Raw genomic sequence first — 55,772 nt, 5'->3', positions numbered from 1 at the left:
TCTTCCATGACCTGAGCCGCTACTGCGCGGTGATCGTAGTAAGCAAGCCGGCGGCGCGACTTGCGGTCGCGCAGCTGGATCGCGCATGGCCGCAGTTGCCATGGTTCAGTGTCGGCGCCGCCACCGCGCAGGTATTGGCTGATCACGGCCTCACCGTTCACTATCCCCCCACTGGCGACGACAGCGAGGCCTTGCTTCAATTGCCTGCGTTGCGCGAGGCTGTCGCACGCCCTGATGCCCAGGTCTTGATCCTGCGAGGCGAGGGGGGGCGTGAGCTGCTGGCGGAGCGTTTGCGTGAGCAAGGTGCTAGTGTCGACTATCTGGAGTTGTATCGCCGTTTCCTGCCGGCCTACGACGCCGGGGTACTGATGCAACGCATCCAGTTGGAACGCTTGAACGGCCTGGTGGTCAGCAGTGGGCAGGGTTTTCTACACCTGCAAGCCCTGGCCGGAGCCGATTGGCCGCAAGTGGCACAGCTACCGTTGTTCGTGCCGAGCCCGCGAGTCCAGGAGATGGCGCGGGCCGCCGGTGCAGAAAAAGTTGTGGATTGTCGTGGTGCGAGTGCCGCGGCTTTGTTAGTGGCGATACGGAGCTATACCGTTCCCACTCTCTGAAACGCAAAGGACGGATACGTGAGCGAAACAGCCTTGCCTAAAGATGAAACCCAACCCGCACTTGATGCGCCGGTTGAGTCACCGGTCACCGCGCCGCGCCGTGGCAATGGCCTGGCAATCGTCGCCCTGCTGCTCGGCGCCGCCGGTGTTGCCGCGGGCGGTTGGGGGATCTGGCAGGTCCGCGCCCTGCAGGCCAGCAGCCAACAGCAGTTGGGCCAGGTGCAGACCCTCGATGACCAGTCCCAGTCCCTCAAGCAAAGCCAGCAACAACTGGCGGCGCGCGTGGCGCAGTTGCCGGGTGCGGATGAGCTTGAGGAGCGCCGTCGTTTGGTGGCCCAGTTGCAGGGCGACCAGCAACGTCTGAGCCAGCGCCTGGAAACCGTGCTGGGCGCCAGCCGCAAGGACTGGCGTCTGGCCGAGGCCGAACACTTGATTCGCCTGGCGAGCCTGCGTCTGTCTGCCCTGCAGGACATCAACAGTGCGCAGGCGCTGGTGCAGGGTGCCGACGAGATTCTTCGCGAACAAAGCGATCCCGGCTCCTACGCGGCACGCGAGCAATTGGCCAAGAGCCTAGCTGCGCTGCGTAGCACCGAGCAGCCGGACCGCACCGGGCTGTACCTGCAATTGGCGGCCTTGCGCGACCAGGTCGTGCAGTTGGCGGCCATCGCCCCCGAATATCAGCTGACCGAGCCGGCCTCCCAAGGCCGCCCGACCACGGACACCGAAAGCCGCTGGAGCCAATGGTGGGAGCAGATTTCCCGCTACTTCCGCATTGACTTCAACCCGGATGACAACATCCGCCCGCTCCTGGCCGGCCAAGGCTTGAACCAGGTGCGCCTGGCCCTGAGCCTGGCCCTGGAGCAAGCACAATGGGCCGCTCTCAATGGCGAGTCGGCAGTCTATAGCCGCTCCCTAGGAGAGGCGCGCAGCGTCTTGCAGGACAACTTCAACCAGGACAACCCACAGAGCAAGGCGATGCTGGCGCGTATTGCAGAGCTTGAGCCCAAGGCGGTGTCGGTGGTGACGCCGGACCTGGCTGCGAGCCTGGCGGCAGTGCAGGCGTACCTTGAGCGGCGTCATCTGTCTGCCGACGAAGCCAAGGCGGCGGCGACGCCGGCGAAGCAGGAGTAGAGCTGATGAAACGTTTCTATGTGGTCCTGGTGCTGGCGATTGCCATCGCGCTGGCGCTGGCGGTGGGCATTTCGAAACACACCGGTTACGTGCTGGTCACCTACCCGCACGTGCTGCATTACGAGTCAAGCCTGTGGGCGACCGTGGTGGCGGTGTTTGCCATCGGTTTGACGATTTACCTGATCCGCGTGCTCCTGAGCCTGGTCACCACTTCCGGTGGCGTGGTCAACCCGTGGTCGCGGCGCAACCGCAGCCGCCGCGTGCAGATCGCCATCGAACAAGGCCAGATGGACCTCGCCGAAGGCCGCTGGGCCAGCGCCGAGCGCCACCTGCACCGCGCTGCCGAAGCCGAGCGTCAGCCACTGCTGTACTACCTCGGCGCGGCCCGTGCTGCCAATGAGCAGGGGCGCTACGAAGAGTCCGATGGTTTGCTGGAGCGTGCCCTGGAGCGTCAGCCCCAGGCCGAGCTGGCGGTTGCCTTGAGCCATGCCCAACTGCAACTGGACCGTGGTGATACGGAGGGTGCGCTGACCACCTTGCAGGCGATGCACGAACGCCATCCCCATAACGCGCAGGTGCTGCGCCAATTGCAGCGCTTGCATCAGCAGCGGGGCGACTGGTCATCGGTGATCCGCCTGTTGCCGGAATTGCGCAAGGACAAAGTCCTGCCCGCCAGTGAACTGGCCGAGCTTGAGCGTCGTGCGTGGGGCGAGAACCTCAGCCTCGCAGCCCAACGTGAAGAACAGGGCGAGGCCGGCTTGCAGTCCCTTGAACGGGCTTGGCAACAACTGACATCCGCTCAGCGTCAGGAGCCGCAATTGGTCCTGGCCTATGCCGAGCAATTGCGTCAACTGGGCGCCGACGCCAAGGCTGAGGAAGCATTGCGCGGCGCCATCAAGCGTGGTTACGACAGCCACCTGATCCGGCTGTATGGTCTGTTGCGTGGCAGCGATCCGGCCCGGCAGCTGAAGTTTGCCGAAGGTTGGCTGAAGGATCATCCTGGCGATGCCAGCCTGCTGCTGACGTTGGGCCGTCTGTGCCTGCAAAACAGTTTGTGGGGCAAGGCGCGAGACTATCTGGAAAGCAGCCTGCAGGTGCAGCGTAACCCTGAGGCCTGCGCCGAGCTGGCGCGCTTGTTGGCCCAACTGGGTGACACCGAGCGCAGTAACCAATTGTTCCAGGAAGGGCTGGGGTTGCTGGATAACCGTTTGCTGGCTTCACCGTTACCCGTCCCGGCCCGGGTTTGAGGCAGGAAGACAGGCGAGGGTTGGCTCGGATATGTTTGGCAGCCAATCCCTCAGGACCTCAGAAAGCAGCTATCAGCGAGATTGTGGGCAAAGTCCGACGCTCTGTTGTCTAAAGTCTTCCATCTTCTGGCGGGATCTCCTTAACCTCTCGCGGAATCGTCTGCTCCAGCATGTATTGAAAGCGGTCAGGCCTTTCCTCTACCGTAGCGACCTATCTTTCGCGATGCGGATAAAGCATGTCTTTGGCCCCTTCACGCTCCTTGTATGTCCTTGCGTTCCTGGCGGGTGCGCTGACATTGGGCGCCTCGTTTTACCTCGAGTTCGGGGTCTCGTTGCGTCCTTGCTTCCTGTGCCAGATGCAGCGGGGTTTCCTGGCCGGTTTCACATTAGTCAATCTGGTCGCCGCCCTTCATAACCCCAAGCGCTCGGTTATCTGCCTGTATGGGCTGGCGAGCATGGGCTTCGCACTGCTGGGTGCCATTACCGCCGTACGCCAGGTACTGCTGCAAAACGCCGCACCGGGACAGTCGGCTGATTGCTGGCCCAGCCTGCATTACATGATCGAAAACCTGTCGTTTTGGCAGGCTCTGCAATTGACCGTCAAAGGCACCGTCGACTGCGTTGAGATCAACTGGACGCTGTTTGACTTGAGCCTGCCGGAGTGGAGCCTGCTGTTCTTCATTGGAATGTTGATATTGGGCGTCATGCAATTTTCACAGCTGTTTTTGAGCCAACGTTTGCGCCCGGCGAGGCGCTGATATCGGGTCGCAGTTTGTAGGACGGGATTAAACACTTGTATGAACTTTCTCTCCTGCGTACCTTGAAGCCATAGTCATGCGGGCATAATCTGGCCCGCACGTGTAGTTCAAACCGTTTGTCAGACGCGGCCTTGTCCGGCTGCTGCTTTATCCTTGAAGTGTTGCGCGGGCACCAGGCGGCAGCGCCCCTATTAGGGAAGAGAGATCATCATGCTGGAAAGTTGTCAGAATGCTCAGGAACGCTGGGGTGGGGTGCACAAGCTGATCGACAGCTGGTTGAAGGCACGTCACGAACTGGTTCGGGCCTTTGATGCTCTTGGCGCCAAGCCTGAAGCACTGGCCGAGAACCGTGAACCGTTGCAGGACTTTTGTGGTGTGTTGGTGGACTACGTGTCAGCCGGCCATTTCGGTGTCTATGAGCAACTGACCAAGGAGGCCGAGGCCTTCGACGATCAGCGTGGCCTGGATTTGGCGGAAACCATTTACCCGCGTATCGACGTCATCACTGAAAAGCTGCTCGAGTTCACCGACCTGTGTGATGCCGGTAACTGCGTGGCGGATAAATTCAAGGAATTGGGCGCGTTGCTTCACGAACGGTTCGAGCTGGAAGACTGCCTGATCGAAGTGCTGCACAACGCTCACAAGGAAGAGTCTGCTACCCAGGCTTGATCCGCGATAATAGCGGTACAAAAAACGGTGCGCATGGCGCACCGTTTTTTATTGCCTCAGTGTCGGGTACCGAGCAATTCGATCTCGAACACCAGGGGTGTATAGGGCGGGATCAACTCGCCGGCACCGTCGGCGCCATAGGCCTGGGACGATGGAATCACCAGGCGCCATTTGGCGCCCACCGGCATCTGTTGCAACGCGCTGCTCCAACCGCTGATCACACTGTCCAGGCGAAACCATTGAGGTTGCGCGCTCTGGTCGAACACTGTCGCATCGGGTAGCCGTCCCACGTACTTCACTTGAACCTGGTCGCTGGCCTTCGGCTTGTCGCCAGTGCCTGGGGTGAGCTCGGTAAGCAGGATTCCATCCGCCAACTCGCGCACACCCTTTGTGGCTTTTTCTTTGCTCAGGAATTGTTGTTCGGCCGCGAGTGCTTTTTCGCTTTGAGGTGCCTGCGCGTCAGCTTCGCTTTGTGCTTCGTGCTGGGCAAGAATCTGTTCGATGCGTGCGTTGTCCAGCGCCAGGGGTTTGCCTTGATAGGCTTGTTTGAGGCCTTCGACCAGCGCCTGGATCTGCAAGTCGGGAACCTCCTGGCGCAGGCGTTCGCCGAGGCTGGCGCCCAGGCTGTAGGCGAGGTCGTGCTGGTTCTGGTCGGTGTTTTTTACCGGCGATTGTTCGCTCGCATTGGCCACCGAAATCGCCAGGCCAAGCACAAGAAAAAGGTAACGCGACATGGGCATCCTCCCGCCGAAAGTGCGACGGATTATGCCAGTGTGGTGACGTAAAAAGTGCCGCGTATTTTCGTTATCTCGATAAGAATTTTCTCACGGTGCAACGCCAGGCAAACGATACTGTCAACATGCCCTAGCGGCGGTAAGAGCAGAGGGCTAGTATGAGCCGCACCCACGTCAGCCAGGAGGTAAACCATGTCGGCCAAACAGAAGCCTGTTAATACCCCGTTGCATTTACTCCAACAACTCTCGGGCAGCTTGCTCGAACATCTGGAAAGCGCCTGTTCCCAAGCGTTGGCCGATGCAGAAAAACTGCTCGCCAAGCTGGAAAAACAACGCGGTAAAGCGCAAGAAAAGCTGCACAAATCCCGTACCAAACTGCAAGACGCCGCTACTGCCGGCAAGGCCAAGGCACAAGCCAAAGCCAAAGACGCTGTCAAAGAACTTGAGGACCTGCTGGACGCCCTCAAGGATCGCCAAGCTGAAACCCGCGCCTACATTTCCCAACTGAAAAAAGATGCTCAGGAAAGCCTGAAACTGGCTCAGGGCGTAGGTCGTGTGAAGGAAGCCGTGGCTAAGGTGTTGGGTGCTCGTACCCCAGCTAAAGCTGTTGCAGCGAGCGCGGCGAAGAAGCCGGCGAGCAAAGCTGTTGCTGCCAAGGCACCCGCTAAAGCCGTAGCAAAACCTGCTGCTGCCAAGCCAGCTTCTAAAACCGCTGCTGCAAAACCAGCCGCCAAGCCAGCCGCTAAAACGGCTGCTGCAAAACCAGCCGCCAAGCCAGCCGCTAAAACGGCTGCTGCAAAACCAGCCGCCAAGCCAGCCGCTAAAACGGCTGCTGCAAAACCAGCCGCCAAGCCAGCCGCTAAAACGGCTGCTGCAAAACCAGCCGCCAAGCCAGCCGCTAAAACGGCTGCTGCAAAACCAGCCGCCAAGCCAGCCGCTAAAACCGCTGCTGCAAAACCAGCCGCCAAGCCAGCCGCTAAAACCGCTGCTGCAAAACCAGCCGCCAAGCCAGCCGCCAAGCCAGCCGCTAAAACCGCTGCTGCGAAACCAGCCGCCAAGCCAGCCGCTAAAACCGCTGCTGCAAAACCAGCCGCCAAGCCAGCCGCTAAAACCGCTGCTGCAAAACCAGCTGCCAAGCCAGCCGCTAAAACCGCTGCTGCGAAACCAGCCGCCAAGCCAGCTGCTAAAACCGCTGCTGCGAAACCAGCTGCCAAGCCAGCGGCCAAACCTGCTGCTGCGAAACCAGCCGCCAAGCCAGCAGCCAAACCTGCTGCTGCCAAGCCAGCAACACCTGCTGCCGCCCCGGCTGCAGCCACCGCTCCAACTGCACCGGCCAGCAGCACGCCTGCCCCGGTAGCGCCAAGCACCACCCCAACCAGCGCTTCCTAAGTGCTGGTGGCCGCGACGCGCAGCTGCTGCAGCGCGTCGCGGTCAAGGTTGGCGGTATCCTCAGCCGCCAGTCCTTCCAACCATCGTTGCTGACCCTGCGCATCGCCTGTCGGCCATGTTTGTGCCAACGCTTCCAGGCGCTCCAGCAACTGCCGTTCGGCGTCCAGCTCCAGGGCCTTGACCCGTTCGCGTAAGCCCGCCAAATCCTGATCCTGCAGCGCCATGGCGCGCCATTGCATGCGCACCTGTCGTAACGGTTTGATTACGTGTGTCTGCCAAGACCCGGCGATCTGTTTCAGCGCCTGCATGCGCTCGGCGGTCGCTATCACCGCACGCTGCTCGAGCCACGCACCACACAGCAACAGGCACACGTCCGCACCTTGCTCCTGCAAACGCAGGCAAGCGGCCTCGCACCCTGAGCGGGCGTAAGTCGAGAGGGCAAAGCTCCACAGGTCAGCGCACATATTCACACCCAAGCCAGCGGCCAACGAAGCTGGTAGACTCCGCCGCCATTATGATCCGACTTCAAAGCCTAACATTACAGCGTGGTCCGCAACGTCTTCTCGAAGACGCCGAGTTGACCCTGCACGCCGGTCACAAAGCCGGCCTGATCGGTGCCAACGGCGCCGGCAAATCCACGTTGTTCGCTCTGTTGCTGGGTGAGCTGACCCCGGATTCCGGGGACTGCCTGCTGCCAGCCGACTGGCGCATCGCCCATATGCGCCAGGAGATCGACACCCTCGACCGTATTGCAATCGACTACGTGCTCGATGGCGATCTGCGCCTGCGTCAGGTGCAACACGACCTGGCCGAGGCCGAGGAAGCCCAGGACGGCGCCGCACAGGCGCGCCTGCACTCGGAACTCGACAGCGCCGACGGCTATACGGCTGACGCCCGTGCGCGCAAAATGCTCGCCGGCCTTGGCTTTACCAACGAACAGATGGACCGCCCCGTCGCCGACTTCTCCGGCGGCTGGCGCATGCGCCTGAACCTGGCGCAGGCGTTGATGTGCCCGTCTGACCTGCTGCTGCTCGACGAACCGACCAACCACTTGGACCTCGATGCGATCCTGTGGCTGGAAGACTTCCTCAAGAATTATCAGGGCACCTTGCTGTTGATCTCCCATGACCGGGATTTCCTCGACGCCGTGGTCGACAACATCGCCCACGTCGAGCAGAAAAAGATCACCCTCTATCGTGGCGGCTACACTGCGTTCGAACGCGCCCGCGCCGAACGCCTGGCCCAGCAGCAACAGGCTTACGAGAAGCAGCAGGCGCAACGTGCGCACATGGAAAGCTACATTGCCCGCTTCAAGGCCCAGGCCACCAAGGCGCGGCAGGCCCAGAGCCGGATCAAGGCCCTGGAGCGAATGGAAGAGCTGTCGGCGGCCCACGTCGACTCACCGTTCGACTTCGTGTTCCGTGAGTCGGTGAAGATCTCCAGCCCGTTGCTGGATCTTTCCGATGCGCGTCTGGGCTACGGCGACAAGACCATCCTGGAAAAAGTGAAGCTGCAGCTTACGCCGGGTGCGCGTATCGGTTTGCTCGGCCCCAACGGCGCGGGCAAGTCGACGCTGATCAAGAACCTGTCAGGCGAGCTGTCGCCATTGGCTGGGCGTCTGACCCGTGGCGAGAACACTGTGGTGGGTTACTTCGCCCAGCATCAGTTGGACTCGCTGGACGCCAAGGCCAGCCCGTTGCTGCACTTGCAGCGCCTGGCGCCGACCGAGCGCGAACAGACCCTGCGCGACTTCCTCGGTGGTTTCGACTTCCGTGGCGCGCGTATCGACGAGCCGGTGCTGAATTTCTCCGGCGGCGAAAAAGCCCGCCTGGCCTTGGCGTTGATCGCCTGGGACCGTCCGAACCTGCTGCTGCTCGACGAACCGACCAACCACCTTGACTTGGAAATGCGCCTGGCGCTGACCATGGCCTTGCAGGAGTTCAGCGGTGCGGTACTGGTGGTGTCTCACGATCGCCACCTGCTCAAGAGCACCACCGACAACTTCCTGCTGGTGGCGGACGGTAAAGTCGAAGAGTTCGACGGCGACTTGGATGACTATGCGCGCTGGCTGACGGATTACCGCCTGCGCAACGCGCCGGTCAGCAACACCCCAGTCAACCCGGACAAGACCGACAAGAAAGCCCAGCGCCAGGCCGCCGCCGCGCTGCGTCAACAGCTGGCGCCGCACAAGCGTGAAGCCGACAAGCTGGAGGCCGAGCTGGGCAAGGTGCATGAGCGCCTGGCCAGGATCGAAACCAGCCTGGGCGACAGTGCCGTCTACGAGGCGGCCCGCAAGGACGAACTGCGCGACCTGCTGGCTGAGCAGGCCAAGCTCAAAGTACGCGAAGGGCAATTGGAGGAAACCTGGATGGAGGCCCTCGAATTGCTGGAAACCCTGCAAGCGGAGCTGGAGGCGCTGTCCTGATGGAAGCGTTGCAACTGCCGATACCGACGCAGTGGGTCGAACCCGTATGGGTCGGCGTGCAAATCCTGCTGATCCTGCTGGCCGGCTACCTCGCACAGCGGTTTGTCGCCAAGGGCCTGACTCGCCTGGGTGAGCGCTATCCGTTCCCGCCGCAATTGCTGATGCCACTGCGCGGTGGCTTGCGCTGGCTGATCATGGGCAGTGCGCTGATCTTTGTGCTGGGTCGCCTGGGCGTGTCCGCCACGGTGTTGTGGACGGCACTCTCCGGGTTTGTCGCGGTTGCCGCCGTGGCGTTCTTCGCCATGTGGTCGGTGTTGTCCAACCTGCTGTGCGCCATTCTGATTTTCACCGTCGGGCCCTTTCGCCTGGGTGACATCGTCGAACTGGTGGATACCGTCGACAAACCGGGCGTGAAGGGTCGGGTCGTGGCGATCAACCTGCTCTATACCACGTTGGTCGAAGTGGCAGAGGCCGGTACCGACAGTGCGATGGTGCAGGTGCCCAACAGCCTGTTCTTCCAGCGCTCGGTGCGCCGTTGGCCAGGTACCCATGTCTTTCCGGGCGACCGCTAGTATTCACATCCTGTAAAAATCTATAGCCATCCTTTGGTCGGCGGAGTTAGCTTAAGGCACAACAGCAAACTCCCTCCTGAGGTGTGTAATGGCACTCGATACGTGGCTGGCCTTTTTCCTGGCCAGTTGGATCATCTCCCTTTCCCCTGGCGCTGGCGCCATCGCCTCGATGTCCAGCGGCCTGCAATACGGCTTCCTGCGTGGTTACTGGAATGCCATCGGCCTGCAACTGGGCCTGGCGATGCAGATTGCCGTGGTCGCGTGCGGCCTGGGTGCCATTCTGGCGACATCCTCCACCGCTTTCTATGCGATCAAATGGTTTGGCGTGGCGTACCTGGTGTACCTGGCCATCAAGCAATGGCGCGCCCTGCCCATGGACATGACCGATGACGCGGCCGTGCGCCCGATCGGTAAACCGATGGCGATGATGTTCCGTGGCTTCCTGGTCAACGCCAGCAACCCCAAGGCCCTGGTGTTCATGCTGGCGGTCCTGCCGCAATTCGTGAACCCACAGGCGCCGCTACTGATCCAGTACCTGATCCTGGGTGCGACGATGATCTGCGTCGATATGGTGGTGATGGCGGGGTATACGGGCTTGGCGTCGAAGGTGTTGCGCCTGTTGCGCACGCCTAAGCAGCAGAAACGGATGAATCGTACGTTTGCGGGGTTGTTTGTGGGGGCTGCGGGTTTCCTGGCCAGCTTGCATCGTGCCACGGCCTGACTGACGAAACGGGATTGAAAATGGGGGAGGGGCACGCCCCTCTTCCACATGGGTGTTGATACCCACCCTCCAACTGTTCTGAAAACTACCTTGCCTCAACCCACGACAAATCACTTGTGCCTTGAGTCAAACGCTTTAACGTTTGACAATGTGTTACTTCGTATTTCCCTTTGAGATTCATTCATGACTGCCCCTTTTCGCTTTCTCGCCTGGCTGGTTTTGCCGGCGTTGATGTCGTGCAGCTTCAATCTGTTGGCCGCGACGGCCGAGGGTGCCCCACAAGCCCTGCATTTGCTGGATTACATTGGTGCTGACTACCCAGCGACGGTGGAGGCGGGCAAGGTAATCGATGAATCCGAATACCGTGAACAGCTGGAGTTTCTCGGGGTGTTGCAGGGCCTGGTGGCAGAGCTGCCGCAGCGCCCGGAACGCGCGGCGTTGGTCAAAGGCGTCGACGAACTGTCAGCGGCTGTAACCGGCCATCAGGACGGTACGACAGTCGCCCGCCAAGCCCGTCAGTTAGGTGCCCAACTAGCCGTGGCCTATGAAGTCAGCCAGGCCCCGGCGATCACCCCTGATCCAACACGAGGCGCGCCGCTCTATGCCCAGCATTGCTCGGTGTGCCACGGCACCGCAGGTGCGGGTGACGGCCCGGCCAGCGTGGGCATGACGCCACCACCGGCCAATCTGCGTGACGCCGTGCGCTTGGATCGCCTGAGCCTCTACGCGATCTACAACACCCTGGGCCTGGGTGTTGAAGGCACCGACATGCCGTCTTTCGCCGACCAACTGGACGACCGCCAGCGCTGGGACCTGGCTACCTACATCGCCGGCTTTACTGCCGACCCGGCGGCTGCAAAAAGCGAGCAACCGTTCAACCTCGCCGACTTGGCCCGCCAGACCCCCAATGAAGTACTGGCGGCCAACGGCCCAGCCGCCGCCGCTACGTTCCGCGCCCAGCGTGCGCAGCCGCCGCAGGTCAAGCGTGGCCCGGCGCAGTTGCTCGACTACACCGCGGCCACCCTGGACAAGAGTCTGGCGGCGTTCCAGAAGGGCGATCATGAGCAGGCCTACGACCTGTCTGTGGCTGCGTACCTGGAAGGTTTCGAACTGGTAGAAAGCTCGCTGGATAACGTCGACGCCAACGTGCGCAAGGACACCGAAAAGGCGTTGATGGCCTACCGGCAGTCGTTGCAGGACGGTCTGCCGGTTGAACAGGTGCAACAACGCCTGGACGTGGCCAAGGGCAAACTTACCGAATCCGCCGGCCTGCTTGGCGGTGATGGCTTGAGTTGGTCGCTGAGCTACATCTCCGGTTTGCTGATCCTGTTGCGTGAAGGCCTGGAAGCGATCCTGGTGCTGGCGGCGATCCTTGCGTTCCTGCGCAATACCGGCCAGCAATCGGCGGTGCGCAGCGTTAACGTCGGCTGGGGCCTGGCGCTGCTGGCGGGCCTGGCGACCTGGGCATTGGCCGCGTATGTGATCGATGTGAGCGGTGCCCAACGCGAATTGCTTGAAGGCTGCACGGCGCTGTTTGCCAGTGTGATGGTGCTATGGCTCGGCGTGTGGATGCACGACCGCCGCCACGCCGCCGCCTGGCAGGACTACATCAAGAGCAGCCTGGTAGGCGGCGGCGGGCGCTTCGGTTTTGCGGTGCTGGCGTTCTTCTCGGTGTACCGCGAGCTGTTCGAAGTGATCCTGTTCTACGAAACCCTGTGGCTGCAAGCCGGCCCGGCCGGGCATAACGCGGTGCTGGCGGGTGGCGCCACGGCGCTGGTGCTGTTGGTGGGCTTGGCGTGGGTGATCCTGCGGGGTTCGGCGAAGCTGCCGCTGGCGTTGTTCTTCGGCATCAACGCGGCGTTGCTGTGTGCGCTGTCGGTGGTGTTTGCCGGGCATGGGGTGAAGGCGCTGCAGGAGGCCGGCATCTTCGGCACCCGGCCGGTGGCGTTCTTTGATTTCGATTGGCTGGGCATCCACGCCGATGCGTACTCGTTGAGTGCACAGGCGGTGGCGATCCTGGCGATTGTGGTGCTGTACGGTCGCAGCCGTCTTGCCGAAAAGCGCCGGGTGGTTGCCTGAGCATGCGGGTGTGGATCGATGCCGACGCCTGCCCTCGGGCAGCCAAGGACCAGGTGGTGAAGTTCGCCCTCAAGCGCCAGTTCGAAGTGGTGTTGGTGGCCGGTCAGAGCCAGATCAAGCCGAGCTTCTCGTGTGTGAAGCTGATTGTGGTGCCCAGCGGCCCGGATGCGGCGGATGACTACCTGGTGGAGCACGCGGAGCCCGGGGAGCTGGTGATCTGCAGCGATGTGCCGCTGGCTGACCGCCTGGTAAAGAAGGGCGTTACGGCGCTTGATCCACGTGGCAAGGAGTTCAGCCCCGCCAACATGAGTGAACGGTTGGCGGTGCGCAATCTGTTCACTGATCTGCGTGAGCAAGGCCAGATGGGGGGCGGGCCACCGCCCCACGGGGAGAAGGAAAAGCAGGCGTTTGCCAATGCGCTGGACCGCATTCTTACACGCTTGATGCGCCAACCCTGATCCGTGGCGAGCGGGCTTGCCCCGCGTTGGGCGGCGAAGCCGCCCCAATTCAAGCGATGCGGTGAGTCTGTTAGACCATGGCTGCAGGTTTTAGGGCTGCTGCGCAGCCCAACGCGGGGCAAGCCCGCTCGCCACAACAAGCCGAGTCACCTACAAGCCTGCTCACCATAGGTGGGGCTATCAGTCGTTCTCGTGGGTCAGTTCCAGCACCCGATCCACCAGCTTGTTGATCCCTGAAGCGACCTCGCTGATGTTCTTGCCGAGCATATAGGCCGGGGTGCTCACCAGCTTGCGTGCCTTGTCTTCGACGATATCTTCCACCCCGCACTCCTGGTGGGTAGCGCCCATCTTGTCCAGTGCGGCGGCGGTGTCGGCGCAGTTGCCGATGGTGCAGGTCACACCGGGGCCGTAGATTTTCGCCGCCAGGGCCGGGGAGATGCAGATCAGGCCCACGGGCTTGCCCGCTTCGGCAAAGGCTTCGGCCAGTTCCAGCACCTGCGGGTTGACGCTGCAGCTGGCACCCTCCACGGCAAAGTTCGAGAGGTTTTTCGCCGCGCCAAACCCACCGGGCACGATCAGCGCATCGAAATCGCCGGCGTTGGCTTCGCGGATATCCTTCACGTCACCCCGGGCGATCCGCGCCGACTCCACCAGCACATTGCGCGACTCGGGCATCTCTTCGCCGGTGAGGTGGTTGATCACATGCAGTTGCGCAATATCCGGGGCAAAGCATTGGACCTGAGCGCCACGCTGGTCCAGGCGCAGCAAGGTGATCACGCTTTCGTGGATCTCTGCGCCGTCGTACACGCCGCAGCCGGAAAGGATCACTGCAATCTTTTTGCTCATGGGCATTTCTCCTGGGGTCTTGGCGTTAAATGTCTACTAATTTGTCATCTGTTGCCAATGGGATCTCACGCCGCTGCACCTAATCTTGATGTAACAAAAATAGACCGGACCAGACCATGGACTTCGTGCCTTACGCGGTACCGTTTTTCATTGCCTTGATCGTTGTGGAGTTGCTTGCCGACCGTTGGCGCGGCGAGCGTAACTACCGGGTGGCGGATGCCATCAACAGCCTCAGCACCGGGGTGCTGTCCACCACCACGGGGCTGCTGACCAAGGGCGTGGGGATTTTGACCTACGCGTTCGCCCTCAAGCATCTTGCCGTTATCGATCTGCCGGCCCACAGCGTCTGGACCTGGGTGTTCGCCTTCGTGTTCTACGACTTCTGCTACTACTGGCTGCATCGCATGGGTCACGAACGCAACATCCTGTGGGCCGCACACTCGGTGCATCACCAGAGTGAGGACTACAACCTCAGCACTGCACTGCGCCAGACCAGTACCGGCTTCCTGCTGAGCTGGATTTTCTACCTGCCCTTGGCCGTACTCGGCGTGCCATTGGTGGTGTTTATCAGCGTGGCATCGCTGAATTTGCTCTATCAATTCTGGGTGCACACTCGGCACGTGCCGAAGCTCGGCTGGTACGAGTGGTTTTTCGTCACGCCATCCAATCATCGGGCTCACCATGCACAGAACGCTCTCTACATGGATCGTAACTACGGCGGTGTGTTCATTATTTGGGACCGGCTGTTCGGTACCTTCCAGGAGGAGGACGACAACGAACCGGTGATTTTCGGCGTAACCACGCCGTTGGCCAGTTGGAATCCGCTGTGGGCCAACCTGCAGTTCTATGCCCAGTTGTGGAGTGATGCGCGGCGCACCGAGCGTTGGTGGGACAAGCTGCGCATCTGGTTCATGCGCACCGGTTGGCGCCCGGCGGACGTAAAGGCCAAGTACCCGATGGCCAGGCACGACCTGAGCCAGTTCCGTAAATTCGACGTGCCGCTGGACGTGCGTCAACAGGTGTACATCGCACTGCAATTTGCAGCCTATGTGGGCTTTGGCAGCTATCTGATGAATTTCGGCGAAGGTTTGCCCACGGCGGCACTGATCCTCGGTTGGAGCGCCATGGCGCTGGGGCTGTTTACCTTGGGGGTGGCGCTGGAGAACCGGCCGTGGGCGTTGAAGGCCGAGCTTTCGCGGCTGGTGCTGAACGTACCGCTGGTGTGGCTGGCACCGTTGGTCGGGTTATGGCCGGCCAGCAACCTGGGCTGGCTGGGCCTGCTGAGCTACAGCTTGCTCAGTGTGATTGGCCTCTACTGCTGCAGAAGCCGGTTTACTCGACTGGTGTCTTAGGCGGCTCGACCGGGTCCGGTTCTGCCGCGAGCCGGGCCTTGGCGTCGGCGCAGGCCTCGCGGGCGATGCGTGCATTCTTGATGCGACGGCGCAGCCACAGGCCGAAGCCCAGTATCAGCAAGGCACCCAATACCCAAAGCTCGTATTTCTTGATGCTGCCCAGCATGCCTTCCAGTACGGCGCCGAAGTGATAGGCCGCAGCGCCCAAGGCCAAAGCCCAGATCGCAGCGCCAATACCGTTGAGGATCAGATAGCGCAACGGCGGATAGCCGGACAGGCCGATCGCCACTGGCATGACGGTGCGCAACCCGTACACGAAGCGAAAGCTCAGTACCCAGATATCCGGGTGCTTGCGGATATGCTCCAGTGCCTTGTCACCCATCAATTGCCAGCGTGGCTTGCGCGCCAACAGCTTGCGGCCGTGTCTGCGGCCCATGTAATACCAAAGCTGATCGCCGGCGTAGCTGCCGAAAAAGGCAACGACCACCACCAGGTTGATATCCATGTATCCACGGAACGCCAGGAAGCCTGCGAGAACCAGAATGGTCTCGCCTTCAAAGAAAGTGCCCAGGAAGAGCGCAAAGTAGCCGAAGTCATGCAGGAATTGTTGAAGCATGGTCTGGGGTGCTGGCGAAATGAACGCGCAGCCTACGCCTTCATGAAGATTCATGAAAGTATCGAGATGTGTCACGAAGTGAACAATTCCTACGGAAATACCGAATGCGACTACAGGTCGCATCCTTAAGCACAACTGTAATACCTTCGTCATAATGGCCGCTTATAACTGCAACGCTCGCCCGTAAACCCGGGCTCAGGAGTCTGTCGTGAGCTTTACCCCTGCCAATCGCCTGTTCCCCGCCACTCGTCTGCGTCGCAATCGTCGTGATGATTTTTCTCGCCGTCTGGTGCGTGAAAACGTGCTGACGACCGATGATCTGATCCTGCCGGTGTTTGTGCTGGACGGGGAAAATCGCCGGGAAGCGGTGGCTTCGATGCCGGGCGTGGAGCGCTTGACCATTGATCTGCTGCTTGAAGAAGCCGCTGGTTGGGTCGAGTTGGGGATTCCGGCCTTGGCACTGTTTCCGGTCACGCCGTCTGAACTCAAGTCGCTGGATGCTGCCGAAGCCTGGAACCCGGACGGGATCGCCCAGCGCGCCACCCGTGCCCTGCGCGAGCGTTTTCCGCAGCTTGGGGTGATCACCGACGTGGCGTTGGACCCGTTCACCACCCATGGACAGGATGGCATTCTTGACGAAGACGGCTATGTTCAAAACGACATCACCGTCGATGCGCTGGTCAAGCAAGCCTTGTCCCATGCGGCAGCCGGCGCCCAGGTGGTTGCCCCGTCGGACATGATGGACGGCCGCATCCAGGCGATTCGTGAAGCCCTGGAGCTGGCCGGCCACGTCAACGTGCGGATCATGGCCTACTCGGCCAAGTACGCCAGCGCCTATTACGGCCCGTTCCGCGATGCGGTGGGCTCGGCGCTGAACCTGGGCAAGGCCAACAAGGCCTCGTACCAGATGGACCCGGCCAACAGCCATGAAGCCCTGCACGAAGTGGCGGCCGACCTGGCCGAAGGTGCTGACATGGTGATGGTCAAGCCGGGTATGCCGTACCTGGACATCCTTTACCGGGTCAAAGACGAATTCAAAGTGCCGACCTTTGTCTATCAGGTCAGTGGCGAATACGCCATGCACATGGCTGCAATACAGAATGGATGGCTGAGCGAAGGGGTGATCCTTGAATCCCTGACAGCCTTTAAACGCGCCGGGGCTGATGGCATCCTGACCTACTTCGCCGCCCGCGCCGCACAATTGCTTAGAGAGCAACAATAGCCCTCACAGGAACACTCGATGAATACCGAAGGACTCACAGAAGTTGCCGTAAAAGACGCTCACCCGGTGGTTGAACAAGTCACCGAGACCCCGCCGGAGCATGAGCCCGCCGCGGCCGTCGTGGTGGCCGAACCGCCCGTGCCGGCCCCGGTAGCGGCGGTGACCAACCTGGATGACAGCAGCCTGTACATCCACCGCGAGCTGTCACAACTGCAATTCAACATCCGTGTGCTGGAACAAGCGCTGGATGAGTCCTACCCGCTGCTGGAGCGGCTCAAGTTCCTGCTAATCTTCTCCAGCAATCTGGATGAGTTCTTCGAAATCCGCGTGGCCGGCCTCAAGAAGCAGATCACCTTCGCCCGTGAACAGGCCGGCGCCGACGGCCTGCAGCCGCACCAGGCCCTGGCGCGCATCAGCGAGCTGGTGCACGGCCATGTGGACCGTCAGTACGCGATCCTCAACGACATCCTGCTGCCGGAGCTGGAAAAGCATCAGGTCCGTTTCATCCGTCGCCGTCACTGGACCACCAAGATCAAGACCTGGGTGCGTCGCTACTTCCGCGACGAGATCGCGCCGATCATCACCCCGATTGGCCTGGACCCGACTCACCCGTTCCCGTTGCTGGTGAACAAGAGCCTCAACTTCATCGTGGAGCTGGAAGGTATCGACGCCTTCGGTCGCGACTCGGGCCTTGCAATCATCCCGGCACCCCGTTTGCTGCCACGGATCATCAAGGTACCGGAAGAGGTGGGGGGCGCTGGCGATAACTATGTATTCCTGTCGTCGATGATCCATGCGCACGCCGATGACCTGTTCCAGGGCATGAAGGTAAAAGGCTGCTACCAGTTCCGCCTGACCCGTAACGCCGATCTGGCGCTGGACTCCGAAGACGTCGAAGACCTGGCCCGTGCCCTGCGCGGCGAGCTGTTCTCGCGGCGCTACGGCGATGCGGTGCGCCTGGAAGTGGCCGACACGTGCCCGAAACATCTGTCGGACTACCTGCTCAAGCAGTTCAACCTGGGCGAGACCGAGCTGTATCAAGTCAATGGCCCGGTGAACCTGACGCGCCTGTTCAGCATCACCGGCCTGGACAGCCATCCGGAGCTGCAATACACGCCGTTCACCCCGCAGATCCCGAAACTGCTGCAAAACAGCGAGAACATCTTCAGCGTGGTGAGCAAGCAGGACATCCTGCTGCTGCACCCGTTCGAGTCCTTCACCCCGGTGGTCGACCTGCTGCGCCAGGCCGCCAAGGACCCGCATGTGTTGGCCGTACGCCAGACCCTGTACCGTTCCGGCGCCAACTCGGAAATCGTCGATGCCTTGGTCGACGCCGCGCGTAACGGCAAGGAAGTCACCGCGGTGATCGAGTTGCGTGCGCGGTTCGACGAAGAGTCCAACCTGCAACTGGCCAGCCGTCTGCAAGCAGCCGGTGCGGTGGTGATCTATGGCGTGGTCGGCTTCAAGACCCACGCCAAGATGATGCTGATCCTGCGCCGTGAAGCCGGCGAGATCGTGCGTTACGCCCACTTGGGCACCGGCAACTACCACGCCGGCAACGCCAAGCTCTACACCGACTACAGCCTGCTGACCTCCGACGACGCCTTGTGTGAAGACGTCGGCAAGCTGTTCAGCCAGTTGATCGGTATGGGCAAGACCTTGCGCATGAAGAAGTTGCTGCACGCGCCGTTCACGCTCAAGAAGGGCATGCTCGACATGATTGCCCGCGAGACTCAGTTCGCCCTCGACGGTAAGCCGGCGCACATCATCGCCAAGTTCAACTCGCTGACCGATCCGAAGATCATCCGCGCGCTGTACAAGGCCAGCCAGTCCGGCGTGCGCATTGACCTGGTGGTGCGCGGCATGTGCTGCCTGCGCCCTGGCATTGTCGGGGTTTCGCACAACATTCATGTGCGCTCGATTATCGGCCGCTTCCTGGAGCACACCCGGGTGTTCTACTTCCTCAACGGCGGCGAAGAGCAGATGTTTCTCTCCAGCGCCGACTGGATGGAGCGCAATCTCGATAAGCGCGTAGAAACGTGCTTCCCGGTGGAAGGCAAGAAGCTGATCATGCGGGTCAAGAAGGAACTGGAAAGCTACCTCACCGACAACACCCACAGCTGGAGCCTGCAGTCGGACGGTCGCTACGTGCGCAACACGCCGACCGGCAACCAGAACCCGCGCAGTGCGCAGGCGACGTTGCTGGAGAAGTTGGGTAGCCCGATTCTGACGGTGAACTAAAACCCTGCGGGGTTTAAAAATGTGGGAGGGGGGCTTGCCCCCGATGGCGGTGTGTCAGTCACCAAATACTTGGACTGATCCACAGCTATCGGGGGCAAGCCCCCTCCCACAATTGTTTTGCAGAGTTCTTCAGATCAGCGCAGGTTCAGGCTGAACCCCACCCGCTTCAGCCACTCCGCTTCCAGGGCAAAGTCCGCCTGGGTCAGCTGGTTCTCATCCAGCCAGCCTTTCGGGAATACCACATCCAGGCTGTCGCCGTCGGCGCGCAGGGTCACTTGGGGCATTGCCTGGGTGCCACGGATGTGGTGGAACAGGATCGCAAAGCGCAGCAGCACGCACAGGCGGATCAGCTTGATGCCTTCGTCGCCGAATTCAGCAAATTTGTCCTTGGGGATGTTACGGCGATGGCCGCGCACCAGCAGGGCCAGCATTTGCTGGTCTTCACGGGAGAAGCCGGCCAGGTCCGAGTGCTCGATCAGGTAGGCGCCGTGCTTGTGGTAATGGTAGTGGGCGATGTCCAGGCCCACTTCATGCACCTTGGCGGCCCAGCCCAGCAACTCGCGCCAGACGCCGTCTTCCAGGTCCCAGTCCTCGGCCACCTGGTCGAAGGCGTGCAGGGCTTTGCGCTCCACGCGGGCGGCTTGTTCCAGGTCGACGTGGTAACGCTCCATCAACGAAGTGAGCGTGCGCTCACGCACGTCTTCGTGGTGATGGCGACCCAGCAGGTCATAGAGCACGCCTTCACGCAGGGCGCCGTCGCAGTGGTCCATGCGTTGCAGTTCAAGAGCATCGAAGATCGCTTCGAGAATCGCCAGGCCGGCCGGGAAGATCGCGCGACGATCAGGCTTGATACCGTCGAAGTCGATTTTCTCGGCATCCCCCAGCTTGAACAGCTTGCGCTTGAGCCACGCCAGGCCCTCGGCGTTGACCTCGCCGGTGCCATGGCCGCCCGCTTTCAGTGCCAGGCCGATGGCGCGGATGGTACCGGACGAGCCGATGGCTTCATCCCAGGTCAGGCGGTGCAGGGCGTGCTCGATGCTCATGATTTCCAGCCGCGCCGCGGTGTAGGCCTGGGCGTAGCGTGCCGGGGTGATCTTGCCGTCTTTGAAGTAACGCTGGGTGAAGCTGACGCAGCCCATCTGCAGGCTTTCGCGCAGCAACGGCTCGAAGCGCTGGCCAATGATGAATTCGGTACTGCCGCCGCCGATGTCGGCGACCAGGCGTTTGCCTGGTGTATCGGCCAGGGTGTGGGACACGCCCAGGTAGATAAGACGGGCTTCTTCACGGCCGGAGATGACTTCTACCGGGTGCCCGAGGATCTCCTCGGCGCGGCGGATGAATTCACCACGGTTACGCGCTTCACGCAACGCGTTGGTGCCGACGATTCGAACGGCGCCCAGGGGCATGCCGTTGATCAGTTGCGCAAACCGCTTCAGGCAATCGAGCCCGCGTTGCATGGATTCTTCGTTGAGCTGGCGCTCGTCGTCGATCCCGGCAGCCAGTTGCACTTTCTCTCCGAGCCGCTCAAGGATGCGGATTTCACCGTTCTGGGCCTTGGCCACGACCATGTGAAAGCTGTTGGAGCCCAGGTCGATGGCGGCGATCAGGGACAGATTCTTGGCTTGGGATTGCGGCATGGTTTGAGGTCTCGGTCGATAACCTGACCATCGTGCCACGATCGACCGCTGGAGCCAACGCGTAGTGCTTGGGGAATTTTCCTGAGGTCGTCTGTAGGTAATTCTTTTGGGACAGGTAGGTTGCTGTTTCGCACTCTGTTAGAGAAGTTTCTGAGCGTTGTAGGAGCTTTTAACTTTGCCCTGTGGGACGGTTAATTGTGATTTCGCCTACAAGTTAGTTTCGGTTTTCTTTTCGTGGCCTGATTCGGGACTACTTCTGAGGTACGCGATACTGACAAATTATTTGTAGGGCTCCGACAGTAATTAAGGTGTTGTCTTATTCTTTAATTAGTTTCCAACGAGACACACTGTCACTTGGCAATTGTGCCGTGGCGTTATTTATTTATGGTTTGTTCTACAAGGCAGAAATAAATACGCCAGCTAACTTTTAGTGATAGGTCGAACATGAAGAAAATTGTTGGATTGGCTCTCGGTATCGCTTGCCTCGCCGCGGCTGTGGGTGCACAGGCAACGACGGTTGCCGAATTGAAGGTCACAGGCACGATCAAACCTGCCTCCTGTAACCTCCGCATGACCGGAGAGGGCATTGTCAGTTACGGTAATATTCTCTCGAGCTCCTTGTCCCAAGGGAGCCCGACGCCGCTTCGGGAGCTGACCACTCCAGTGACGATCAATTGCGGCACAGGTCACACCCCGTTCGGGCTGACCTTTAACGACCTGCAGTCGACCAGCAGGGTGCCAGGCATCTTGAATTCGCTCGGCCAAGGTCATAGCGAGATTCATAATTTTGGCTTGGGTACGGTAGCGGGTAAAAACACCGGCGGTTATGCAATCACGCTCAGAGACCTGCAGTCACCAGGCGCAACGCTTTCTCTTATTACGCGTGGCAGCGATGTCGGTGCCTGGCTGAACAGTGATGGCAAGGTCGCAAGACTGCCAAGTCAGTATTCCTGGCGCAGCGGTACGACCCTCGTTCCGGCTTCGCTCTCCCAGATGACCGGGACTATCGCCGTCAGGGCCGTTATCAATAAAGCTCAAGACTTGACGCTGACCCGCGATGTCCTTCTTGAAGGGCGCGCCTCGCTGACATTGGTTTACCTCTAAGCGGTTTAACTGTAGCCGATCAAAAGGCAGGCGCTTTTTGATCGGCTGTTTTCATATGGGCGATTGGCTGCAATAGCTAACTTCATGCTCTACGGGGAATACTGGGTGCGTAGTCTTTCAGTAATAAATAAGTTGCGGTTGTTAGGTGCAAGTATCTGCCTGTGTTTTTCCCATGTTGCCGCGGCGGACGGCATGCTGCCGGAAACTTCGGTGGTTATTCTTTTTGAAGAACAGGGCGAGGCCACGATAAATATCAGGAATACCGATGCGGGGCCGGCACTTCTTCACTCGGTTGTGGAGAACGTTCCCGAAGATGAGGAGCCCTTATTGATCGTTACGCCCCCTATCACGCGTGTAGAAGCGGGTGAAATCCAATTAGTGCGTTTTATTGCCACTTTGAAAGAACCGTTGAAGACCCAGCGATTGAAACGCGTGTCCTTTGAGGGGATTCCACAGGCGCGCGCCAAAACGGGTGCGACCATTGGTATCACCGTTCGGCAGAACCTGCCGCTGATCCTGCACCCCAAAGACTTGCCTCGGCATGATTCGCCTTGGGAACTGTTGAAGTGGAGCCGTGCAGGGGAGCGTCTCACCGTTCACAACGAAAGCGCTTATGTGGTGCGCCTGCTGCCGGATGTACAGCTTCTTCCCCAAAGGGCCATGGCCACTTTGCCTCGCACCTACATTTTGCCGGGGGAAGTGCTGACGGCACAGGTTGAGGGCACCCTGGGCGGCTTGGCCGAAGTCGAGTTCCAACCCGCCACGGTCTACGGCTTTTCGGTAGACCGCTACCGAGCGCCGATCAATGTCGATGGGAGTTGATCGGCTCATGGCTAACTTGTCGAATAGAAGCCTTGCAGCTTCTTGTTGGCCGCGTCGACCCACGTTACTCATGGGGTTTGCGACGCTGTGGAGTTTGCCCAGCCTCGTCTCTGCGCTTGAGTTGGGAGAGGGTTTCGACGTCGCGGCACTGACTACCTACGGAATCGACCCCAAGGTCTCGGACTATTTTCGCAGTGCGGCGCGTTTTCGCGAAGGTACCCAGGTTGTGGGGCTACGGGTCAATGGCAACCCGCTCGGGCTGGTGGATGCGCGGTTCGACTCGCAAGGCCAATTGTGTTTTACCCCAGGGTTGCTGGAGAAAGCCGGCTTGGTGCAGCCGCGTGAAATCGTTCGTGAAGGCAACACTGCCGATGACGCTTGTCATGATTTCCTCGGTGCCTTCCCGACGACGATGGTGCGGCTGCGACCCGGCATCGATGAAGTGGCACTGGTGGTGCCGACCCAATCGTTTCGTGAGCCGCAATGGGAGGCCGGAAATTTCGCCCATGGCGGCACGGCGGCCCTGTTCAACTATGACGTGCTGGGTTTCGACAGCCGCTCGCGCAGTGGGGCCCGCCGGTTCGTATCGGCTTATACCGAGGCTGGCTTCAATTTGGGCGACTGGATTGTGCGCAGTCGTCAGTTCTATGTCGCTGACAATGGTAATACCCGTACTGAGCACCTTTATGCCTACGCCCAGCGAGACATCGCTGCATTGCGATCGACTTTCCAGGCGGGGCAGATCTCCACCAACAACCCATTGTTCGGTGGTATCCAGCTATCGGGCGTGCAATTTTCTCCTGACGGCCAGTCGCGGGTGCCGGCGGGTAGTAACAATGCCGTCGTAGAAGGCCTGGCCCAGAGCCAATCGCGGATTGAAGTGCGCCAGTCCGGCGTGTTGATTCACAGCACGCTCGTGCCTGAAGGCCCCTTCCGGCTGACGGGGCTGCCTTTGCTCAATGGCACCAGCGACCTGGAAGTCAGTGTCATCGATGTACGAGGTGCCAAGCGCAGTTTCGTGGTTCCGGCGGCTTCGTTTGCGGGCGCCGCACCGGCGGCTCCCGGCTATTACTTTTCCCTTGGCAAGGTGCGGGAAAACGCATCCGAAAGCGGGGCGTCGCCCGTGGTTGCCGTGGGCAGCGGCACATGGGGCCTGGGGCGTGACTCGTCTGCGGGCTTTGGCCTGTTGAGTACCGATGAATACTGGTCGTCTGGCGGCACGCTGAGCAGCGTGTTTTTCCAGCGCGTTTCCGTGGGCGCACGTCACAATCTGTCCCACGACAGTCGTAATGCACTCTCGGGGTCACGCAGCAGCGTGTCCGTGAGCAGCCCGGTTATCGCCGATATCGATGTCAGCCTGAGCGCAACTACCCAGACCCGTGGTTATCGTGAGGTGCTTGAAGCCGGGCGTTCATCCAGGGTCGAGGGCGTGGGTTCTCGCTTCAAGAATCAATTTACGGCGGGCATGAACTGGGTAGACCCCACGCTTGGCGGCTTTTCGGTAGGTTACACCCGCAGCGCCCAATTCGACGGGCATATGGCCGAGCATGTGTTCGCGGCGTGGAACAAGTCATACCGCTATGCCGACGTCGCGCTGATCGGCGACTCGCAGGTGGGCGGCACTCGGGCCCGCCGTGATGCCCCGGGTGACCGTCCCCGCCGCGATTCTGCGCAGGAAGATGGGTTGTCCTTGCGGCTGGAGGTTCGTGTGCCATTGGGGGCTGATCGGCGTGTGAGCAGCTATATCAGTCGTCAAGGGGGCCAGTCCCGCGCAGGTAGCTCATTCAGTGAGCGGGTCAATGAGTACGTGAGTTATGACTTGGGCGTCGAACGCGATCTTAGTCGTCAGGAACAATCGATCCGGGCCAATGTGGACGTGCTGCCGCGATATGCCCGAGCCGGGTTGGGTATCAGTCGTGACCCGCAGGGCACCACCTATTCAGGACAAGTTCAGGGTGGCGTGGTGGCCCATCAGGGTGGGCTGACCTTCTCGCCTTATACCGTACAGGACACCTTCGGCATCGTCTCGGTGGGTGACATTGGCGCTGCAAAAATCGATACCCCGCAAGGTCCGGTGTGGACCGACTTCACCGGACAGGCGGTGCTCGCCGATTTACCCGCCTACACCAACAGTCGTATCGAGGTGCAAACCCAGTCCTTGCCAAAACGTGTCGATCTGAAGAACGGCACCCAAGTGCTGGCTGCAGGCCGAGGCTCCGTCAATAACGTTACTTTCGATGTCGTGACTGTTCGCCGCGTGCTGCTGAGTGCTAGCGATCAACAAGGGCGGCCGCTGCCTCAGGGCGCTTCTGTATTCGACAAAAACAATCGGTTCCTGACTACTGTGGTGGGTGACGGCATGATTTTCCTCAACGATGGCAATGACGCCCAAATACTGCGGGTTCTGTTGCCGGACTCTTCCTCTTGCCTGCTCAACCTTGCCCCCCAGTCGAAGGTCGACAATGACAAGTTCTACGAGACCGGTTCGGCGGTGTGCCATGGCCGTTAAGCTGAGAAGCATGGGCTTCGTGCTGATTTGTGTCGCGTTGTTAGCCGAAGGGGCACAGGCGCAAAACTGCCGGCTGTCCGTAAGTCAGCCGCGTGTCGACTACGGTGTTATTCGCAGGGAGGCGCTTGTCGAACCCCCTTCAATCGCGCTCGGCACGCGCATGGTGCAACTGAACGTACTGTGTGAGGAGCCAGCGGCCATCGCGTTGCGATTTACCGGTGCAGCCAATGGGCAAGGTTTTCGGTTTGGCCGTCAGGGGCGTTTCAGCCTGACCCTCAAGCACGCCCAGTTGGATGGGCGTACTGTCGAGTGGACGCAGGCACACTTGCCCGGTGAGACCGCCAGCGGGCAGTTATTGCCAGGACAGGCCCTGGTGGCACGAGGGACCGGCCGGCGATTGAGCGCCCAGGTGGCAATCGATACCCACCTGCCCGCTGACGCGTTACATGTTCGCAATCAAACGGTGCTGGAGGGGCAGGGCAGTTTCGAGCTGGTCAGCCCGGCTGCTCCACAGAACCGATGAAATTGGCCAACTCGGCGGTTTGCGGGTTGGCGAACAGCACCTTCGGGTCGCCCACTTCATGCACCTTGCCCTGGTGCATGAACACCAGCTTGTCGCCGACTTCACGGGCGAAGCGCATCTCGTGGGTCACCATGATCAGGGTCATGCCGTCCTTGGCCAATTGGCGCACCACGCTGAGCACTTCATTGACCAGTTCCGGGTCGAGGGCCGAGGTGATTTCGTCGCATAACAGCACCTTGGGCGACATGGCCAAGGCGCGCGCAATCGCCACGCGTTGTTGCTGGCCGCCGGACAAGCGATCAGGGAAAGCGTCGAATTTTTCGCCCAGCCCGACGCGCTCCAGCATTTGCCTGGCCAATTGCGCCGCTTTGGCTTTCGGTACTTTCTGCACCACTTGCGGCGCGAGCATGACGTTCTCGCCTACCGTCAGGTGCGGGAACAGGTTGAACTGCTGGAACACCATGCCGACTTTCTGCCGCAGGCTGCGCAGGTCGGCGCGGGCGGCGTCGAGGTACTCGCCATCGACCTCGATCACGCCGTCGTTGATGGACTCCAGGCCGTTGAGCGTGCGCAGCAACGTGGATTTGCCCGAGCCACTGCGGCCAATGATCGCCACCACCTGGCCTTCATCCACGGTCAGGTCGATGCCCTTGAGCACATGGTGATCGCCGTAATACTTATGCAGGGCGGAAATTCTAAGCAGAGGCATGCAGTCTCCTTTCCAGGTAGCGAGCACTGAGGGACAGGGGGTAGCAGAGTAAAAAGTAACCAAGGGCCACCAGGCCGTAGACCATGAAGGGTTCGAAGGTGGCGTTGGCGAGCATGCCGCCGGTCTTGGTCAGTTCGGTGAAGCCGATGATCGAGGTCACGGCGGTGCCCTTGACCACCTGTACCGAGAAGCCCACCGTCGGCGCCACGGCAATGCGCAGTGCCTGGGGCAGGATCACATAGCGCAGTTGCTCCAGCGGATTGAGCGCCAGGCTGGCCGACGCTTCCCATTGCCCGTGGGCGATGGAGTCGACGCAGCCGCGCCAGATCTCGGCGAGGTAGGCGCTGGTGAACAACGTCAGGGCAATCGCCGCCGCTAGCCAGGGCGAGATATCCACACCCAGCAGGGCTATGCCGAAAAACACCAGGAACAGCTGCATCAACAGCGGCGTGCCCTGGAACAGCTCAATGTAGGTGCGGGCGACATTGCGCGGGAAGGCTTTGCGACTGATGCGCATCGTCATCACCAGCAAGCCGATCACGCCGCCCCCGACAAACGCCACCACCGACAGCAGCAGCGTCCATTGCAGGCCGGTGGCCAGGTTGCGCACGATGTCCCAGAACGAGAAATCACTCATCGACTGTTCCTCATCACAAAGCGGCGACCGATCCAGTTGAGCAACTGGCGAATCATCAGCGCCATGCACAGGTACACCAGGGTGGTCAGGGCATAGGTTTCGAACGCACGGAAGTTGCGCGACTGGATAAAGTTGGCGGCAAAGCTCAGTTCCTCAGTGGCGATCTGCGAGCACACCGCCGAGCCGAGCATTACGATGATGATCTGGCTGCTCAGGGCCGGCCACACCTTGCCCAGCGCCGGCAGCAGTACCACGTGGCGGAAGGCTTCGAAGCGCGTCATCGCCAGCGCCGCAGCGGCTTCCAGCTGCCCGCGAGGAATGGCCTGGATACCGGCGCGGATGATTTCCGTGGAGTAGGCCCCCAGGTTGATCACCATCGCCAGCACGGCGGCTTGCCACTCGGTGATCTTCAGCCCCAGGGACGGCAGGCCGAAGAAGATGAAGAACAACTGCACCAGGAACGGCGTGTTGCGGATCAACTCGACATAAACGCCGAAGAACCAGGCGAACGGCTGGATTTTCCACGCCCGCACCACAGCGCCGACGGTGCCCAGGGCCACGCCGAGGATGGCGCCGATGGCCGTGAGCTCGAGGGTGAACAGTGCGCCGCGCAGCAGCAGGTCGGTGTTGGCCAGCACCGGCACAAAGTCAAATTGATACGCCATGAGTCAGCTCCGCTTTCAGAGATCGGCGGGCAGTGGCTCTTTCAGCCATTGCATAGCGTTCTTTTCCAGGCTGCCATCGGCCTTGGCCGCGACCAGGATCTGGTTGACCTTATCCAGCAAGGCCGGCTCGTTCTTGTTCACGCCCACGTACACCGGCGAGTCTTTGAGCTTTACCTTCAGCGCGGGTACGCGTTTTGGGTTGCGTTCGCTGATCGCCACCATTACCACGTTGCCGCTGGCAATCAGGTCGACCTGGCCGGCCAGGTAGGCGGCGATGGTCGAGTTGTTGTCTTCGAAGCGCTTGATCGTGGCTTCCTTGGGGGCGACGGCGGTCAGTTCGATATCTTCGATGGCGCCACGGGTCACGCTGATGGTTTTGCCCTTGAGGTCGTCGGTGCTACTGATGGCGGCTTCAGGCGGGCCGAACACGGCCAGGTAGAACGGCGCGTAGGCCTTGGAGAAGTCGATGACCTTTTCCCGCTCAGGGTTCTTGCCCAGGCTGGAGATCACCAGATCGACCTTGCCGGTGGTGAGGAACGGAATACGATTGGTGCTGTTGACCGGGGTCAGTTCCAGCTTGACCTTGAGCTGGTCGGCCAGCAGCTTGGCGGTGTCGATGTCCAGGCCACGTGGCTTCATGTCAGGGCCGACCGAGCCGAAGGGCGGGAAGTCCTGGGGTACGGCGACCTTGAGGGTGCCACGGGCGACGATGTCGTCCAGACCATTGGCCTGGGCGGGTGCCTGGCTCAGCATCAGGCTGGCAAACAGGGCAGTAAGCAGGGCGCTGTAGCGCTTGGTCATGGCAACACTCCGAGAAGGGCGAAGGGATTTTCTGGGTTTGCCCAGTGCACAGCCCATGCCATCACCCTCAGAATCGTCTGCAGGGCCAGTATTTGTTGAGTTTTGGTGGTCGGACTGGTCTGAACAGTGTCGGGGCTTTGCGCACTGTTTTCGAGCGTCGGCAAAACCCCGCGAGCCCCTTTGGGGCGTGGCTTGCCGCCCGCCGCGAATAGCTTTACAACTAGCCACTCAGTTGACTGGAACCTTGAGTTTTTTATGAATTCCATCGCCCAAGCCGTACCGGAAGCGGCCCTGCAGGCCATTCGCAAACTGATCAAGGAGCAAGGCTTCGGACCGGGCGATGCACTGCCGTCCCAACGTGACCTGGCAGTGCAGTTGGGGGTGAGCCGAGCGTCGTTGCGTGAGGCATTGTCGTCCCTCAGTGCGTTGGGTGTGGTCAGTGTGCAGCCGGGCAAGGGCGTGTTCGTGCAGGCGGTCGAGGAGTCACCGGGATTCGCCTGGCCCTTCGCGGCGCAGGCTACGCCACTGGATATCTTCCAGTTGCGCTATGCCCTGGAAGGTTTTGCGGCGGGGTTGGCGGCGGTGACGCTGACCCTCGATGAGTTGGACAGCCTGGAAGACAATGTCGAGGCCATGCGCAAGGTGCTCAAGGCCGGCGACTTCGAAGCCGCCGCCAGGCTCGACTTCGAATTTCACCAGCGCATCCTGCTCGCCAGCGGCAACCAGGCGATGGTGAGCATTCTGAGCGCGAGTGCCGAAGTTTTTCTGGAGAGTCAGAAGCTACCGTTCATCCGACCGGAGCGGGCCATGGAAACCTGGCAGGAGCACCGCCGGATAGTGCGCGCGCTGGCCCGGCGCGCCAGCGCGGCGGCGCAAAAAACCATGCAGGAGCACGTACGCAATGCGGCGTTGCGCACCGGCATAGCCTTCGTGACTCCCATAACGCCCTGAGTTGGGCTATACCCAGACTCATGGGCCATCATAGGAAGACTCAATCAGAGGCGGCTTCCTGAACGGGGGAAGGGCGGCTATGATGGGCCACGTTTTTTTTGCTTACAATCCGGAGACATCCATGAGCAACGATCTTATCAAGCACGTCACCGACGCGACCTTTGAGGCCGAAGTACTCAAGGCTCAAGGCCCGGTGCTGGTTGACTACTGGGCTGAATGGTGCGGCCCTTGCAAAATGATCGCTCCAGTCCTGGACGACATTGCGACCACCTACGAAGGCAAGCTGACCATTGCCAAGTTGAACATCGACGACAACCAGGAAACCCCGGCCAAGCACGGCGTGCGTGGCATCCCGACCCTGATGCTGTTCAAGAACGGCAACGTCGAAGCGACCAAGGTAGGCGCGCTGTCGAAGTCTCAGCTGCAAGCTTTCCTCGACGCGAACATCTAAGCGTCCTCAAAAAAGCCCCGCAAAATAGCGGGGCTTTTTCGTGAAACAGGGCTAGACGCTCCGAAACTCAAGTGGTACATTCGGCCCCGCACTGGTTTCTCCACTGCCCCCTGCAAGCCGTCGCCGACGCATTCCTTTTCGATTAGTACGCGATCCTGTCGCCTTCTCTGCGGCGCGGCCTCATTAAGCCAAAAGCTTAATTTCCCCCCTCCATAAATGATTACGTCATTCCTATATGAATCTGACTGAACTCAAGCAAAAGCCGATTACCGACCTGCTCCAATTGGCCGAAGAAATGGGCATAGAAAATATGGCCCGTTCGCGCAAGCAGGACGTGATTTTCTCCCTGCTCAAGAAGCACGCGAAAAGCGGCGAGGAAATCTCCGGTGATGGCGTGCTGGAGATTCTCCAGGACGGCTTCGGCTTCCTCCGCTCTGCTGACGCGTCCTATCTCGCCGGCCCAGACGATATCTACGTCTCGCCAAGCCAGATCCGTCGCTTCAACTTGCGCACCGGTGACACCATCGTTGGCAAGATCCGCCCACCGAAGGAAGGCGAGCGTTATTTCGCCCTGCTCAAGGTCGACACGATCAACTTCGATCGTCCCGAGAACGCGAAAAACAAGATTCTCTTCGAGAACCTGACCCCGCTGTTCCCGACCGTGCGCATGAAGATGGAAGCCGGTAACGGTTCCACCGAAGACCTGACCGGCCGTGTGATCGACCTGTGCGCCCCGATCGGCAAAGGCCAGCGTGGCCTGATCGTCGCCCCGCCGAAAGCCGGTAAGACCATCATGCTGCAGAACATTGCCGCGAACATCGCGCGTAACAATCCTGAAGTTCACCTGATCGTGCTGCTGATCGATGAGCGTCCGGAAGAAGTAACCGAAATGCAGCGCACCGTGCGCGGCGAAGTGGTTGCCTCCACGTTCGATGAGCCGCCAACCCGCCACGTGCAGGTTGCCGAAATGGTGATCGAGAAGGCCAAGCGCCTGGTCGAACACAAGAAGGACGTGGTGATCCTGCTCGACTCCATCACCCGTCTGGCCCGTGCCTACAACACCGTGATCCCGAGCTCCGGCAAGGTATTGACCGGTGGTGTCGATGCCCACGCCCTGGAGAAACCGAAACGTTTCTTCGGTGCCGCGCGGAACATCGAAGAAGGCGGCTCGCTGACCATTATCGCCACCGCACTGGTTGAAACCGGTTCGAAGATGGACGAAGTGATCTACGAAGAGTTCAAGGGTACCGGCAACATGGAACTGCCACTGGATCGTCGCATCGCGGAAAAACGCGTGTTCCCGGCGATCAACATCAACCGTTCCGGCACCCGCCGCGAAGAGTTGCTGACCGCTGACGACGAACTGCAGCGCATGTGGATCCTGCGCAAGCTGCTGCACCCGATGGACGAAGTAGCCGCCATCGAGTTCCTGGTCGACAAGCTGAAAACCACCAAGACCAACGACGAGTTCTTCCTGTCGATGAAGCGTAAGTAGTACGACGTTTCAGGTCGAAAAAATGGCGCACCAAGGGGCGCCATTTTTTTGCGCCAAAAAAGGGAGGTTTGTGCGGCATAAGTGTCAGTTAAGAAACAAAAAAGGGGAGTGAGGCTACGCTCACTCCCATTCGTATCAGGTTGACTACGTTTTATGACTGTTCTTGCTTACCGAAGAGACATCGATGGGCTGCGCGCCGTTGCAGTGCTGGCTGTGGTGCTGTTCCATTTTGGGGTGCCCGGTGTAACAGGCGGCTTCGTCGGTGTAGATGTATTTTTCGTGATTTCAGGGTTCCTGATCACCTCGATCATCTGTCGGGAACGCCAGGCCGGGCGCTTCAGCTTTGTGGATTTCTGGGCGCGGCGTGCCCGGCGCATCCTGCCGGCGCTGTTTGTCATGATGGCGGCCACCCTGGTGGGGGGCTGGTTCCTGTTGGCGCCCAAGGACTACGAGGAGCTTGGGCGGTCGGTGCACTACCAGGCGATCTTCACCTCCAACCTGCTGTTTTCTCGCCAGCACGGTTACTTTGAGGCGGCCTCCGACATCAAGCCGTTGTTGCACACTTGGTCGCTGGCGGTCGAAGAGCAGTTTTACATCATCTTCCCGCTGCTGTTGACCTTGCTGGCCAGTCGCCTGAAGCATTGGCGCCTGGCGCTATTCGGGATTTTGCTGGTGTCGTTCGGCATGAGCCTGTGGGCGGTAGTCCATGCGCCGCAAAAGGCGTTCTACCTGTTGCATCTGCGTGCCTGGGAGTTGCTGGCCGGCGCCATGCTGGCGGTGATGCCCCTGCGTGAATGGCGAGCGTCGCCCGCTCTGGCCCAAGGGATCAGCCTGTTGTCGATGACACTGATACTGATCGCCGTTTTAGTCTTCGATTCAGCCACACCGTTTCCCGGTGCGGCCGCGTTGTTGCCGGTGCTGGGTGTGGTCGGGCTGATCTGGGCCAACGGCCAGCAACCCACCTGGGTCGGGCGCCTGCTGAGTTCACGGGTGATGGTGGGCGTGGGGTTGATTTCCTACTCCTGGTACCTGTGGCACTGGCCGGTGTTCGTGTATGCCAGCTATGCCGCGGTTGATGGCCTGAGCCCGCTTGAATTGGGCGGTCTGATGCTGCTGAGCCTGGTGTTGGGCTACCTGTCCTGGCGTTTTGTGGAAACTCCGTTTCGGGAGAAGCGCCTGCTGCCCGGGCGTAAGGCGATTCTGGCGGCGGCGTGCGTCGGGATCCTGTGCCTCGGCATCACAGGTGTGGCGTTGCGCAAGGCCGACGGTGTGCCATCGCGCTTATCCGAGCAGGCCCTGCGTTATGCCCAGGCAAAAAAGTGGAGCCCGGAGTTGATGGCGTGCATGGCCGACAAAGACACGCCCGACGAGCGGCTGTTCTGTTATTTCGGTTCTAAAGACAGCGCGGTTTCCGCATTGGTATGGGGTGACAGTCACGCCACGGCCTTGATTCCAGCACTTGAGATGGCGGCCAAGCGGCACGACATCAGCCTGGTAGAGGCCAGTTTTGCGGGTTGCGTGCCTTTGGATGGCCTGGAAAACATTGCCCGCTGCGCCCATTTCAATCATCGCGTGGAAAAAGCGCTGGCCGAGCGATCCTTCAGCGATGTGGTGCTGGCGGCGCGCTGGAGCTTGTACCTCTATGGGCAGATGTCAGGTGACAAAGAGCACGCGCTCAAGGACCCCGCGACAGGACAATACGTGCGTGCCATCGCTGAGCAACGCTTCGCTGAGGGGCTGCGCGAGCGCATCAAGGATTTGCGCGCAGCAGGCCATAGAGTATGGCTGATCAAGGAGGTGCCGCTGCAGGAAATCATCGTGCCTTACCGGCTCAGTCGCCTGGCGATGATGCACCGGCCGGTGGACCGAGAAGGCCTGCCCGTGGCCGAGCACCTCAAGCGCCAAGCCTTTATCTCCCAGCTGTTTGACGAGTTGGCAGCGGCCGACAGCGGTGTCACGGTGCTCGACCCCGCGCCCTTGCTGTGCGGCGCCGATGGCTTGTGCCGGGTTGAGTTCAACGGCCGAGCGCTGTACACCGATGACAATCACCTCTCTGATGCCGGTGCGCGGCACGTCGAGGCCTTCCTGGAACCGTTGTTTCGTTCGCTGCAATCACGAGGGCTAACGGCCAATTAAGCTGCCAGCCGCCTTCAGAGCAGGTAGGATGTACGCCTATTTTACGGGTGGCATGGTTAATGAAATTCAAGGATCTTCGGGATTTCGTGCAGCAACTTGAGCAGCGCGGAGAGTTGAAACGTATTCAGATGCCGATTTCCCCGGTGCTGGAAATGACTGAGATTTGCGACCGTACCCTGCGCAACAAGGGCCCGGCGCTGCTGTTCGAGAACCCGACCGGCTTTGATATCCCGGTGCTCGGCAACCTGTTCGGTACGCCGGAGCGCGTGGCCTTCGGCATGGGCGCCGAGTCGGTCAGCGAATTGCGCGAGATCGGCAAGCTGCTGGCCTTCCTCAAGGAGCCCGAGCCGCCCAAGGGCCTCAAGGATGCCTGGTCGAAGCTGCCGATCTTCCGCAAGATCATTGCCATGGCCCCCAAAGTGGTCAAGGACGCGGTGTGCCAGGAGGTGGTCATCGAAGGCGATGACGTCGATCTCGCCATGCTGCCGGTGCAGACCTGCTGGCCCGGCGACGTCGGCCCGCTGATCACCTGGGGCCTGACCGTCACCAAAGGCCCGAACAAGGACCGCCAGAACCTCGGCATCTACCGCCAGCAAGTGATCGGCCGCAACAAGGTCATCATGCGCTGGCTGAGCCACCGTGGCGGCGCGCTGGACTACCGTGAGTGGTGCGAGAAGTATCCCGGCAAACCCTTCCCGGTCTCCGTGGCCCTGGGTGCCGACCCCGCCACCATCCTCGGTGCCGTGACCCCAGTGCCCGACAGCCTGTCCGAATACGCCTTCGCCGGTCTGCTGCGCGGTAACCGAACCGAGCTGGTGAAATGCCGCGGCAACGACCTGCAAGTACCGGCCACTGCCGAAATCATCCTCGAAGGCGTGATCCACCCGGGTGAAATGGCCGATGAAGGCCCTTACGGCGACCACACCGGCTACTACAACGAAGTCGACAGCTTCCCGGTGTTCACCGTCGAGCGCATCACCCATCGGATCAAACCGATCTACCACAGCACCTACACCGGCCGGCCGCCGGACGAGCCGGCGATTCTCGGCGTGGCACTCAACGAAGTGTTCGTGCCGATTCTGCAGAAGCAATTCCCGGAGATCACTGACTTCTACCTGCCGCCGGAAGGCTGCTCGTACCGCATGGCCATCGTGACCATGAAAAAGTCGTACCCAGGTCATGCCAAGCGGGTAATGCTCGGTGTGTGGTCGTTTTTGCGACAGTTCATGTACACCAAGTTCGTTATTGTCACCGACGACGACATCAACGCCCGCGACTGGAACGACGTGATCTGGGCCATCACCACGCGCATGGACCCCAAGCGCGACACGGTGATGATCGACAACACGCCAATCGACTACCTCGACTTCGCTTCGCCGGTGTCGGGCCTGGGTTCGAAGATGGGCCTGGATGCCACCCACAAATGGCCGGGTGAAACCACCCGCGAGTGGGGCCGGGTGATCGTCAAGGATGAAGCCGTCACTGCCCGTGTCGATGCGATCTGGAAAGAATTGGGAATAGATTGATGCGTGTAACCCTGCAACCTTCCGGCGCCGTGCTGGAGCTGGTCCCTGGCGAGCGAATCCTCGAAGGCGCACGCCGCCTGGGCTACGAGTGCCCACAGGCCTGTCGCAACGGTGTGTGCCATGTGTGCGCCGCGCTGTTGGTGGAAGGCCGCGTGCAGCAGGCCGGTGAAGTGCGTGATCACGGTGAGTTCTACACCTGCATTGCCGAGCCGCTGGAAGATTGCATTGTGTTGTGGGATGGCGTGCTGGCGCCGGGAGAGTTGCCGTTGCGCAAGCTGTCGTGCCAATTGAGTGAATGCGTAGAGGTCGGTGGCGATGTGTGGCGGGTGCGCCTGCGTGCGCCGGCTGGCAAGGCGGTGCGTTACCACGCCGGGCAATACCTGATGATCGAGCGGGAGAATGGCGAGAAATCCGCGTTCTCCCTGGCGTCGGCGCCTCATGCCGGGCGTGAGCTGGAGTTACATGTACTGGCCCGCGAGGACAGCGCGCGCACTTTGCTTGCGCAACTGCAGCGCAACCAGATGGCCCGCGTCGAGCTGCCGTTTGGCGACACCCACCTGGCCGAGCTGCCCGATGGGCCGCTGGTGTTGATCGCCGCCGGCACCGGCATGGCGCAGATGCACAGTCTGATCGAACATTGCCGCGCCTCCGGCTTCAAGCACCCGGTGCACCTGTACTGGGGCGTGCGTCGCCCGGAAGATTTCTACGAGATCGAACACTGGGATCAGTGGCTGCAACTGCCCAACCTGTTCCTGCACAAAGTCGTCAGCGATCTGTGCGGTTGGGAAGGGCGCTGCGGGTTGTTGCATGAAGCGGTGTGCGAAGATATTGCCGACCTCAAGTCGGTGCACGTCTACGCCAGCGGCTCACCGGCCATGATCTATGGCACTTTGGATGCGTTGGTCGAAGCCGGCATGGATGCGCACCAGATGCGGGCTGATGTGTTTGCCTATGCGCCGCGTGCTTAAAATCGTACGCCGGTCGTCACCATCGCTGCATTGAACCCCAGCAACACCAATTCCGCCGCCACCGGCCCGTAATGGGCGCCCACCGACGGAATGATCACCGGCGCCACGCCGAAACGGTTCAACGGGATCTTGTCGCGGTACTTGCCGCGATAGCCCTGGATCGCCCCACCGGTCAGCTTCAGGTACACCGGAGAGTCCGCCAGGTCGTAGCGTTTACCCGCGTACGCGTAGAACGAGCGCTGGCTGAACGAGTTGCGAAACGTCGCCCCGCCATACACAAAACCTGAGGCTTCATTGCGCTCCAGGCCGATCAGGTCCTGGTTGTTGTTGTGGTCCGGGTCCGGCGCAAAGTGCCGGGTGTAGACGCTGGTCTGGGCGTACCAGAAACCTTTGTCGTCCTCGGTGGCTGGTGCTTCGCCCGCCAGAGCGGTGGTGGCCTGGGCCAGGAACAGCAGGCCAGGCAGTCGGAATTTTTTCATGGGTGCGACCTCGATAGTCGGTTTGACAGGCGGCTAGGTGGGTCGGGACGTGTGCGCTATTTTGACGGCTTGGCGCGTTCCCAGGCTGAACCGGGGCTGAAACTATCGGGATTGGCACGCGCAATCCTGACGAATGGGCGAGTTTGCATATGCAATCGCTTATGCTTTAAAGGTATTTAATTTGTTACATGAATATCCTTAAGCTATATCGCAACGGACTACCGACTCATTCACAACCACCAATCACTGACCGCCACCGCCCGCCAGCCGGACCGATCGTATGAACTCAGAACGCGACGTTCTGGTTTTTTGATTCAAAGGGGAGCGGTATGGGGAGCTACAAGCAACACGCGCTGTACACGGCGATTTTGTCAGCCAATTTGCTGACCGTCGTGGGGTTCAATCCTGTCTTCGCGGCCGAAACCTCGGCTACCGATGCACCCAGGCTCGACACCGTGATCGTCACCGGCACCCGAGCCCAGGAGCGTACGGCCAGTGCTTCGCTGTCACCCATCGATGTGATTTCCGGCGATACCCTGCGCAGCACCGGCTCCGATGAGCTGGGCGCAGTGCTGGCGCGGCTGATTCCGTCGATCAACTTCCCGCGCCCGAGCCTGGTGGACGGTGCTGAGCTGGTGCGTCCTGCGCAGTTGCGTGGCCTGTCGCCAGATCAGGTGCTGGTGCTGGTCAATGGCAAGCGTCGCCATACCAGCGCGTTCGTCAACCTGGGCGGTGCGGTGGGTCGCGGCTCGGCGCCGGCGGACCTGAATGCGATCCCGCTGTCGGCGGTAGACCATATCGAGGTACTGCGCGATGGCGCTTCCGCGCGCTACGGCTCGGACGCCATTGCCGGGGTGATCAACGTGATCCTCAAGCACGCCGACCATGGCGGATCGATCTCTACCAAGTTCGGCGAATACAAGAAGGGCGACGGTATCCAGCGTAATGTCAGCGGCAATACTGGCCTGGCGTTGGGCGATAACGGCTTTATCAACCTCTCGGCCGAAGGTGCCGATAACGATTACACCAACCGTGCGGGAGATGATTACCGCCCAGGCAGTGTCGGCTCCACCACCTACGGCCAGCGCGTGTTTCGCCAGGGTGAACCGGCCACCAATGAAGGCAAGTTCCAGTTCAACTCGGAATATTCGTTCAACGATGCCGCCGATTTCTACACCTTCGGCGGCTACAGTAAGCGGCGCGGTGAGACGGCGGCGTTCTACCGGGCGAGCAACGCGTCCAATAACATCCCGGCGCTCAACCCCAACGGTTATCTGCCGCTGATCAAGGGCAACCTGGAAGACACCTCGCTGGTGGTGGGCCTGCGTGGGCTGTTGGCCTACGACTGGCATTACGACCTGTCGGCCAACTACGGCAAGAACCAATACGAGCTGGGCACGGAAACCATCAACACCTCCCTGGGCCTGGCCACGCCGCGCAAGTTCGACAACGGCACCCTGAGCAACGACCAGAAGCAAGTCAGCCTCGACCTGTCCCGTGAGTTCGACGTGGGCTTGCTGCCATACCCGGTCTCCGTGGCCTTTGGCGGTGAATACCTGCGCCAGGGTTACGAGATTGAAGCGGGTGAACCGGCGTCCTACTACCAGACCGGCAGCTCGGGCCTCGGTGGCTTCCGTGATGCCGACGCCGGCAGCAGTTCGCGCCACAACTGGGCCCAGTACCTGGACCTGGAAACCAACTTCACCGAAAAACTCAGCGCATCGGCCGCCGTGCGGCATGAGGATTACAGTGACTTCGGTTCCAATGTCAGCGGCTCGCTGTCGGCCCGTTACGACTTCACCCCGCAGGTGGCCTTGCGCGGCAGTATCTCCAACGGTTTCCGCGCACCGTCCCTGGCGCAGCAGAACTTCGCGTTTACCTCGTCGCAGTTGATCGGCAGTGACATCCGCGAGGCCGGCACCTTCCCGGCGTCGAGCCAGGTGGCCCGCCTGCTGGGCGCGGAAGATCTCAAGGCCGAGAAGTCGCGCAACTACAGCCTTGGCCTGGTACTGGAACCTGCCGACGACCTGACGGTAACGGTGGACGTGTACCGCATCGATATCCGCGACCGTATCAGTCTGTCGTCCAACCTCAACCTGGACCCGGCCACCCAGGCCTATCTGCGCGCCAATGGTGTCGGCAATATCAACTACACCACTGCCCGCTACTTCACCAACGCCACCGACACCAGCACCGACGGCATCGACCTGGTGGCCAACTATCGCTATCAGTTCGATAACGGCATCCGTTGGAACAGCACCGTAGGCTACAACTACAACCACACCCGGGTGACGGACGTGAAGCCCAACCCGGCCATCCTCGATAGCCTGGGTGCCAACCTGGTGCGGGTGGACCGTCGCGAGAAGAGCGGTTTGTTGGGCGATACCACGCCTGAACACAAACTGAGCCTGGGTAACGACTTCACATTCGGCAATTGGGCGCTGCACAGTAACCTGGTGCGCTATGGTGAATTCACCAGCTACCAGGCCGACAAGGTCAACGACCAGACCTTCAAGGCGGCCTGGGTCCTGGATTTGTCGGCGGACTACAAGTTGAAGAACTGGACCTTCACCCTGGGCGGCGACAACGTCACCGATAAATATCCGGAGAAGGTCAACGCGTTTGCCAGCAGCGGTGGGAATTTGGCCTATAGCACTTTTTCGCCGTACGGTTACAGCGGTGCGTTCTATTACGGTAAAGTTGCCTACAACTGGTAAAGCACAGGAGACCTAAGCGATTTGCCATGACCGTTATTGAATCCGATCTCTTGCAATTGGCTTACCCTCCGCGGCTCGATCTTGGGCCGCAACTCACTCACGAACAGTTGATGAGCTCGATGCAGGCCACTATGGCGCGGCATAAGGGTGGGCCGGTCTGGTTATTCGCTTATGGTTCGCTGATCTGGCGCCCTGAATGCTCCTCGACCGAGCGGGTGCGGGCACGGGTCCACGGTTATCACCGGGGCCTGTACCTGTGGTCCCATGAGCATCGGGGGACACCGGAGTTGCCGGGATTGGTGTTTGGTCTGGATCGCGGCGGCTCCTGCAGCGGGTTTGCCTACCGTTTGCCGGACGATCAGTTGGAGGCCTCGCTGTACGCCCTGTGGCAGCGCGAGATGCCTTACCCGTCCTACCGGCCACACTGGCTCAGCTGCCGTCTGGAAGATGGCAATACCGTACAGGCGCTGGGGTTTGTGTTGGAACGGCACTTGCCCAGTTACGCCGGTAACTTGCCCGATATCGTGCTGAACCATGTGCTGCAAAGCGCTTGCGGGCGTTACGGCACCACTCGCGATTATGTCGAGCAGACCGTCAACGCCCTACGTAGCCACGCCATGCCAGATAAGAACCTGGAGGCGCGGCTCAAGCGCTGTGCAAAGGATTGCCCAGGCGGTTAACGCGCCGAGCTGACGCTGTTGGTGTGCCACAGCGTTGGGATCAGAAAGGCGATTGCCAGCAGGCACGCGCCGATCAGCAGCACGAAACCACCGTCCCAGCCGAAATGGTCCACGGTGTAACCCATGGCCGCACTGGCAGCCACCGAGCCGCCCAGGTAACCGAACAGGCCGGTGAAGCCCGCAGCGGTGCCGGCGGCTTTCTTCGGTGCCAGTTCCAGCGCCTGCAGGCCGATCAGCATCACTGGGCCGTAGATCAGGAAGCCGATGGAGAACAGCGCGATCATGTCGATCATCGGGTTGCCCGGCGGGTTGAGCCAGTACACCAGGGTCGCCACAGTCACCAACGCCATGAACACGATGCCGGTCAGGCCACGGTTGCCACGGAAGATCTTGTCCGACATCCAGCCGCACAACAGCGTGCCCGGGATACCGGCCCACTCATAGAAGAAGTACGCCCACGACGATTTATCCACCGTGAAGTGCTTGGCTTCTTTCAGGTAGGTCGGTGCCCAGTCCAGTACGCCATAGCGCAGCAGGTAGACAAACACGTTGGCGAAGGCGATGTACCACAGCATTTTGTTGCGCAGCACGTACTTGACGAAGATTTCCTTGGCGCTGAATTCGTCTTCGTGGCTGGCGTCGTAGCCTTCCGGGTAATCGTTCTTGTATTGCTCGATTGGCGGCAGGCCTACCGATTGCGGGGTGTCGCGCATGGTGATGAAGGCAAAGGCCGCGACCAGCAACGCCACGGTGGCCGGTACGTAGAACGCCGCGTGCCAGTCGTTGAACCAGGCCATGCCCAGCAGGAACAGCGGGCCGATCAGGCCGCCGCCGACGTTGTGCGCCACGTTCCACACCGACACCACGCCGCCGCGTTCTTTCTGCGACCACCAGTGCACCATGGTCCGTCCACTTGGCGGCCAGCCCATGCCCTGGGCCCAACCGTTGATGAACAGCAAAATGAACATCATGGTCACGCTGGACGTCGCCCAAGGTGCGAAACCGAAAATGAACATCACCCCGGCGGAAACCAGCAGGCCGAAGGGCAGGAAGTAGCGCGGGTTGGAGCGGTCGGACACCAGGCCCATGAGGAACTTGGACAGGCCGTAGGCAATCGCGATAGCCGACATCGCCAGGCCCAGTTCGCCGCGGGTATAGCCCTCGTCGATCAGGTAAGGCATGGCCAGGGAGAAGTTCTTGCGCAGCAGGTAGTACCCGGCGTAACCGAAGAAAATACCGGCGAAGATCTGCCAGCGCAGGCGTCGGTAGGTACTGTCTATTTTTTCTTCAGGCAGGGGCGCCTGATGTGCGGCAGGACGAAAGAAAGCAAACATTCAAGAGCTCCAGATTTCTTGTTTTGACTGCGGATGCGAATGTTACAGTTTCGTTACCGAAAATAGCATCGCCTCTTATCTGTAAACAACAAGAAATGAACCCTAATGAATGTTCCCTTACGAACACCGGAGATCAAAATGTGTGAGGGGGGCTTGCCCCTCCCACATTGACCCTATTTCAAATTTTTTATCGAGTCTGGACGACCACTTTACCAACCGCCTTGCGCTGCCCCAGGTCATTGATTGCCTGGGCGGCCTGTTCCAGCGGATACACCTGCGACACCAACGGCTTCAACTTGCCCTCGCCGTACCAGGTGAACAACTGCTGGAAGTTCGCCGCATTATCCTGCGGCTGGCGCTGAGCGAACGAACCCCAGAACACCCCTACCACCGCCGCGCCTTTGAGCAGCGCCAGGTTCACCGGCAACTCCGGAATGCGCCCGCTGGCAAACCCCACCACCAGCAAGCGGCCGTTCCAGGCGATGGCGCGAATGGCCTGGTCAAACAGGTCGCCCCCCCACCGGGTCGTAGATCACATCGGCGCCATTGCCGTCCGTGAGGCGCTTGATCTCGTCTTTCAGGCTGGCTTCGCTGTAGTTGATCAACTCATCGGCGCCGGCGGCCTTGGCCACCGCGAGTTTGTCGGCGCTGCTGGCGGCGGCGATCACACGGGCGCCCATGGCTTTGCCGATTTCCACGGCGGCCAGGCCCACGCCACCGGAAGCGCCGAGTACCAGCAGGGTTTCGCCGGCTTGCAGGTTGGCCCGTTGCTTGAGCGCGTGCATCGACGTGCCGTAGGTCATGCTGAACGCGGCGGCGGTGTTGAAATCCATGCTCGGCGGGATCGGCAGTACGTTATAGCCCGGCACCGCGACCTGTTCGGCAAAGCTGCCCCAGCCGGTCAGCGCCATGACCCGGTCACCGACTTTCAGGTGGCCGACTTTTTCGCCCACTTCACTGACCACGCCTGCCGCCTCGCCACCCGGCGAGAACGGAAAGGGCGGCTTGAACTGGTACTTGCCCTCGATGATCAGCGTATCCGGGAAGTTGACCCCGGCCGCGTGCACGTCCAGCAGGATTTCGTTCTTCTTGATCGCAGGGCTTGCGACATCTTCCAGCACCAGGGTTTCGGCAGGGCCGAAGGCTTTGCACAGCACAGCTTTCATCGGACTATTCCTTTTGGCGTCGTGGCCGATAAGTGTAGGAGGGTACGCCCGTGGGTCAACGAGCATGCCCAGGCCTGATAAGCCGCCATAAGCTTGTGCTCTGCCTTGCTAGCGTTATGCTACCCGGCAACCGAATGTGAGGAATGAACTGTGAAAGCGTGGATCCTGTTGATGCTGGCCCTGACCTTGCCGATGGCGGCCCAGGCCGAAGAAGCCAAAGAAGGCGAGGCGCCGAAGGTCAGCTATATCAGCCTGAGCCCGCCGTTCGTGGGCAACTACGGCCTGGATGGCACGGCGAAACTCAAGGTGTTCAAGGCCGACATCGCCCTGCGCGTGACCGGCACCGAAGCGGCCGCCGCCGTCAAAGCCAACGATGCGTTGATCCGTAACCAGTTGGTGGCGCTGTTCACCCAGCAGACCAACGAGGCGATGAGCACCGTCGAGGGCAAGGAAAAACTGCGCCAGGAAGCCCTGAAGCAGACCCAGCAAGTGATGAACGACGAAACCGGCAAACCGGTGGTGGAAGACCTGTTGTTCAACAACCTGATCATCCAGTAACCGCAGCGCGCCCATCGGGGGCAAGCCCCCTCCCACAGTTGGAATGCGATCAAATGTGGGAGGGGGCTTGCCCCCGATGACGGCGGTACAGGCGCCTCAGGACGCCAGGCTCTTCCTGAACCGCGCCAACGCCACCACAAAAAACACCAACCCAATCCCCGCCAGCGCCAGCAAGTCCGGCCACACCACGCTCACCCCTGCATCACGAAACAGAATCGCCGCACTCAAACTCACAAAATGCGTCGACGGCGACCCCTGCATCACCCACTGCAACCACTCGGGCATGCTGTCCAGCGGCGTACTGCCGCCTGAGAGCAACAGCATCGGGATAATCACCGGAATCGCCAGCAGGCCGAATTGCGGCGTCGAACGGGCAAGCGTGGCGAGGAAAATCCCCAGCGCCGTGCTGGCAAACAGGTACAGCGCTGTCACGAACAGGAACAACCCCAGCGATCCGGCCAGTGGTACACCGAGCAAGCCTTTGACCACCACCTCCAGCGACAGCCAGGTGCACAGCACCACCACCAGCATGTTGCTCCAGATTTTTGCCAGCATGATTTCCAGCGCCGTCAGCGGCAGCACCAGCAGGTGGTCGAGGGTGCCGTGTTCACGCTCACGCAGCAGGGCAGTGCCGGTGAGGATAATGGCGAGGATGGTGATGTTGTTGACGATCTGGATCACCGCCAGGAACCAGCCGCCCTCCAGATTGGTGTTGAACAGCGCCCGGGTAGTGAGCTGCGCGGGTGCCCGGCTGGCGGCATCGGCTTGTCCGCTGTAGGTCAGCAGTTCTCGCTGGAAAATCCGCCCGATATAGCCCGCCCCCATGAACGCCTGGCTCATCGCCGTGGCATCCACATTCACCTGCACCCCCGGCTGGCGCCCCGCCAACAGGTCCGCCTGGAAGTTCGCCGGCACATTGATTACGAAGGTGTACTTGCCGCTGTCCATGACCCTGTCCAATTGGTCATAGACCAACGGTGCAGGCGCCTGGAATTCGGGCGGTTGCAGCGCTTCGGCCATCTGCCGTGAGAGGGCGCTGTGGTCTTCATCGACAAACGCTACGCTGGCATTGTGCACACCGATCACCGAACCGGCGGCGGGCATATAGATGGCGACGGTGAAGGCGTAGAACAGAAACAGCAGCAATACGCTGTCGTGGCGCAGGCTGGTCAGTTCCTTGATTCCCAGTCGCAGAATGTGCGCGAACTTATGCATCAGGCCTCCTGCTTCTTGAGCATGACCAGGCTCAGCCCGGTAAACCCGACGAAGAACCCGAACAGCGCCAGGCACTGGGGCCACAACTGGCGCAGGTCCAGGGCCTTGGTGAAGGTGCCCACGGCAATGTCCAGGAAGTGCCCCGCCGGAAACAGCATACCCATCAAGGCCGCCGCGCCCTCCAGGGACGAGCGCGGCACGATCAGCCCGGAGAACTGGATCGTCGGCAAGCTGGTGATGATCATGGTGCCGAGGATCGCCGCGATCTGCGTGCGGGTGAAGGCCGAAATCAGCAGGCCCATGCTGGTGGTCGCCAGCACGTAGAGCAGGCCGCCGAACGCCAGGGTGAGGGCGCTGCCCTTGAAGGGTACGCCGAACAGCCAGCGGTTCATCGCCACCAATACCGCCAGGTTGACCAGGCTCACGGCCAGGTACGGTGCCTGTTTGCCGAGCAGGAACTCCAGTCGGGTCAGCGGCGTGGCGTAGAAGTTGGTGATCGAGCCCAGCTCCTTTTCGCGCACGATGCCGAGCGCGGTGAGCATGGCCGGGATAAATGCCAGGATCAGCGCCATCACGCCGGGGCCTATGGCATTCACGCTAACCACGTCCTGGTTATAGCGAAAGCGCGTTTCCAGCCTGGCGGCGGCCGGGGTGTTGCGCGGCAGGCTGCTCAGTTCGGCCAGTTGCTGCAGGTTCTCCTGATGCACGGCCTCGACATAGTTACGGCTGGTTTCCGCGCGAAACGGCATGCCGCCGTCCAGCCACGCGGCCACTGTAGGCTGGCGGCCGGCATAGAGATCGCGACCAAAACCAGGCGGGATCTCCAGGGCCAGTTTGATTTCTGAACGTTGCAGGCGCCGGTGCAGTTCCGTCGAGTCCTGGATCGGCGCTTGCTCGGCGAAATAGCGCGAACTGCGAAACGCCTCCAGGTAGGCGCGGCTTTGCGGCGTCTGGTCCTGGTCGTAGACGGCGAAGGCGAGGTTTTCCACATCCAGGGAAATGCCATAGCCGAAGATCACCATCATGAACATCGCCCCCAGCAGGGCGAAGGCCATGCGCACTCTGTCGCGCAGCAGTTCCTTGCCTTCGCGGCTGGCCACGGCCGCTAGCCGGGCCAGGCTGAACCCCCGTTTACTCATGGGCGGTGTGCTGGTTTCGCTGACAGTCTTGGCGGGCGCAGTAGGCTCGGCTTCGCCCTGGGCGCGCTCCAGGCAGGTGACGAACGCCGCTTCCAACGTATCGCCGTGGAATTGCTGTTGCAGCGCATCCGGCGTATCGCAGGCCAGCACCTTGCCCGCGTGCATCAAGGAGATGCGGTCGCAGCGCTGGGCTTCGTTCATGAAGTGTGTGGACAGGAAGATGGTCACGCCTTGCTCGCGGGACAGCTCGATCAGCAATCGCCAGAAGTCTTCCCTGGCGGCCGGGTCGACGCCCGAGGTGGGCTCGTCGAGAATCAGCACTTCCGGACGATGCAGCACCGCCACCGCCAATGACAAGCGCTGCCGCAGGCCCAAGGGCAGCTCGCCGGACGGTTGCTCGGCGACGTCACCGAGGTCGAAACGCTGGATCAGCTCATCGATGCGCGGGCCGCTGTCCGCCTTGGGCAGGTCGAACAGTTGCGCATGCAGCACCAGGTTCTGGCGCACGCTGAGTTCGCCGTACAGCGAGAAGCTTTGCGACATGAAACCCACGCGCTTGCGGGTGGCCAGGTCCTTGGCGTTCACCGGGTTGCCCAGCAGCGTCGCGCTGCCCTCGGTGGCCGGCATCAGCCCGGTGAGGACTTTCATGGTGGTGGTCTTGCCGCAGCCGTTGGAGCCGAGGAAACCGAAGATCTCGCCGCGACCAATGGCGAAGCTGACCTTGTTCACTGCGGTGAAATCGCCAAAACGCAGGGTCAGGTCATGGGCCTCGATGGCGATATCGGTGTTGTCGCTTTGCCTCGGCGGGATCACCAGCGGCTGGTTGTCGTGAGCGCTGTCACCCTGGAAGTGGGTGAAGGCTTCGTCCAGCTTGCCGCTGGGTGTCGCGGCGGCCAAGTCGCTGCTCAGGCCATCGGCGATCAGCTTGCCGCGATCGAGCATCAGGCAGTGTTCGAACTGCTCGGCCTCTTCCATGTAGGCCGTGGCCACCAGCAGCGTCAGTTGCGGGCGTTCGCTGCGTACGCTGTCGACCAGTTCCCAGAAGCGCCGACGTGACAGCGGGTCGACGCCGGTGGTGGGTTCGTCGAGGATCAGCAGGTCCGGGTCGTGGATCAGCGCGCAGCACAAACCGAGCTTCTGCTTCATGCCGCCGGAGAGCTTGCCCGCCGGGCGTTCGGCGAAACGCGCGAGGTCGGTGGCCAGCAGCAGGTTGTGCATGCGCTGGTCGCAATCGGCTTGGGACAGGCCGAACAGCGTGGCAAAAAAGCGGATGTTTTCGCTGATGGACAGCTCGGGGTACAGGTTGCCGCCCAAACCCTGGGGCATAAAGGCAATGCGCGGGTACAGGCTGTTGCGGTGGCGGCGATCTTCGATGGCGCCGCCGAGCACCTGCAACTGGCCGTCCTGGAGCTTTTTAACCCCGGCGATCAAGCCCAGGAGGCTCGACTTGCCTGCGCCATCCGGGCCGATCAACCCGCAGCGCGTACCAGCCGGCAGGCTGAAAGTGATATCAACCAGGGCCTGTTGCTTGCCGTAGCGATGATTGATCCCCGTGGCCTGCAGCGCCAGGGCGGTCATTGCAGGTTGGCCGGCCAGTCAATGTCAGCCGTGCGCACATAACCGGCGCCGGGCATGCCCGGTTTGGCCTGGGGCACGGCGCTGGGTTGGGTCAGGCGCAGTTTGACGCGGAATACCAGTTTCTGGCGTTCGTCGCGGGTTTCCACTTCCTTGGGGGTGAACTGGGATTTGGCGGCGACGAAGCTGATCCTGGCCGGCAGCGGCTGGTCGGGCAGGGCGTCGAGCAGGATGCGTGCGTCGCTGCCGACGGTGAGGCGACCGGTCACGGAAGCGGGCAGGTAGAGGTTCATGTACTGATCATTAGGGTCGATCAGTAGCAGCACGCGGCCACCCGCGCCGAGCACTTCGCCGGGCTCGGCCAGGCGCAGCTGGATGATTCCGTCGATGGGCGCGCGCAGGCTGCTGTCGTCGATCTCGCTGGTGAGCTGGGCGACCTGGGCCTGGGCGGCGCCAATCGCGGCTTTCACCGAATTGACCTGGGCCTGGGCGGCAATCACGGCGGCGTTGCCGGTGTTCTGCCGGGCTTGCTGCTGGTCGATCAACTGGCTGCTGGTGAAGCCGCGCTTGTACAGCTCCTGGGTGCGCTTGAGTTCCTGGTTGGCCAGCAGTTGTTCGCTCTGGCGCAGTTGTACATTGGCCTCGGCAGCGGCGAAGTTTTCCTTGGCGCGCAGCACTTCGGCTTCGGCCTGGGCGCGTTGGGCTTCGAGGGTGCGGGTGTCCATGCGCGCGAGCAGTTGGCCTTTGAGCACCTTATCGCCTTCGTCCACCCGCACTTCGGCCAGGCGCCCGGGGATCTTGGCAGCGATCTGCACTTCGGTGGATTCCAGGCGCCCATTGCCCATGCTCAGGCCTTCGGGCAGGCGGTCCTGGGTGGAGCGCCAATAACCGAAGCCGCCGGCACCCAGCAACAGGGCGATGAGGGCAACGGCGAATAGGCGGGAGGTGTGGTGGTTCGTCGACATGGCTGCTTCCTGCGGCGTTAGCGTCCTAGTGTGAGCGGTTTGCCCCGGTGCGGCGTTGATGCCGGTCAGTCAAATCAACTTGATGACGGCGGCCCATTGCTCGGGCGTGACGGGCATCACCGAAAGCCGGCTGCCTTTTTGCACCAGAGGCAATTCGGCAAGGGCCGTTTGCTGTTTGAGATAGCCCAGGCCGAGCACCTTGGGAAAGGTCTGGACATGGGCGACGTTGATCGCGCTCCACGGATTTTTTTCCGGGCTGGCCTTGGCGTCGAAGTAGTGGCTTTCGGGCTCCAGCGCGGTGGGGTCCGGATAGGCCGCCTCGATGATTTTGCCGATGCCGGCAATACCCGGCTCCGGGCAACTGGAGTGATAGAAGAAAAACTCGTCACCCACCGCCATGGCCCGCAGGAAGTTACGCGCCTGGTAATTGCGCACCCCGTCCCAGCGGGCTTGGCCGAGTTTTTCCAGGCCTTTGATGGAGAGCTCGTCGGGCTCGGATTTCATCAGCCAATAGGCCATTTTTGGGCTCCTGAAATAAGCAGTGGGCAAGTTGTCCTGCAATTTAATGACAAACCGACAGTCGGTTGGCGCCAAGGTTTGCGTGTTGGTTCACGTTACCGCAGAATGCCGGCTTTTAAAGCTTGACGCAGCTGCAACGGACTACTTTGGAACGTTGTTGTCATCGTGTACGAGATGCCTGAAGGGGGGCAATCGATGCAACGTAAACCGGATTTACTATGGATTTTGGTGATTTTGTTTGGTCTGGGCGTCGTGACCACCGGGTATGCCCAAAGCTTGTGGTCGAACAAGACCGATGCACCCGTTGAACTGGCTCAGCAGCAGCCACAACCGTTCAAGCGCTGACCCTTCTTCAAGGCGCCGCTGACTCCAGTGGCGTCTTCGCACTATACCAATGCTTATCGGTGACGGTGCCCGCCAGCGGCACATCCCAGCTTGCCTGTGCCAACCGTTCGACCTTCTGACATTCATGGGCCAGGCCCAGCAGCGTCGGCTTGCGCCAGCTCTGTCGCCGCGCCAGGTAGGCCAGGCTGCGGTCGTAGAACCCGCCGCCCATGCCCAAGCGCCCTCCCGCATCATCGAACCCCACCAACGGCAGCAACACCAGCTCCAGCGCCCAGACGTTGCGTTGGCGGCTGATATTCATCCGGGGCTCCAGGATGCGAAAGCGATTGGGCAGCAGCTTTTCCCCAGGCCTTACGCGCTGGAACACCATCTTGGTCCGAGGCCACGCGCTGAGCACCGGCAGGTAGGTGGCCTTGCCCCGGCGCTGGGCGGCGCGCAGCAGCAAGCGCGGATCGATTTCACCGTCCGTCGGTAGATACAAAGAGATATGTTTGGCCCGGCGAAACAGCGGATGCTGTGCCAGTTGCCGATACAGGCCCCGGGCGGCCTTGCGCTGCTCGCTCGGCGTGAGGGCGCGGCGGGCTTTGCGCAACATGCGTCGAAGTTGCGGACGGGAAAGCGGCGCAGGTTCGGTCATGGTTTCGGCTCATAAAACAATGCCAGTCCGGAGACTGGCATTGAGTTTGGGAATTCAGGCTCCCCGACAGAGCCGCTGTCGACTTAGCCCTTGAACCCGAAAGTTCAAGGTGGAAGATGCAGTAGGCTTTAAGGCTTTCCGTCTAGCGGACATGCACACCAGCCCAACGTGCAACTTCCAGGGTAGTGCGAATCGGCTCAGGGACATCGCCGACTGGCAAACACGCCAGGGAGTGGGGCGAGTATACCTTAAACCGTCGCGGCAATCAGCCCTTGGGTGCTTCCGGGTCGCTGGAAAGCACCAGATCGACACGTTCCAGCAAGTCACGCACCTGCTCACGTGTCGAGCCGCTGGCCTGCACGTCAGGGCGTTCCTGCTTATGCAGCAGATCGTGGGTAATGTTCAGGGCGGCCATCACGGCGATGCGGTCAGCGCCGATGACTTTGCCGCTGCTGCGGATTTCACGCATCTTGCCATCCAGGTAGCGGGCGGCGCTCACCAGGTTGTTGCGCTCTTCCTGGGGGCAGATGATCGAATATTCTTTGTCGAGGATCTGCACGGTGACGCTATTGCTTGAACTCATGAGTCTTGCTCCAGGGCCTTCAGGCGCGAAATCATCGATTCGACCTTACGCCGGGCGATTTCGTTTTTTTCAATGAGGTGAGCGCGTTCCTCGCGCCAGGTCTTTTCCTGAGCTAATAGGAGTCCGTTTTGACTCTTAAGTTGCTCGACCCGAGTAATTAGCAATTCGAGTCTGGCCATCAGCGCTTGCAGGTCGGTGTCTTCCATTGGGTTCCACTGGATTTGTCTGATGAATGGCAACTGCAGGATAAACGATCTGACGCCCTTGATAGTCTTGGTACGTCTGCCGGTGCTAGGATACAGCGCTCCATTCTAGACATTGCGCCGTCTGGCGCCTAGCTCACCATGCCTATTCAGAACTCCCCATACGATGCTTTCTCCAAACTGCTGAGCGCCAGCGGCCACCCCTGCTCGCCAGCCGAACTGCACGGCGTGTTGCTGGGCCGTAGCTGCACCGGCGTCGGCTTTGATGCCGACAACTGGCTGGCCGACGTGGCCGAGCTGCTGGAAACCGAACCGACCGACAACGTGCGCAACGCGCTGATCGGCCTGCAAGAGATGGTCAAGGGCGAGCTGACCGGTGATGACGTCACCGTGGTCCTGCTGCTGCCGACCGACGACGCGCCGCTTACCGAGCGTGCCGCCGCACTGGGCCAATGGTGCCAGGGCTTCCTCCACGGTTTCGGCGTGAACGCCGGCGGCCTGGAACTGAGCACCGACGCCAAGGAAGTGCTGCAGGACCTGGCAGCCATCTCCCAGGTGCAAGACGCCCTGGAAGAGTCCGAAGACGGTGAGGGCGACTACATGGAAGTGATGGAATACCTGCGCGTCGCGCCGCTGCTGCTGTTCACCGAGACCAAAAAATCGGCTGAGCCGGCTGCACCCAAGCCTTCGCTGCACTAAGAAAGGAAACCCATCTGCCCATGATCCATATCCCGAAAGCGGAATACACCCGGCGCCGCAAGGCGCTCATGGCGCAGATGGAACCCAACAGCATCGCGATCCTGCCGGCCGCCGCCGTGGCGATCCGCAACCGTGATGTCGAGCATGTCTACCGCCAGGACAGCGACTTCCAGTACCTGAGCGGCTTCCCCGAGCCGGAAGCGGTGATCGTGCTGATGCCCGGTCGCCAGCACGGCGAGTACGTGCTGTTCTGCCGCGAACGCAACGCCGAACGCGAACTGTGGGACGGCCTGCGCGCCGGCACCGAAGGCGCAATCCGTGACTTTGGCGCCGACGATGCCTTCCCCATCACCGATATCGACGACATCCTGCCCGGCCTCATCGAAGGCCGCGACCGGGTGTACTCGGCCATGGGCAGCAATGCGGAGTTCGACCGGCACCTGATGGAATGGATCAACGTGATCCGCTCCAAAGCCCACCTGGGCGCCCAGCCACCGAACGAATTCGTTGCGCTGGATCATCTGTTGCACGACATGCGCCTGTATAAATCGGCGGCGGAAGTGAAGGTGATGCGCGAGGCGGCGCGAATCTCCTGCGCGGCCCACGTGAAGGCGATGCAGGCCAGCCGGGCCGGCCTGTATGAGTTCAGCCTGGAAGCCGAGCTGGATTATGAATTTCGCAAAGGCGGCGCGAAAATGCCGGCCTACGGTTCCATCGTCGCCGCCGGGCGCAACAGCTGCATCCTGCATTACCAGCAGAATGACGCGGTGCTCAAGGACGGCGACCTGGTGCTGATCGACGCCGGTTGCGAGATCGACTGCTATGCCAGCGACATCACCCGCACCTGGCCGGTCAATGGCAAGTTCTCGCCGGAACAAAAGGCGATCTACGAGATTGTGCTGGCCTCCCAGGAAGCGGCCTTCGCCGAGATCGCCCCGGACAAGCATTGGAACCAGGCCCATGAGGCGACCGTGCACGTCATCACCGCCGGGTTGGTCAAGCTGGGATTGTTGCAGGGTGACGTCGACGAACTGATCGCCAGCGAAGCCTATAAGGCGTTTTACATGCACCGCGCCGGTCATTGGCTGGGCATGGATGTACATGATGTGGGCGAATACAAAGTGGGCGGTGAATGGCGTGTGCTGGAAGTCGGCATGGCGTTGACCGTGGAGCCGGGGATCTACATTTCGCCGGACAACCAGAACGTGGCAAAGAAATGGCGTGGCATTGGCGTACGCATCGAGGACGACGTGGTAGTGACCAAGCAAGGCTGTGAAATCCTGACCGGCGGCGTGCCCAAGACCGTCGCCGACATCGAAGCGCTGATGGCGGCTGCCCGATGAGCCGGGTCAACCTGGCGATCATCGGCGGCGGCCTGGTGGGTGCCAGCCTGGCACTGGCGTTGCAGGCCGGGGCCAGGGCCCGTGGCTGGAAGATCGTGCTGATCGAACCCTTCGCGCCGGGCGACAGCTACCAGCCGAGCTACGATGCACGTTCGTCGGCGCTGTCCTTCGGCGCCCGGCAAATCTATCAGCGCCTGGGCCTGTGGCAGGACATTTCCCGCCGCGCCGAGCCGATCAAGCAGATCCATGTGTCCGACCGTGGCCGTTTCTCCACTGCACGTCTGTCCGCGATGGAGGAGGGCGTGCCGGCTCTCGGCTACGTGGTGGAAAACGCCTGGCTGGGCCAATGCCTGTGGCAAGGCCTGGACAAAGACGTGGTCAGCTGGCGTTGCCCGGCCGAGGTCACACGCATGGAGCCGCTGCCCGATGGCTACCGCCTGACCCTCAATGATGAAACCGTGCTGGAGTGTGATCTTGCCGTACTGGCCGACGGCGGCCGCTCCGGCCTGCGCGAGCAATTGGGCATTGGCGTGAAAACCCGCCCGTACAATCAGAGCGCGCTGATCGCCAACATCACCCCTAGCGAAGCCCACAACGGCGAGGCGTTCGAGCGCTTCACCGATGAAGGCCCGATGGCCTTGCTGCCGCTGCCAGACAACCGCTGCGCGCTGGTCTGGACCCGCATCGGCATGGATGCGCAGCGCCTGGCCGGTCTCGATGAGCGCAGTTTCCTGAGTGAATTGCAGGGTGTGTTCGGCTATCGCCTGGGCACCCTCAAGCAGGTCGGTGCCCGCCACCTGTATCCGCTGACGCTGGTGGAAGCCGAGGAGCAGGTGCGTTCGCACCTGGCGATCCTTGGCAATGCCGCCCACAGCCTGCACCCGATTGCCGGGCAAGGCTTCAACCTGTCCCTGCGTGACGCGAATGCCCTGGCCGAGGCCTTGCTGGCCGGGCCGCAGGTGCCGGGTGATTTAGCCACCTTGCAGGGCTATCGCGAGCGCCAGCGACTGGACCAGAGCCTCACCGTGGGCTTCTCCGACCAGGTCACCCGCCTGTTTGGCAGCGCCCAACCGTTGGTCGCGGTGGGGCGCAACCTGGGTTTGCTGGGCCTGGACCTGTTGCCGCCGGCCAAGCGCTGGTTCGCCCGGCAGGCCATGGGCCTGGGCACGCGCCCCGATGCGTAAGTGGTTGATCGCGCGTCTGGGCAAGGCGCGGTTGTTGCGTTGGATCATGACCCTGTACCCGCCGTATCTGGGCGCGGGGGTCAGCGTGCAGCACATGAGCGCCGATTTTCGTCACGTCAAAGTGCGCATGGGCCTGGGCTGGTACAACCGCAACTATGTCGGCACGCAATTCGGCGGCAGCCTGTACTCGATGGTTGACCCGTTCTACATGTTGATGCTGATGGAGAACCTGGGCCGCGACTACATCGTGTGGGACAAGGCGGCGAGTATCGATTTCATTTCGCCCGGCAAAGGTCCGGTGTATGCCGAATTCTCCATCGACGAGACCTTGTTGGACGAGATCCGTCGACACACCGAAGGTGGCGAGAAGTACCTGCCCCACCTCGAGGTGCAGATTCATGACGGCTCCGGCACCCTGGTGGCGCGGGTCGACAAAACCCTTTACGTGCGGCGCAAGCCGCCAGTGAGACAGGCTTAAAGCATGGATATGCGCGCAGATGTGCTGATTGTCGGGGCCGGAATGGTCGGAAGCGCCCTGGCGCTGGCATTGCAGGGCAGCGGCCTGCAGGTGCTGCTGCTCGACGGCAGCCCGCTGAGCGTCAAGCCGTTCGACCGTGACGCGGCGTTTGAACCCCGCGTGAGCGCCTTGTCGGCTGCCAGCCAACGCATCCTCGAACGCCTGGGCGTGTGGGACGGCATCCTGTCGCGCCGCGCCAGCCCTTATGGCGAGATGCAGGTGTGGGACGGCAGCGGCACCGGGCAGATCCACTTCTCGGCGGCCAGCGTACATGCCGAGGTGCTCGGGCATATCGTCGAGAACCGCGTGGTGCAGGATGCCTTGCTCGACCGTCTGCACGACTGCGACCTGGGCCTGCTGGCCAATGCGCGCCTGGAACAGATGCGCCGCTCCGGCGATGACTGGCTGCTGACCCTGGCCGACGGGCGCAAATTGCGCGCGCCGCTGGTGGTGGCCGCCGATGGTGCCAACTCCGCCGTACGCCGCCTGACCGGCACCGCCACCCGCGAATGGGATTATCTGCATAACGCCATCGTTACCAGCGTGCGCAGCAGCCAGCCGCATCAGCGCACGGCGTGGCAACGCTTTACCGATACCGGCCCGCTGGCGTTTTTGCCGCTGGTGCGGGATGGGCATGAGGATTGGTGTTCGATCGTCTGGTCGACCACGCCGGCCGAGTCCGAGCGCTTGATGGCGCTGGATGATGAACGTTTCTGCCGTGAACTGGAACGCGCCTTTGAAGGGCGCCTTGGTACGGTGCTGAGCGCCGACCCGCGCGTGTGCGTTCCGTTGCGTCAGCGCCACGCCAAACGCTACGTGGCCGAAGGCCTGGCATTGATCGGCGACGCGGCCCACGTCATCCACCCATTGGCGGGACAGGGCGTGAACCTGGGCTTCCTTGATGCGGCGACATTGGCTGAAGTCTTGTTGGCGGCGACCGAGCGCGGCGAGCGCCTGGCGGACGTGAAGGTGCTGAGCCGATACGAGCGTCGACGCATGCCGCATAACCTGGCGCTGATGGCGGCGATGGAGGGCTTTGAGCGGTTGTTCCAGGCCGATCAACTACCGCTGCGCTGGCTGCGCAACGCCGGGCTGAAGATGGTCGACCAGATGCCCGAGGCCAAGGCCGTGTTCGTACGCCAGGCTCTCGGCCTGACTGGCGATCTCCCGGACCTTGCCAAACCCTGATATTGAAATGCGACCCCTTGTGGGAGGGGGCTTGCCCCCGATGAGGCCATCAGCCTACAAGCAATATCCGTCATGCAACATCTGGTAACGCCTCCACCGAGCGCTACCAAATGTGAGTCCTTATCATTTGCCCTCTTTTTGCAAATGAGAGACCGCACCCATGTTGGCACCCAAGCGCCTCCTGACTGCCCTGGCACTCACCCTGATCGGCAGCACCACCGTGCAGGCCGCCGACGAAGTGGTGGTCTACTCCTCGCGTATCGATGAGCTGATCAAGCCGGTCTTCGACGCCTACACCCAAAAAACCGGCGTGCAGGTCAAGTTCATCACCGACAAGGAAGCGCCGCTGATGCAGCGCATCAAGGCCGAGGGCGCAAACGCAACCGCCGACCTGTTGCTCACCGTCGATGCCGGCAACCTCTGGCAGGCCGAGCAGATGCGTATCCTGCAACCGTTCACCTCTCCGGTGATCGACAAGAACATTCCCCTGCAATATCGCTCGTCAAAACACACCTGGACCGGCTTGAGCCTGCGCGCACGCACCATCGCCTATTCCACCGACCGGGTAAAACCGGGTGACCTCACCACCTACGAAGCCCTGGCCGACAAACAATGGGAAGGCCGCCTGTGCCTGCGTACGGCGAAAAAGGTCTACAACCAGTCGCTGACCGCCACCCTGATCGAAACCCACGGCGCGGCCAAGACCGAAGAGATCGTA

52 protein-coding genes, 1 other RNA gene and 1 pseudogene (2 of these 54 cut by a window edge) are annotated in these 55,772 nt (G+C 61.2%); 34 read left to right on the top strand and 20 right to left on the bottom strand.

The window, feature by feature from the left end; all coding sequences use genetic code 11:
- The 5 genes from K5K89_RS28775 to K5K89_RS28160 form a co-directional block, all read left to right on the top strand.
- Positions 1 to 614: the 3' portion of a uroporphyrinogen-III synthase gene (locus K5K89_RS28775; protein ID WP_261400831.1), read on the top strand. It extends 145 nt beyond the left edge of the window; the window shows 614 of its 759 coding nt (coding positions 146-759); its start codon lies beyond the left edge, outside the window; the stop codon is at positions 612 to 614.
- Positions 615 to 632: 18 nt separating this feature from the next.
- Positions 633 to 1,745 carry a uroporphyrinogen-III C-methyltransferase gene (locus K5K89_RS28770; RefSeq protein WP_071488038.1) on the top strand — a complete coding sequence of 371 codons (1,113 nt, stop codon included), beginning with the start codon at positions 633 to 635 and terminating at the stop codon, positions 1,743 to 1,745.
- Positions 1,746 to 1,750: 5 nt separating this feature from the next.
- Positions 1,751 to 2,992: a heme biosynthesis protein HemY gene (locus tag K5K89_RS28170; protein WP_222540632.1), complete on the top strand. Its 1,242-nt coding sequence runs from the start codon at positions 1,751 to 1,753 to the stop codon at positions 2,990 to 2,992.
- 236 nt (positions 2,993 to 3,228) lie between these two features.
- Entirely contained in the window at positions 3,229 to 3,750 is a 522-nt protein-coding gene (locus K5K89_RS28165) for a disulfide bond formation protein B (RefSeq protein ID WP_071488036.1), read from the top strand.
- 210 nt (positions 3,751 to 3,960) lie between these two features.
- Positions 3,961 to 4,419, top strand: coding sequence for an Rsd/AlgQ family anti-sigma factor (locus K5K89_RS28160; protein WP_058424204.1), 459 nt, complete (start codon positions 3,961 to 3,963; stop codon positions 4,417 to 4,419).
- Between the two features lie 56 nt (positions 4,420 to 4,475).
- Here the strand turns inward: K5K89_RS28160 and K5K89_RS28155 are convergent, their stop codons facing one another.
- Positions 4,476 to 5,153, bottom strand: a complete 678-nt coding sequence (locus K5K89_RS28155) for an FKBP-type peptidyl-prolyl cis-trans isomerase (protein ID WP_222540631.1) — start codon at positions 5,151 to 5,153, stop codon at positions 4,476 to 4,478.
- A 192-nt stretch (positions 5,154 to 5,345) separates the two neighbouring features.
- On the opposite strand from K5K89_RS28155, the gene K5K89_RS28150 reads away from it, so the two are divergent.
- Positions 5,346 to 6,542 (top strand): AlgP family protein, encoded by a 1,197-nt coding sequence (locus K5K89_RS28150; RefSeq protein ID WP_222540630.1) that lies wholly within the window; start codon positions 5,346 to 5,348, stop codon positions 6,540 to 6,542.
- Here K5K89_RS28150 and K5K89_RS28145 read toward each other — a convergent pair.
- Positions 6,539 to 7,006 (bottom strand): TIGR02444 family protein, encoded by a 468-nt coding sequence (locus K5K89_RS28145; RefSeq protein ID WP_071490479.1) that lies wholly within the window; start codon positions 7,004 to 7,006, stop codon positions 6,539 to 6,541. The two genes, K5K89_RS28150 and K5K89_RS28145, sit on opposite strands and share 4 nt — an antisense overlap.
- A gap of 50 nt (positions 7,007 to 7,056) precedes the next feature.
- On the opposite strand from K5K89_RS28145, the gene K5K89_RS28140 reads away from it, so the two are divergent.
- The 5 genes from K5K89_RS28140 (at position 7,057) to K5K89_RS28120 (ending at position 12,797) form a co-directional block, all read left to right on the top strand.
- Complete coding sequence (locus tag K5K89_RS28140; RefSeq protein ID WP_071490478.1) at positions 7,057 to 8,967, top strand: ATP-binding cassette domain-containing protein; 1,911 nt, start codon at positions 7,057 to 7,059, stop codon at positions 8,965 to 8,967.
- A complete protein-coding gene (locus K5K89_RS28135) occupies positions 8,967 to 9,539 on the top strand; it encodes a mechanosensitive ion channel family protein (RefSeq protein WP_028618427.1) in 573 nt (190 codons plus the stop codon). Before K5K89_RS28140 ends, K5K89_RS28135 begins: the two co-directional genes overlap by 1 nt.
- An 88-nt stretch (positions 9,540 to 9,627) precedes the next feature.
- The gene (locus K5K89_RS28130) at positions 9,628 to 10,260 is read left to right on the top strand and encodes a LysE family transporter (RefSeq protein ID WP_028618426.1); all 633 of its coding nucleotides are present in this window, start codon (positions 9,628 to 9,630) and stop codon (positions 10,258 to 10,260) included.
- Between the two features lie 183 nt (positions 10,261 to 10,443).
- The gene (locus tag K5K89_RS28125) at positions 10,444 to 12,339 is read left to right on the top strand and encodes an FTR1 family protein (RefSeq protein WP_071490477.1); all 1,896 of its coding nucleotides are present in this window, start codon (positions 10,444 to 10,446) and stop codon (positions 12,337 to 12,339) included.
- A 2-nt stretch (positions 12,340 to 12,341) separates the two neighbouring features.
- The gene (locus K5K89_RS28120) at positions 12,342 to 12,797 is read left to right on the top strand and encodes a YaiI/YqxD family protein (RefSeq protein ID WP_071490476.1); all 456 of its coding nucleotides are present in this window, start codon (positions 12,342 to 12,344) and stop codon (positions 12,795 to 12,797) included.
- A gap of 180 nt (positions 12,798 to 12,977) precedes the next feature.
- On the opposite strand, the gene elbB is transcribed toward K5K89_RS28120, so the two are convergent.
- Positions 12,978 to 13,643 carry an isoprenoid biosynthesis glyoxalase ElbB gene (gene elbB / locus K5K89_RS28115; RefSeq protein ID WP_222540629.1) on the bottom strand — a complete coding sequence of 222 codons (666 nt, stop codon included), beginning with the start codon at positions 13,641 to 13,643 and terminating at the stop codon, positions 12,978 to 12,980.
- A 116-nt stretch (positions 13,644 to 13,759) separates the two neighbouring features.
- Between elbB and K5K89_RS28110 the strand changes: the two genes are divergently transcribed.
- A complete protein-coding gene (locus K5K89_RS28110) occupies positions 13,760 to 14,995 on the top strand; it encodes a sterol desaturase family protein (protein WP_222540628.1) in 1,236 nt (411 codons plus the stop codon).
- Here the strand turns inward: K5K89_RS28110 and K5K89_RS28105 are convergent.
- A complete protein-coding gene (locus tag K5K89_RS28105; RefSeq protein ID WP_071490485.1) occupies positions 14,976 to 15,611 on the bottom strand; it encodes a DedA family protein in 636 nt (211 codons plus the stop codon). The genes K5K89_RS28110 and K5K89_RS28105 overlap by 20 nt on opposite strands.
- Positions 15,612 to 15,819: 208 nt before the next feature.
- Here K5K89_RS28105 and hemB point away from each other — a divergent pair, with 208 nt between their 5' ends.
- A complete protein-coding gene (hemB, locus tag K5K89_RS28100) occupies positions 15,820 to 16,833 on the top strand; it encodes a porphobilinogen synthase (protein ID WP_222540627.1) in 1,014 nt (337 codons plus the stop codon).
- Between the two features lie 18 nt (positions 16,834 to 16,851).
- The gene (gene ppk1, locus K5K89_RS28095; RefSeq protein WP_071490472.1) at positions 16,852 to 19,074 is read left to right on the top strand and encodes a polyphosphate kinase 1; all 2,223 of its coding nucleotides are present in this window, start codon (positions 16,852 to 16,854) and stop codon (positions 19,072 to 19,074) included.
- A 134-nt stretch (positions 19,075 to 19,208) separates the two neighbouring features.
- On the opposite strand, the gene ppx is transcribed toward ppk1, so the two are convergent.
- A complete protein-coding gene (gene ppx / locus K5K89_RS28090; protein WP_071490471.1) occupies positions 19,209 to 20,711 on the bottom strand; it encodes an exopolyphosphatase in 1,503 nt (500 codons plus the stop codon).
- A gap of 444 nt (positions 20,712 to 21,155) precedes the next feature.
- On the opposite strand from ppx, the gene K5K89_RS28085 reads away from it, so the two are divergent.
- The 4 genes from K5K89_RS28085 (at position 21,156) to K5K89_RS28070 (ending at position 25,669) form a co-directional block, all read left to right on the top strand.
- Complete coding sequence (locus K5K89_RS28085; protein ID WP_222540626.1) at positions 21,156 to 21,815, top strand: DUF1120 domain-containing protein; 660 nt, start codon at positions 21,156 to 21,158, stop codon at positions 21,813 to 21,815.
- Positions 21,816 to 21,899: 84 nt separating this feature from the next.
- Entirely contained in the window at positions 21,900 to 22,637 is a 738-nt protein-coding gene (locus K5K89_RS28080) for a fimbria/pilus chaperone family protein (protein ID WP_222540625.1), read from the top strand.
- 7 nt (positions 22,638 to 22,644) lie between these two features.
- On the top strand, positions 22,645 to 25,146 hold the full coding sequence (locus K5K89_RS28075; RefSeq protein WP_222540624.1) for a fimbria/pilus outer membrane usher protein: 2,502 nt from the start codon (positions 22,645 to 22,647) through the stop codon (positions 25,144 to 25,146).
- Positions 25,136 to 25,669: a hypothetical protein gene (locus K5K89_RS28070; protein ID WP_222540623.1), complete on the top strand. Its 534-nt coding sequence runs from the start codon at positions 25,136 to 25,138 to the stop codon at positions 25,667 to 25,669. The genes K5K89_RS28075 and K5K89_RS28070 overlap by 11 nt, the downstream gene beginning before the upstream one ends.
- On the opposite strand, the gene K5K89_RS28065 is transcribed toward K5K89_RS28070, so the two are convergent.
- Genes K5K89_RS28065 through K5K89_RS28050 form a run of 4 tightly spaced genes read right to left on the bottom strand, consistent with a single transcriptional unit; the run spans position 25,641 to position 28,481 of the window.
- Positions 25,641 to 26,378: an amino acid ABC transporter ATP-binding protein gene (locus K5K89_RS28065; RefSeq protein ID WP_071490467.1), complete on the bottom strand. Its 738-nt coding sequence runs from the start codon at positions 26,376 to 26,378 to the stop codon at positions 25,641 to 25,643. The two genes, K5K89_RS28070 and K5K89_RS28065, sit on opposite strands and share 29 nt — an antisense overlap.
- The gene (locus K5K89_RS28060; RefSeq protein ID WP_071490466.1) at positions 26,365 to 27,015 is read right to left on the bottom strand and encodes an amino acid ABC transporter permease; all 651 of its coding nucleotides are present in this window, start codon (positions 27,013 to 27,015) and stop codon (positions 26,365 to 26,367) included. The genes K5K89_RS28065 and K5K89_RS28060 overlap by 14 nt, the downstream gene beginning before the upstream one ends.
- Positions 27,012 to 27,680 carry an amino acid ABC transporter permease gene (locus tag K5K89_RS28055; RefSeq protein WP_017736949.1) on the bottom strand — a complete coding sequence of 223 codons (669 nt, stop codon included), beginning with the start codon at positions 27,678 to 27,680 and terminating at the stop codon, positions 27,012 to 27,014. Before K5K89_RS28055 ends, K5K89_RS28060 begins: the two co-directional genes overlap by 4 nt.
- 15 nt (positions 27,681 to 27,695) lie before the next feature.
- On the bottom strand, positions 27,696 to 28,481 hold the full coding sequence (locus tag K5K89_RS28050; protein WP_071490465.1) for a transporter substrate-binding domain-containing protein: 786 nt from the start codon (positions 28,479 to 28,481) through the stop codon (positions 27,696 to 27,698).
- 255 nt (positions 28,482 to 28,736) lie between these two features.
- Between K5K89_RS28050 and K5K89_RS28045 the strand changes: the two genes are divergently transcribed.
- From K5K89_RS28045 to K5K89_RS28020, 6 genes are all read left to right on the top strand, one after another.
- Complete coding sequence (locus K5K89_RS28045) at positions 28,737 to 29,432, top strand: FadR/GntR family transcriptional regulator (RefSeq protein ID WP_092241750.1); 696 nt, start codon at positions 28,737 to 28,739, stop codon at positions 29,430 to 29,432.
- A 121-nt stretch (positions 29,433 to 29,553) separates the two neighbouring features.
- On the top strand, positions 29,554 to 29,883 hold the full coding sequence (trxA, locus tag K5K89_RS28040) for a thioredoxin TrxA (RefSeq protein ID WP_003213989.1): 330 nt from the start codon (positions 29,554 to 29,556) through the stop codon (positions 29,881 to 29,883).
- Positions 29,884 to 30,118: 235 nt separating this feature from the next.
- Positions 30,119 to 31,378 (top strand): transcription termination factor Rho, encoded by a 1,260-nt coding sequence (gene rho, locus K5K89_RS28035; RefSeq protein ID WP_016973082.1) that lies wholly within the window; start codon positions 30,119 to 30,121, stop codon positions 31,376 to 31,378.
- A 153-nt stretch (positions 31,379 to 31,531) separates the two neighbouring features.
- A complete protein-coding gene (locus K5K89_RS28030) occupies positions 31,532 to 33,514 on the top strand; it encodes an acyltransferase family protein (protein ID WP_222540622.1) in 1,983 nt (660 codons plus the stop codon).
- Positions 33,515 to 33,573: 59 nt separating this feature from the next.
- A complete protein-coding gene (ubiD, locus tag K5K89_RS28025; protein ID WP_222540621.1) occupies positions 33,574 to 35,040 on the top strand; it encodes a 4-hydroxy-3-polyprenylbenzoate decarboxylase in 1,467 nt (488 codons plus the stop codon).
- Positions 35,040 to 36,008, top strand: a complete 969-nt coding sequence (locus K5K89_RS28020; RefSeq protein ID WP_071490462.1) for a CDP-6-deoxy-delta-3,4-glucoseen reductase — start codon at positions 35,040 to 35,042, stop codon at positions 36,006 to 36,008. The genes ubiD and K5K89_RS28020 overlap by 1 nt, the downstream gene beginning before the upstream one ends.
- Here the strand turns inward: K5K89_RS28020 and K5K89_RS28015 are convergent.
- Positions 36,005 to 36,487: a sn-glycerol-3-phosphate transporter gene (locus tag K5K89_RS28015; protein ID WP_071490461.1), complete on the bottom strand. Its 483-nt coding sequence runs from the start codon at positions 36,485 to 36,487 to the stop codon at positions 36,005 to 36,007. The genes K5K89_RS28020 and K5K89_RS28015 overlap by 4 nt on opposite strands.
- A gap of 329 nt (positions 36,488 to 36,816) precedes the next feature.
- On the opposite strand from K5K89_RS28015, the gene K5K89_RS28010 reads away from it, so the two are divergent.
- Together K5K89_RS28010 and K5K89_RS28005 are read left to right on the top strand one after the other, a co-directional pair.
- Entirely contained in the window at positions 36,817 to 39,204 is a 2,388-nt protein-coding gene (locus K5K89_RS28010; RefSeq protein WP_222540620.1) for a TonB-dependent receptor plug domain-containing protein, read from the top strand.
- A 26-nt stretch (positions 39,205 to 39,230) separates the two neighbouring features.
- Positions 39,231 to 39,884: a gamma-glutamylcyclotransferase gene (locus tag K5K89_RS28005; RefSeq protein WP_092241762.1), complete on the top strand. Its 654-nt coding sequence runs from the start codon at positions 39,231 to 39,233 to the stop codon at positions 39,882 to 39,884.
- Here K5K89_RS28005 and glpT read toward each other — a convergent pair.
- Positions 39,881 to 41,218 carry a glycerol-3-phosphate transporter gene (gene glpT, locus K5K89_RS28000; protein ID WP_025857408.1) on the bottom strand — a complete coding sequence of 446 codons (1,338 nt, stop codon included), beginning with the start codon at positions 41,216 to 41,218 and terminating at the stop codon, positions 39,881 to 39,883. The genes K5K89_RS28005 and glpT overlap by 4 nt on opposite strands.
- Positions 41,219 to 41,405: 187 nt before the next feature.
- Positions 41,406 to 42,384: pseudogene (locus tag K5K89_RS27995) on the bottom strand (NADPH:quinone oxidoreductase family protein).
- A gap of 150 nt (positions 42,385 to 42,534) precedes the next feature.
- Between K5K89_RS27995 and K5K89_RS27990 the strand changes: the two are divergent.
- On the top strand, positions 42,535 to 42,942 hold the full coding sequence (locus K5K89_RS27990; protein WP_032884296.1) for a flagellar basal body-associated protein FliL: 408 nt from the start codon (positions 42,535 to 42,537) through the stop codon (positions 42,940 to 42,942).
- Between the two features lie 96 nt (positions 42,943 to 43,038).
- Here the strand turns inward: K5K89_RS27990 and K5K89_RS27985 are convergent, their stop codons facing one another.
- From K5K89_RS27985 to K5K89_RS27970, 4 genes are all read right to left on the bottom strand, one after another.
- Complete coding sequence (locus tag K5K89_RS27985) at positions 43,039 to 44,157, bottom strand: ABC transporter permease (RefSeq protein WP_071490457.1); 1,119 nt, start codon at positions 44,155 to 44,157, stop codon at positions 43,039 to 43,041.
- Complete coding sequence (rbbA, locus tag K5K89_RS27980; protein ID WP_222540619.1) at positions 44,157 to 46,874, bottom strand: ribosome-associated ATPase/putative transporter RbbA; 2,718 nt, start codon at positions 46,872 to 46,874, stop codon at positions 44,157 to 44,159. Before rbbA ends, K5K89_RS27985 begins: the two co-directional genes overlap by 1 nt.
- Positions 46,871 to 47,836: an HlyD family secretion protein gene (locus K5K89_RS27975; RefSeq protein WP_222540618.1), complete on the bottom strand. Its 966-nt coding sequence runs from the start codon at positions 47,834 to 47,836 to the stop codon at positions 46,871 to 46,873. Before K5K89_RS27975 ends, rbbA begins: the two co-directional genes overlap by 4 nt.
- Positions 47,837 to 47,905: 69 nt before the next feature.
- Positions 47,906 to 48,355, bottom strand: coding sequence for an EVE domain-containing protein (locus K5K89_RS27970; protein ID WP_222540617.1), 450 nt, complete (start codon positions 48,353 to 48,355; stop codon positions 47,906 to 47,908).
- A gap of 195 nt (positions 48,356 to 48,550) precedes the next feature.
- Between K5K89_RS27970 and K5K89_RS27965 the strand changes: the two genes are divergently transcribed.
- Positions 48,551 to 48,700 carry a hypothetical protein gene (locus K5K89_RS27965; protein ID WP_010207387.1) on the top strand — a complete coding sequence of 50 codons (150 nt, stop codon included), beginning with the start codon at positions 48,551 to 48,553 and terminating at the stop codon, positions 48,698 to 48,700.
- Positions 48,701 to 48,707: 7 nt separating this feature from the next.
- Here the strand turns inward: K5K89_RS27965 and K5K89_RS27960 are convergent, their stop codons facing one another.
- The 4 genes from K5K89_RS27960 to K5K89_RS27945 form a co-directional block, all read right to left on the bottom strand.
- Positions 48,708 to 49,337 carry a 5-formyltetrahydrofolate cyclo-ligase gene (locus tag K5K89_RS27960; protein WP_222540616.1) on the bottom strand — a complete coding sequence of 210 codons (630 nt, stop codon included), beginning with the start codon at positions 49,335 to 49,337 and terminating at the stop codon, positions 48,708 to 48,710.
- A 56-nt stretch (positions 49,338 to 49,393) separates the two neighbouring features.
- Positions 49,394 to 49,572: non-coding RNA, 6S RNA (ssrS, locus tag K5K89_RS27955), on the bottom strand.
- Between the two features lie 30 nt (positions 49,573 to 49,602).
- Entirely contained in the window at positions 49,603 to 49,920 is a 318-nt protein-coding gene (locus K5K89_RS27950; protein WP_058426457.1) for a cell division protein ZapA, read from the bottom strand.
- Positions 49,917 to 50,126 (bottom strand): TIGR02449 family protein, encoded by a 210-nt coding sequence (locus tag K5K89_RS27945; protein WP_007982902.1) that lies wholly within the window; start codon positions 50,124 to 50,126, stop codon positions 49,917 to 49,919. Before K5K89_RS27945 ends, K5K89_RS27950 begins: the two co-directional genes overlap by 4 nt.
- A 138-nt stretch (positions 50,127 to 50,264) precedes the next feature.
- Between K5K89_RS27945 and K5K89_RS27940 the strand changes: the two genes are divergently transcribed.
- From K5K89_RS27940 to K5K89_RS27915, 6 genes are all read left to right on the top strand, one after another.
- Complete coding sequence (locus K5K89_RS27940) at positions 50,265 to 50,822, top strand: YecA family protein (RefSeq protein ID WP_058426458.1); 558 nt, start codon at positions 50,265 to 50,267, stop codon at positions 50,820 to 50,822.
- Positions 50,823 to 50,842: 20 nt separating this feature from the next.
- Positions 50,843 to 52,165 (top strand): Xaa-Pro aminopeptidase, encoded by a 1,323-nt coding sequence (gene pepP, locus K5K89_RS27935; protein WP_071490452.1) that lies wholly within the window; start codon positions 50,843 to 50,845, stop codon positions 52,163 to 52,165.
- On the top strand, positions 52,162 to 53,349 hold the full coding sequence (ubiH, locus tag K5K89_RS27930; protein WP_071490451.1) for a 2-octaprenyl-6-methoxyphenyl hydroxylase: 1,188 nt from the start codon (positions 52,162 to 52,164) through the stop codon (positions 53,347 to 53,349). The genes pepP and ubiH overlap by 4 nt, the downstream gene beginning before the upstream one ends.
- Positions 53,342 to 53,827, top strand: coding sequence for a DUF4442 domain-containing protein (locus tag K5K89_RS27925; protein WP_092241773.1), 486 nt, complete (start codon positions 53,342 to 53,344; stop codon positions 53,825 to 53,827). Before ubiH ends, K5K89_RS27925 begins: the two co-directional genes overlap by 8 nt.
- A gap of 9 nt (positions 53,828 to 53,836) precedes the next feature.
- Complete coding sequence (locus tag K5K89_RS27920) at positions 53,837 to 55,054, top strand: 2-octaprenyl-3-methyl-6-methoxy-1,4-benzoquinol hydroxylase (protein ID WP_170856050.1); 1,218 nt, start codon at positions 53,837 to 53,839, stop codon at positions 55,052 to 55,054.
- Between the two features lie 160 nt (positions 55,055 to 55,214).
- Positions 55,215 to 55,772, top strand: partial view of an extracellular solute-binding protein gene (locus K5K89_RS27915; protein WP_222540615.1) — the 5' portion only. Its footprint extends 447 nt past the window's final position; the window shows 558 of its 1,005 coding nt (coding positions 1-558); its start codon is at positions 55,215 to 55,217; its stop codon lies beyond the right edge, outside the window.

This window comes from Pseudomonas sp. DR208 (assembly GCF_019823005.1).
GTDB lineage: Bacteria > Pseudomonadota > Gammaproteobacteria > Pseudomonadales > Pseudomonadaceae > Aquipseudomonas > Aquipseudomonas extremorientalis.
Note: the sequence above shows the minus strand (reverse complement) of the source record. Positions and strands in the feature narration are given on the sequence as shown.

Excerpts from the sequence above, each read along its gene's own strand:
- K5K89_RS28170 (WP_222540632.1), top strand. The coding sequence starts at position 1,751 with ATGAAACGTTTCTATGTGGTCCTGGTGCTGGCGATTGCCATCGCGCTG.
- K5K89_RS28165 (WP_071488036.1), top strand. The coding sequence starts at position 3,229 with ATGTCTTTGGCCCCTTCACGCTCCTTGTATGTCCTTGCGTTCCTGGCG.
- K5K89_RS28160 (WP_058424204.1), top strand. The coding sequence starts at position 3,961 with ATGCTGGAAAGTTGTCAGAATGCTCAGGAACGCTGGGGTGGGGTGCAC.
- K5K89_RS28155 (WP_222540631.1), bottom strand. The coding sequence starts at position 5,153 with ATGTCGCGTTACCTTTTTCTTGTGCTTGGCCTGGCGATTTCGGTGGCC.
- K5K89_RS28150 (WP_222540630.1), top strand. The coding sequence starts at position 5,346 with ATGTCGGCCAAACAGAAGCCTGTTAATACCCCGTTGCATTTACTCCAA.
- K5K89_RS28145 (WP_071490479.1), bottom strand. The coding sequence starts at position 7,006 with ATGTGCGCTGACCTGTGGAGCTTTGCCCTCTCGACTTACGCCCGCTCA.
- K5K89_RS28140 (WP_071490478.1), top strand. The coding sequence starts at position 7,057 with ATGATCCGACTTCAAAGCCTAACATTACAGCGTGGTCCGCAACGTCTT.
- K5K89_RS28135 (WP_028618427.1), top strand. The coding sequence starts at position 8,967 with ATGGAAGCGTTGCAACTGCCGATACCGACGCAGTGGGTCGAACCCGTA.
- K5K89_RS28130 (WP_028618426.1), top strand. The coding sequence starts at position 9,628 with ATGGCACTCGATACGTGGCTGGCCTTTTTCCTGGCCAGTTGGATCATC.
- K5K89_RS28125 (WP_071490477.1), top strand. The coding sequence starts at position 10,444 with ATGACTGCCCCTTTTCGCTTTCTCGCCTGGCTGGTTTTGCCGGCGTTG.
- K5K89_RS28120 (WP_071490476.1), top strand. The coding sequence starts at position 12,342 with ATGCGGGTGTGGATCGATGCCGACGCCTGCCCTCGGGCAGCCAAGGAC.
- elbB (WP_222540629.1), bottom strand. The coding sequence starts at position 13,643 with ATGAGCAAAAAGATTGCAGTGATCCTTTCCGGCTGCGGCGTGTACGAC.
- K5K89_RS28110 (WP_222540628.1), top strand. The coding sequence starts at position 13,760 with ATGGACTTCGTGCCTTACGCGGTACCGTTTTTCATTGCCTTGATCGTT.
- K5K89_RS28105 (WP_071490485.1), bottom strand. The coding sequence starts at position 15,611 with ATGCTTCAACAATTCCTGCATGACTTCGGCTACTTTGCGCTCTTCCTG.
- ppk1 (WP_071490472.1), top strand. The coding sequence starts at position 16,852 with ATGAATACCGAAGGACTCACAGAAGTTGCCGTAAAAGACGCTCACCCG.
- ppx (WP_071490471.1), bottom strand. The coding sequence starts at position 20,711 with ATGCCGCAATCCCAAGCCAAGAATCTGTCCCTGATCGCCGCCATCGAC.
- K5K89_RS28085 (WP_222540626.1), top strand. The coding sequence starts at position 21,156 with ATGAAGAAAATTGTTGGATTGGCTCTCGGTATCGCTTGCCTCGCCGCG.
- K5K89_RS28080 (WP_222540625.1), top strand. The coding sequence starts at position 21,900 with ATGCTCTACGGGGAATACTGGGTGCGTAGTCTTTCAGTAATAAATAAG.
- K5K89_RS28075 (WP_222540624.1), top strand. The coding sequence starts at position 22,645 with ATGGCTAACTTGTCGAATAGAAGCCTTGCAGCTTCTTGTTGGCCGCGT.
- K5K89_RS28070 (WP_222540623.1), top strand. The coding sequence starts at position 25,136 with ATGGCCGTTAAGCTGAGAAGCATGGGCTTCGTGCTGATTTGTGTCGCG.
- K5K89_RS28065 (WP_071490467.1), bottom strand. The coding sequence starts at position 26,378 with ATGCCTCTGCTTAGAATTTCCGCCCTGCATAAGTATTACGGCGATCAC.
- K5K89_RS28060 (WP_071490466.1), bottom strand. The coding sequence starts at position 27,015 with ATGAGTGATTTCTCGTTCTGGGACATCGTGCGCAACCTGGCCACCGGC.
- K5K89_RS28055 (WP_017736949.1), bottom strand. The coding sequence starts at position 27,680 with ATGGCGTATCAATTTGACTTTGTGCCGGTGCTGGCCAACACCGACCTG.
- K5K89_RS28050 (WP_071490465.1), bottom strand. The coding sequence starts at position 28,481 with ATGACCAAGCGCTACAGCGCCCTGCTTACTGCCCTGTTTGCCAGCCTG.
- K5K89_RS28045 (WP_092241750.1), top strand. The coding sequence starts at position 28,737 with ATGAATTCCATCGCCCAAGCCGTACCGGAAGCGGCCCTGCAGGCCATT.
- trxA (WP_003213989.1), top strand. The coding sequence starts at position 29,554 with ATGAGCAACGATCTTATCAAGCACGTCACCGACGCGACCTTTGAGGCC.
- rho (WP_016973082.1), top strand. The coding sequence starts at position 30,119 with ATGAATCTGACTGAACTCAAGCAAAAGCCGATTACCGACCTGCTCCAA.
- K5K89_RS28030 (WP_222540622.1), top strand. The coding sequence starts at position 31,532 with ATGACTGTTCTTGCTTACCGAAGAGACATCGATGGGCTGCGCGCCGTT.
- ubiD (WP_222540621.1), top strand. The coding sequence starts at position 33,574 with ATGAAATTCAAGGATCTTCGGGATTTCGTGCAGCAACTTGAGCAGCGC.
- K5K89_RS28020 (WP_071490462.1), top strand. The coding sequence starts at position 35,040 with ATGCGTGTAACCCTGCAACCTTCCGGCGCCGTGCTGGAGCTGGTCCCT.
- K5K89_RS28015 (WP_071490461.1), bottom strand. The coding sequence starts at position 36,487 with ATGAAAAAATTCCGACTGCCTGGCCTGCTGTTCCTGGCCCAGGCCACC.
- K5K89_RS28010 (WP_222540620.1), top strand. The coding sequence starts at position 36,817 with ATGGGGAGCTACAAGCAACACGCGCTGTACACGGCGATTTTGTCAGCC.
- K5K89_RS28005 (WP_092241762.1), top strand. The coding sequence starts at position 39,231 with ATGACCGTTATTGAATCCGATCTCTTGCAATTGGCTTACCCTCCGCGG.
- glpT (WP_025857408.1), bottom strand. The coding sequence starts at position 41,218 with ATGTTTGCTTTCTTTCGTCCTGCCGCACATCAGGCGCCCCTGCCTGAA.
- K5K89_RS27985 (WP_071490457.1), bottom strand. The coding sequence starts at position 44,157 with ATGCATAAGTTCGCGCACATTCTGCGACTGGGAATCAAGGAACTGACC.
- rbbA (WP_222540619.1), bottom strand. The coding sequence starts at position 46,874 with ATGACCGCCCTGGCGCTGCAGGCCACGGGGATCAATCATCGCTACGGC.
- K5K89_RS27975 (WP_222540618.1), bottom strand. The coding sequence starts at position 47,836 with ATGTCGACGAACCACCACACCTCCCGCCTATTCGCCGTTGCCCTCATC.
- K5K89_RS27970 (WP_222540617.1), bottom strand. The coding sequence starts at position 48,355 with ATGGCCTATTGGCTGATGAAATCCGAGCCCGACGAGCTCTCCATCAAA.
- K5K89_RS27965 (WP_010207387.1), top strand. The coding sequence starts at position 48,551 with ATGCAACGTAAACCGGATTTACTATGGATTTTGGTGATTTTGTTTGGT.
- K5K89_RS27960 (WP_222540616.1), bottom strand. The coding sequence starts at position 49,337 with ATGACCGAACCTGCGCCGCTTTCCCGTCCGCAACTTCGACGCATGTTG.
- K5K89_RS27950 (WP_058426457.1), bottom strand. The coding sequence starts at position 49,920 with ATGAGTTCAAGCAATAGCGTCACCGTGCAGATCCTCGACAAAGAATAT.
- K5K89_RS27945 (WP_007982902.1), bottom strand. The coding sequence starts at position 50,126 with ATGGAAGACACCGACCTGCAAGCGCTGATGGCCAGACTCGAATTGCTA.
- K5K89_RS27940 (WP_058426458.1), top strand. The coding sequence starts at position 50,265 with ATGCCTATTCAGAACTCCCCATACGATGCTTTCTCCAAACTGCTGAGC.
- pepP (WP_071490452.1), top strand. The coding sequence starts at position 50,843 with ATGATCCATATCCCGAAAGCGGAATACACCCGGCGCCGCAAGGCGCTC.
- ubiH (WP_071490451.1), top strand. The coding sequence starts at position 52,162 with ATGAGCCGGGTCAACCTGGCGATCATCGGCGGCGGCCTGGTGGGTGCC.
- K5K89_RS27925 (WP_092241773.1), top strand. The coding sequence starts at position 53,342 with ATGCGTAAGTGGTTGATCGCGCGTCTGGGCAAGGCGCGGTTGTTGCGT.
- K5K89_RS27920 (WP_170856050.1), top strand. The coding sequence starts at position 53,837 with ATGCGCGCAGATGTGCTGATTGTCGGGGCCGGAATGGTCGGAAGCGCC.